We start from the raw sequence: 42,706 nt of genomic DNA on the forward strand, positions 1-42,706 counted from the left end.
CCCGAGTTTGACAGTTAATAGGTAAAATTTGCCCTTCTCGAAAAGAACTTCCCTTTATTTTCAAGGGTTTCAGAGGATGGAGGGTGTTTATTTTCTAAAAATACATAGATACACGATTTAGAAAAAACTCTTGACAAATATAATTTTCTGTGCCGATGATGATAGCATCATGTACATCCGCACCACCGCCAGAAAAAACAAAGATGGCTCCCGCGTCGAATACCTACAACTCGCCCATAACTACTGGGACCCTGTAAAAAAACGCCCTCGCCCCAAGGTCATTGCCAACCTCGGCCGCAAAGACCGCCTGGATCTTGATCGTATCCGTGACATGATCCGGGCGCTTTCAAAACTTCTTCCTGCCAATGAAGCCGCAGAAATAACAGCTATGATTGAGGCCTCAGGTCTTCCCTTTAAGGTCAATTGGGCCAAGTCTGCAGGTGGAATTTATTTTCTTCGCAAGCTCTGGAACTCCTTCGGGCTTAAGGAATTTTTCGAGAAGAAGCTTAAAGAGAGGCGTTTTGAGATACCGGTGGAGGTGGCCATCTTTGCGATGGTAGCCGGAAGGGCGCTTGCGCCAGACTCAAAGCTTTCCACCTACCAGTGGATCAAGGAGGAGGTTTACTTTACTGAGGGGCAAGGGCTTGAGCTTCATCATTTTTACCGGGCCATGGATTTTCTAGTAGAGGTGGGAGAAGGGCTTGAGAAGGAGATTTTCAAGCGAGTGGCCAATTTATTTAACCTGAGGGTGGATTTGATCTTTTTTGACACCACAAGTGTGTATTTTGAGACGGAAGTAGAAGATAGCTTAAGGAAGCGAGGGTATTCACGGGACAGGAGGCCTGATTTACCGCAGGTGGTAGTTGGGCTGGCGGTGACGCGAGAGGGGATACCGGTAAAGGCGTGGGTATTTCCAGGGGACACGCCGGATGTGAAGGCGGCCTTTCGGGTGCAGGAGGAGCTGAGATCATTTTCGGTAGGGCGGATCATATGGGTTTGCGACCGAGGGATGGTAAGCGAGGAGACGAGGGTGGTGTTTCAGAGGGCAGGAGGGGGCTACATTTTAGGGGAGCGTCTTCGAAGCGGCTCAGAGATGGTAGAGGAGGTTTTGGCTACGGGAGGACGCTACCGTGAGGTCAGGGACAATCTTTGGGTGAAAGAGGTTCGTGTGAAGCGCGGGACCAAGGAGCGCAGGTATGTACTGGTTTACAATCCTGAACGGGCAGCAAGGGACAAAGCCATAAGAGAAGAGATTTTAAAGGCTCTTGAGCAAGAGATTGAAAGGATCAAGGGGCTTTCAGGTTTACGGAGGCAGAGGGCGGAATGCCGGCTGAGGAGAAGTCCGGTCTTGAGGAGATTTTTGGCGGCGGATTCTTTGAAGATAGAGCGGGAGAAGGTAAAGCGAGAGGAGCGTCTTGACGGGAAATATCTTCTTTCGACTACGGAGGAAGATCTTTCGGCGGAGGAAGTGGCCCTTAGTTACCGGAACCTGCAGGAGGTGGAGAGAGCTTTTCGGGAGCTTAAGCACCGTTTTGATATAAGGCCGATGTATCATCGATTAGAGGAGAGGATCAGGGGGCACGTGATGCTTTGCTGGTTGGCGCTGCTTATGGGAAGGCTAGTGGAGCTTAAGGTTGGGGAGAGTTTTTCGCGGATTAGGCGGAAGCTCGGGCGGATTTGCGTGGTGGAGCTTGAGTACACGAGAGAAGACCAAAAGGAGAAGGTCTACAGGTGGACGGAGATAGAACCCCGGGGCAAAGGGATTTTCAAGAAGTTAGGGGTACCCCTTCCTCAGGCCTACGAGTTTAAATTTTCCGCGAGATCTAAGTAATTCAAAGAGCTGGTCAAACGAGAAGTATAGCTCTAGTACTCACGCCTGATTTTGGGCGATGTCCGCAAAAGCTTTATTATCAATAGATACAGCCTTTTCGTGTATCCATGAACTGTCAAACTCAGGTTAAGAACTTTTTGAAAAATCGCTTAAATTACGCTACCAGTCTATTGGCCCTTTGCTTAAGGCCCGTCCCAGGATCCGTTCCCATTTTTCGTTTCGAAAAAATAGGAACGGATCCCGTGAACTTGTACTTGCAATACTAATCTCTGCCATTTTGCAAAAGTCTCACAAATTAGCTTTTTAAAAGACGTTGACAATCGTAGCAATATGCCTTTCCGCGGAATTTGTCCTTGTTATTCCAACAGAACTTAGCTACCTTTTCAGAGATAGATTTTCCACATTTAAAACAATAGTATTTAACAATTTTCTTCTTCTCTTTTCCTACGTTTATGCCAAATTTTTTATTCCAGTCTATTTTTCTTGGCTTATGCAAAGCTATTAGCCTTTTTCCAAACTCACAAACCACTTCCAGAGAACATAAGTTATAAAGCGATTTGACAATTTCAATTGCAGATACTTTGTCTATATTTTTATCTATAACCTTTTTTAACATATCTGCCTTAATTACATTTTCATACTGATATTCTTTATTTTTAGGCCGAACAATTTTTGTTTGTGGAGACACTAAAATATAATTAAAAAAGACAGGCATTCTAGGAAGACCTATTCTTCTTGGCATAAGCCTATTGTCATTAATAATTTTTGTAAGCAAATCAATATGTCTTTGATTCTGTTCTACTGGAGAGGGAATTCCAAAATAGTATTGGCCATATTTTACTTCAAACTCTCCAAATTCATTTATCTTTAATTGTGAAAAACCGAAATTCTTTGATTCTAATACGTAAATATGGAACATCCTGTTAATTAAAAGATGATCAATCTGTGCCACTTGCCCCTGATACTCTAAGCGCAAATCATGTATAACTACCCAATTTTTAGAATTGGCGTAATAAAAATCAATATAATAAGCCGCGTCTTTTTCTCCTTTATCGCCTTTTTTTATATTTCTAATCTCCCGCTCCATGAAAAACCTTTGTTTGTGAGAAATGCCTTTCAGAGATAAAAGCCTTTGAAGAGCAATTAAATCTTCCTCTTTGGAATCTTTTACCTTGAGAAGCATACGACCTCCGTTAAAAACTGCTCTGTAATTCAGGTCGGGAAAAATAATGAAAACTTTAATTATCCAAATTAAAAACTTCGACAAAAAGTGTCGGCCTCGACATAATTTCCGAATTTTATTTATCTACTTTTTCAAAGTATCTTCGAAAGAAAGGACCAATTTTTGTCGGAAGGCGATAAAGAAAGTTTTTGAAACTTCCAAAATAAAAAAGCCCGCCAAATGGCGGGCTTTGAACAGCTAACTAGATATCAATAAGCTCTACCAGTGAATACGATCCCTATCGCGATCACGGTCGCGATCAAGATCACGATCCTTGAGGATGTCTCTGTCACGATCTCTCAAGAGTAAGCGATCCTTATCACAAGAACCATCCTTTAAAAGGAGTCTATCACGGGTCTGCAGGGTATCACCTTTCTGGTACATAGCGCCTTTGCCTGCAAAAGCAGGAACAACAAACAAAGTCCCGGCAACAAACGCAGTTAACAAGCCTTTAGCCACTAACTTTTTCATGTTCACCCTCCTATTTAGTATTTTTTCATCTTAAATTAATTGCATAAATCATGCCAATAAGAGGAGGGCTAAACCAATTCTCGGGCTACAACGTTGGCAAGCAAAATGCCTCGCTTGCTTAAACGTAAATATCCCTGGCAATATTCCAAAAGCCCCTGATCCAATAATCTAGATAAGCTTTCCCCATAATATGAAAAAACATTGAAACCAAAGCGTCTTTCGTACTCTGCTACGTTTATACCCTTTAGCTTCCGCAAACCGAGAATCACGGCCTCCCGAAAACGCTTTTCAGCATCTAGAATCTCTTCTTCGTGCGGTGGGAGCACTCCTTTTTCCAGGGGTTCCAGGTAAAGGTTTAAATCTTCGACGTTTTTTATGCGCCTACTATCCAAAAAAGATGCTGCTGCTGGGCCAAGCCCTAAGTAGGGCCTTGCCTCCCAGTAAAAAAGATTGTGCCGACACTCATAATCTCTTCTGGCATAATTTGAAATTTCATAGTGTTCAAAGCCTTGTTGGGTTAAAAAATCATGAATTAACCAATAAAAAGACACTATTTCTTCTTCGCTAGGCATGTTTAGTTTGCCTTTTTGATACCATTCATACATTCTCGTTTCTGGCTCAAGGGTGAGCTCGTAGCAGGAAACATGCTCAGGCCCTAAAGAGAGCAAGATATCAAGTTCTTCCACAAGATCTTCCTTTTGCTGACCAGGCCAGCCATAAATCAAATCAAGGGATATATTTTCAAAACCTGCAGCACGCGCCCTCAAAAAAGCCTTTTTAACCTGAAAAACAGTATGAAGCCTTCCCAAGGCTAAAAGCCCCTTATCCTTAAAACTTTGGGCCCCAATACTTATGCGGTTAAATATTTTGCGGTAGCTTATTAGTTTTTCTTCATTCAGGCTCGAAGGGTTGGCCTCTATGGTAGCTTCAAAAGGCTCAAAATTCAGCCTTTTGGCCAAAAAATCAAATAATTCCTCATAAAATCCCGCAGAAAGTAAAGAAGGTGTCCCTCCGCCAACGTAAAAGGTCACAAACTGATAGGAAGATACTTCTTCAGCGTGCAACTCAACTTCTTTTTTCAAAGCGGCCAAAAAGGCTTTTTCAGGAATTTTCCGCGTATCAGCAAAAGGAACCGAATAAAAATCACAATAAGGGCATTTTCTCCTGCAAAAGGGAACGTGAAGGTAAAAGGCAGCCTGCGTTAGCCCCAACCACCTCCCCCTGGGGTGCGAATTTCTATGACATCTCCTGCTTCCACCTTGAGGGTTATTTTGCTTGGCAACTTTTTACGCTTGCCGCTTTTTTCAAGGATGTTTTGGCCACGTTTTCCTGGGTGCCCTCCGTAAAGCCCGTAAGGTGCAAGCTTTCTTCTCTCTGAGAGGATAGTTACTGTAACAGGTTCAAGAAAACAGAAACGTCTTATAAGTCCGTCTCCGCCACGAAAACGCCCCCTGCCTCCTGAACGCCTGCGCAGGGCATACTTTTCCAGCAACACAGGATATTCCCTTTCAAGGGCCTCTATAGGGGTATTGAGGGTATTGGTCATGTGGGTGTGAACACCTGAAAGACCGGGGGAAGTAGGCCGTCCTCCCATGCCTCCGCCAATAGTTTCATAGTAAGTGAAGGCGTCGTTTCCAAAGGCAAGGTTATTCATACTGCCGCAAGAAGCAGCAGGTATTTCTTCTGGCAGAGCCTGGGCTAATGCGCCCAGAACTACATCGACAATGCGCTGAGAGGTTTCCACGTTTCCCGCTGCCACCGGGGCGGGATACTGAGCATCCACCACGGTGCCAGGATTGGTAAGCACCTCTAAAGGCTCAAATGCTCCCTGGTTGTGAGGAATATTCCCTCTGGCCAGCGAAAAAAACACATAATAAACCGCAGCACAAGTAACTGCACGCACCGCGTTTAACCCGGTTTTTACCTGAGGGGAAGAAGCCCGAAAATCTAAAGTTACCGACTCATCCTGTACCAAAATGCGCACGTTAATGGGCACAGGAGACTTCCCCAGGCCATCATCATCAAGATAGTCCTCAAAACTGTAGCAGCCATTAGGAATGTCCCTTATCAAAGCCCGCATAAGCAGGCTACTATGAGTCAAAAGAAGGGCAAATCTTTCCTTCAAATAGGGCAAGCTGTATTTTTCAATAAGCTCTTTAACGCGAAGCTCCCCACGATGAAGGGCTGCAAGCTGGGCTTTAAGGTCTCCCTCGCGCTCATCAGGGTTTCTCACCTGTCCTAAAAAATCACGCCAAAAGCTTTCATTAAGTTGGCCTTCCTCAAGCAACTTAAGGGGCCTTATTAAAACGCCTTCTTCTTCAATATTGGTGGCAAGGGGCATGGAACCCGGGTCTTTTCCACCAACATCTGCGTGATGGGCCCGCACCGTCAGAAAAAAGGCGATCTCCTCTCCATGATAAACGGGCTTAATCAAGGTGATGTCTGGTAAGTGGGTGCCCCCGGCATAAGGGTCATTGGTAATAACAACGTCTCCAGGCGCCATTTCCAGGGTTTTGCGCACTGCGGCAAGCGTATGGGGCATAGCTCCCAGATGCACCGGGATATGTGCGGCCTGGGCAATGAGTCGGCCTTTTCCGTCAAAAATAGCGCAGGAAAAATCGCGCCTTTCCTTGATATTGGCTGAAAAAGCAGATTTTTGCAGCACTATGCCCATCTCTTCTGCTACCGCCGCAAAAAGAGAATTAAAGATGGTGATTTCAATTTGCTCGCGCATTACATCTCCCCTGAGACTTCTTTGTGGAGCCTTTCAAAAAATTCCTCCATGAAACGATAACGCTCCCTGGCAAGACGTTTGCCTTCAGAGGTAAGCATCTGGTCTTTTATTTTGGAAAGTTTAAGTTTGAATTCCCGCCAGGCCGTATCTTCCCGGGAATAAGGCCTGGTTTTTTCAAGATCCACCTCGGGATTGTGGAGTCTTGCACCCACTTCTCCTGCAAAAAGAAACGCCCTGCCAATTCCCACAGCCCCAAGGGCATCGAGCTTATCCGCATCAAAAAGCACCATGGCTTCTAAAGTCTTTGGGCGTTCGTTACTGCGAAAGCGGTGGCAGCGAATAGCCCCTGAAACACGCTCAATAAAGTCCTGGGGTAAATTGTATTTTGCCAGAATTTCTTTTACTTTTTCGGCACCATAGGCTGCATGACAAATCTTTCCCTGAGTCTCTTTCTCTTTTTGGCGGCCAATATCGTGAAAAAGAGCCGCAACCTTCACGACGTCAACATCTGCGCCTTCCTTTTGGGCAATATGTTCAGCCAGGGCTATCACGCGCTTTACATGGTCAAGGCGATGGCTTGAACCTGCGTTTTCATAAAACTTGCGAGCTTCTTCTTCTAATTTTTGCCACAGGGGAGCATCAAGAACCATCATCACAAAAAGATAAGATCAACACCTTTGGTTTTGGTAAAATCTTTATCCATAGTAACAATCTTCAGACCATAATATTTGGCAATGTTATATTGATAAGCATCATCAAAATCAAGAAGACTACTATTAGCAACATATACTAAGTTATGATATAAATTAAACGGCAGAGAAAGCACTATTACATAGGTAAAACATCTGAAATAAACTTAAGAAAAACATCCTGTTTCCTATACTTGAATAGAATTACACCTATAGAATGTAATGAAAAGTCAGATATAGCGAGATCATCTATATGATCATTCAAAAAATTATTACAAATTTCTTTCTTATCTTGCCCTAAAAGGATTTCCAAAAATATATTAGTGTCAATCAGAAACATTATCTCAAATCTAAAGCTTTATGTTGTAATTCTACAGCAGAAAAATCGCCAGACAAATCTGACAGGCCATTTTCCCAGTCAAAGTTAAATTCTTTTTTCTCCTTAGAAGTTTGTTGCCTTTGAATTAAAGTATCAATATAATCCACAACCTTCTTTCTTAAATCTTCAGGGAGCTCTTTTAATTTAGCTTCAATTTCGTTTTCGTACATATCTTTCCTCCCTTATTTTTATCCCAGAATATTAAATCTCAATTTACAAAAGAACTTTTAAAGAACAAGCTTTTTGGCAAGAAAATTACCCTAGCATCTTTTGCAAACACTCAAAAAGGTATTAGAAAAAAGGCATGGCACAAAAAAATCTATTTCCCCAAAAATTACCCTTTGACGGCAAAAAAGACCCTATTTTTGTGATTGACGGAAGCTCTTTTATTTATCGCGCCTATTTTGCTATTAAAGGCCACTTATCAAACCGTAAAGGGCTTCCGACCAAGGCTATTTTTGGTTTTACCCAGATGCTTCTCAAACTCCTGAAAGAAATGGACCCAAAATACGTGGTGGTCTGTTTTGATGCCAAAGGCCCTACTTTTCGACACAAAGTTTACGAGGAATACAAAGCAAACCGTCCGGCCATGCCTGATGATTTGGCCGTGCAAATCCCTTATATCCGCGAAGTCACCAGGGCCTTTGGCGTACCTATCCTTGAAATAGAAGGCTTTGAAGCGGACGACTTAATTGCTGCCATTGCCACCCGCATTGACCATCCCATTGTCATCGTTGGAGGGGACAAAGATCTATTTCCCCTTATCTCTGAAAAAGTCGTCATGTGGGACCCGATGAAGGACCTATTCATTGACCAAACCTGGATTAAAGAACGTTTTGGGGTTGAGCCCGAAAAACTTCTTGATGTAAGGGCCCTTGCCGGAGACAGCATCGATAACATCCCCGGGGTTCCAGGTATTGGCGAAAAAACTGCCTTAAAACTCATCAAAGAGTACGGCTCTCTTGAAGAAGTTTTAAAGCACGCTCACGAGATCAAACAAAAACGCTTGCGCGAAAACCTTATAAAGTATGCCGAACAAGCCCGTCTCTCAAAAAAATTAGTACAGCTTGCCAAAGAGGCCCCTATTCCCCTTGAGCCAGATTTTTTCAGGCGCCGCGCAGCCAACGTCCTCAAATTACGAGAGCTATTCCTTGAGCTTGAGTTCAAAAAACTTCTCAAAGAACTCCCCGCCACCAAAACCATTTCTTATGACGAATACGAACTCGTGACAGATTCTTCCCGAATGCACGAAATTTTAGCCAAAGCTCGTGAAAAGGGCCTGGTGGTTATTGACCTTGAAAGTAATCACATAGACCCCATGCGCGGAAAAATCGTAGGAGTGGCCCTTTGTTTTGAACCACCTAAAGCTTATTATTTTCCCTTTCGCCACGAAGGCTTAGAGGCCAGGAAGCAACTTCCCTGGGAAGCCTTTGGCGACATAGCAGCCCTCATCGAGGACCAACAAGTCAAAAAAATCGGCCACAACATAAAATACGACCTGATTCTTCTGGCACGCTATGGAGTAGCCCTGAAAGGGCTTGAAGGTGATACCATGCTTGCGTCGTATCTTTTAAACCCTACCAGACGCACTCATGGCCTTGATGAATTAGCAGAAGAAATCCTCGGTCACTGCATGATCTCCTACAAAGAAGTCACAAAAGAACTTGCCAAAGGAGAAAGTTTCGCAAGAGTTCCTCTTGAAAAAGCCAAAGACTATGCCTGTGAAGACGCCCACGTAACCTATCTCCTTTATCAATACTTCTGGCCCAAATTAAAAGAAGAAAGTCTCTGGCGAGTTTTTGAAGAGATAGAACGTCCTTTGATCAAAGTGCTGGCTCGCATGGAAATGGCAGGCATCAAAATAGACGTACCTTATCTGCGAGCGCTTTCCCAAGAGCTTGCCCAAAAACTAAAAGAACTTGAACAAAAAATCTACGAAATAGCCCAGGAACAATTCAACATAAACTCAAGTAGGCAGCTTGCTCATATCCTTTTTGAAAAACTTAAACTCCCCAAAGTTAAAAAAACCCCTAAAAAGACGGCCTTTTCCACAGACAACGAGGTTTTAGAGGAGCTTTCCACTCTTCATGAACTTCCGCGCCTGGTTCTTGAATATCGCACGTTGGCCAAGCTCAAATCAACTTACGTAGATGCCCTCCCAAAGATGGCTAATCCTGAGACCGGCCGCATTCATACTTCCTTTAACCAAACCATCACTGCCACGGGAAGGCTCTCAAGCAGTGATCCCAATCTCCAGAATATTCCTGTACGCGGCGAAGAAGGCACTAAAATTCGCAAGGCCTTTGTCCCGGAAAAAGGGGCTCTTTTTCTTTCAGCAGATTATTCCCAGATAGACCTCCGGGTACTTGCCCATTATTCAGGCGATGAAACATTGATAGAAGCCTTTAAGCGCGGCGAAGATATTCACCGCCGCACCGCAGCAGAGATCTTTGGTGTTTCCCCTGAAGAAGTCACCTCTGAGATGCGGCGCATGGCCAAAACCATAAACTTCGGCATTGTTTACGGCATGAGCCCTTACGGGCTAGCCAAAGAACTAAAAATTGGCCGTCGCGAGGCCAAAGCCTTTATTGAGCGTTATTTTGAACGCTACCCCGGTGTTAAACGCTACATGGAACAAATTGTCGCTGAAGCCAGAGAAAAAGGCTATGTGGAAACACTTTTCGGACGTAAAAGGCCTTTGCCGGATATTAACAGCCCCAATCGTACGGCACGTGAGTTTGCCGAACGCACTGCCATCAATACCCCCATTCAAGGAACCGCCGCTGATATCATCAAACTTGCCATGATCAAGCTAGACACCACTATTGAAGAAAAAGGCTTTGAGACCAAGATGCTTCTTCAAGTCCATGATGAACTCCTTTTTGAAGTTCCAGAAAAAGAAGTTGAAGAAATTCAAAAAATTGTCCGACAAATCATGGAAGGAGTTGTGACTTTAAAAGTCCCCTTAAAAGTAAACCTTGCTTTAGGGAAAAATTGGGCAGAGGCCAAGGCATGAGCTGGACGTATTTTGAACAGGGATATGAACGCACCACTGACAGAAGAATCATAGACATCTTGCTTGACGACCTCAAAGAAAATGCTTATTGGGTGCAAATTGCCGCCGCAGGATTCCGCTCTGGCCCAACTATCTTGGTAGATAAAAATAAGAACCGTCTGTTTTTTGATCTTCCCCGCCCGTGGCGAGAAGGGCTTCAAGTGGTAAGGGTCACCTACCAGGACAAAGACAAAATTTACTATACTTTTAGGGTCAAGGTCCTTGAAACAGACCACAAAGAACGTCTCATTATAACGAATTTTCCTCAGGAATATTTTCGCCTAGAACGAAGACGCTTTTACCGGGTGCCTACTCCAGATGGCTCTGTTGCCCATTTCAAATTCAAGGGGAAAGAATATCAAGCAGACATAGTAAACATCAGCGCCAGTGGCATGGCTATTGTTCTACCACGCCAGACCCGTTTAATCGTAGGAGAAGACATCGAAGACGTTGTCTTAAAACTAAATGTTTCCTTAAACAAACCCTATGACCATGAATTACGCATAAAAAAGGCTCGGATTGTCAGAGAAATGCCAAGAGGTGCCGGTCGCTACCTCTACGGCATTGATTTTCTTATTGAAAAAGAAAATGAACGCGAGCCTTTTTTGCGCTACACCATCAAACGCGAAATAGAACTTCGCAAAAGCTGAAACTGGTTAGAAACCTTTGCAAAAAACTTTCTTAAGGGTCGCTCAAAGATCCGTTCCCATTTTTCGAAACGAAAAAATGGAAACGGATCATGGTTTGCAAAGATCTCTAATTAGTGCGGACACATGGCCAGAGCCTTTTCGTAAAGCTCAAGGTACTTTTCAGAAACTTTATCCCAGGTGTAATTTTCATATATGTGACGCACGGCTTGCTTGATCATCTGCCGAATTTTCTCTGGCTCCTTGCGGTAAATCTCAAAGGCCCTCAAAATTGCCCCTGCCAATTCATCGGGACGCTGCTCCACGTAGACAAAACCATTAAAACCATCTTTGACTTTAACCAGGCCCCCGGTATGCCGCACAATGGGAAGGTTTCCCATAAGCTGGGCCATAAAGTCTGTGAGCCCACAGGGTTCATAGTTTGAAGGAATGACAAAAAAGTCCCCGGCAGCGTAAATCAAATTGGCCAAGGAAGGATCATAACCTAAAAGAAGGGCCATTTTATCTGGGAAATCCCTGGCAAGCGCCATAAGGCTTTCTTCGATCTCAGGGGTGCCTGTGCCAAGGATGACTGTCAAAAACTCTTCCCCTTGTTCGTAAAGAAGCCTCAAAGCCTGAGCCAATACATTGATGCCCTTTTGTTCGGTTAAGCGTGAAATAGCCGTAAGAAGCGGCCAGCCAGGTCTGTCTTCCGGCGCCCCATAATGGCGTACCCTTAAATCACCTTCTTTTATGCGGCGCAAAAGCTCTTTGCGGCAAACAGCCTTACCAGCGAGATCCCCCTGCAAGGGATCAAATCCCGCAGGAAGGCCTAATTTTTCCGGCTTTCTAGGGTCAAAGTCCTCAGGCGTAATGCCATTGGTAATGCCATAGAGTTTTATGCCGCGCTCTTTCAAGGTGTGGCCGAGCCACCCTGTGTGGGCGTCAAGGTCCGTTTCCTGGAGTTCCTTGGCGTATTGTTCGGAAACGGTGTTGATAACCGCGTATTTTGCCCCGCACAAAAAGGGATTAAAAGAACCGTTTAGCAAGGAATCACTGATCACTTTCCAGGGAAGCCCCGTGTTAGCTTTGGCAAAAGGAAGATCTGCGACATCCTGGTGATAACCAAGGCCTGCATTATGAATCGTTATCAAAAAGCCTGTTTTAGGGAAATAGTCCCTAAAGCCCATGATTTCCCGGGCGAGGGCAGGAGTACAGGCCGTGTGGCCATCATGGCAATGCATTATCTGGGGAGCCTCTCCAAGGCGGATTGCGCTACAAAGGGCCGTTTTTTGCAACAAGAGATTCATGGCAAAATAGTCAAAATGGCCTGTGCCCTTCTTTTTCCAGGGTTCTTTTTTTTCTTCCTCTTCGGTGTAAGTGTAAATGCCAAGTTTTTCCGCATAGCGGTCTGCCTCGATGAGAAATATTCTCACGCCATTTAGTTCCTTTTCCCAAAGAGAAACATCTTCGCGTCTTTCTTCGTGGGCATAGTCCATATCAACCGCAAAACGTAAGCCTGTTTCCTTAAAACCTAAAGCTTTGGCATCCAAAAAGCCATAGCGAGGCATAAAGACCGTTACCTTTATGCCTTTGCGCACCAGGGCTTCTGAAAGCTCCTGGGCTACGTCTTTTAAGCCGCCAGCCCCTGCCAAATCCCGATATTCTCTGGTAAGGGTATATATTTCTTTGATCTCTGCCATTTTTTCCTCCGTTTAGTTAAATTTGAACTGGCCTTTCCCTAATACATCGTGCAAATGGATAATTCCTAAAACTTTTCCTTCCTCACTTACCACGGGAAGCACGGTGATGAGTTTTTTTTCCATCAGGTACAGGGCATCAGCAGCAAGGGCCTCTGGATATATCGTTTTAGGACTGGAAGTCATAACTTCTTTTACTGGCAAGTCGCGAAAGTCGCCAAATTTTAAAAGCGCGCGTCGCAAGTCACCGTCTGTCACAATCCCACAAAGTTTTTGGCCATCTTCCACCACCAGGGCACAGCCCAAACGTTTTTCCGTAATAACCTTGAGCACCTGAGACATTTTCTCGTCCGGGGCAACAAGGGGAAGAGCTTCTCCGCTTAGCATTATTTGGGAAACAGCAACTTTCAAGCGTTCTCCAAGAGAACCTCCAGGGTGATTTTGGCGGAAGTCTTCCAGGCGAATGTTGCGCAGTTTAGCAAGGGTCATGGCCATGGCATCCCCCATAACAAGGGTAGCGGTGGTACTTGAGGTTGGCGCTACCCCAAGGGGGCAGGCCTCACGTGGTACGCCGATGTCAACAACGACATCTGCCTCTTTAGCAAGGGTAGAAGAGGGATTTCCCGTAAAAGCTATGATTTTGACCCCGCGGCGTTTAAGGGTGGGCAAAAGCTTATTCACTTCTTCGGTTTCCCCTGAATTGGAAATAGCCAAAAGTATGTCTTCGCCCACCACCATACCTAAATCGCCATGTAGCGCTTCAGCAGGGTGTAGAAAGAAAGAAGGCGTGCCTGTGGAAGAAAGGGTTGCTACGATTTTTCGGCCGATGAGTCCGCTTTTGCCAATGCCTGTTACAACAACCCGACCTTTAGCATCTAAAATAATTTCTACGGCACGTACAAAATTTTCGTCTAGTTTTTCCAGGACATGTTGAAGGCCTTCTATTTCTGTGGCAAAAACATCTCTTGCAGTCTGAATTATGATTTCTTGATTCATAGCTGTTAAACTACTAAAAATCAGGGATGTAAGCCACCTTTTGGAAAGGAATTTTAAGATGCACGAAAAAACTTTAAAATATCTTCACGAAAAAGAAAAGCAGAACTTTTCCCGCCTGCTTGAAGACCTGCCCCAAGAAAAAAAAGAACAATATCTAAAGATTTTTGAATGCTTCATTGAAAGTGACGCCCATCTAACCGCTGAAGACCTAACTCAAAAACTCAAAGAAAAAGGCATTAATGTCCCTAAGGAAGAAGTAACAAAGGCTCTTGATTTTTTTTGTTGCACGGGCTTTGCTCAGCGCAAGGATTTTTTTGGGAAACCCACCTTATTTGAACATCGCCACCTAGGCGAACACCATGACCATCTGATTTGTACTAAATGCGGCAAAATCGAAGAATTTTTCTTGCCTTCTCTTGAAAAAATGCAAGAAGAAATAGCCCGAAAGTTCGGGTTCAAACCCCTTGACCACCGCATGGAAATATACGGTCTTTGCCGTAACTGCCAGGCCAAAAGAGCCAAACCCGCTTTACCACTAATTCTCGTGTCCCCTGGAGAAAAAGTACGTGTAGAACGTTTTAGCGGGGGATCAAAGGCTAAAGGACGCTTAGCCTCTATGGGGCTTATGGTAGGAGACGTTTTGGAAATTATTAACAATTGTGGCCCGGTTATTGTGTCTGTCAGGGGGACACGGCTCGCCATTGGTCAGGGCCTTGCCCAAAAAATCTTTGTAACCCCTGTGGATTAACCAAATATCACTTGCCTTTCATATTCTTTTCAGCTAAAAGGTGAAAAAATTTAAAGGGGGACAACATGCGCCCGATTATTATGGGTATTTTTTTATCTTTTTTTATTGTTGCCCAGAGTTTTGCAGGAGGAGGAAAGGCCTACCCCCTAGGAGCCGAAGGTTTTTTAATAGGTGCAGCACCACCTCCTGGGCTTACCGTCCTTAACTATGCCTATTTTTATCATGCAAATGAAATGAAAGACGCTAATGGGGACTCGCTGGCTGTTTTTGACAAAGTATCCGTATGGGCTGAAGTCCTGAGATTTATATATTTCAGTGAGAAAAAAATCCTTGGTGGAAATTACGGCCAACACTTCTTTGTGCTATACGTACATACCGATCTTGATTTCGTGGCACCTGTAGGCCCCCAAAACAAAAAAAGCTACTCCGACGGCAATATCCCTTATCTTATCTACTCTCCCTTCCTACTCTCCTGGCACCTTAAACAGGGCAAACTCCATGTTGTGCTTGACGTAGCGGATCTGTACATTCCGCTTTCAAATGAAGAAAAAGACAACCTCGCAAGTGTGGGGCGTAATTTCTGGACCATTGAACCTGTGCTGGCAGTCACTTACATGCCCACTACCAGGCTCGCGGCTTCTTTAAAACTTATGTATGACTTTAATACCAAACAAGAAGACTATCCTACTCCCCAGGGGGTAAACATTGACCGCACCCCAGGTCAAGAGTTCCATTTTGACTGGTGCGTTTCTTACGCGGTGAAAGCAAATTTGCGCATAGGTGTAAGCGGTTATTACTATCGCCAAGTAAAAGATGACAAATTCGACCTTGAAGGCGTAAGCGGTCCACTAAAAGAAACCCTTCAGGCTGCCGCTGATGCCCAAAGCAGAGTCTGGGCTATAGGCCCTGGAGTTTGGTATCAAAAAGATAAACTTTTTATTTCATTGCGTTCGCAGTTTGAATTTGCTGCAAGGGAAATGACAGAAGGCTATAATATCTGGTTCAAATTAGGCTATATTTTTTAGGAGAAGGCTATGGACGAGTTCAAAATTGTTTTAAGTGAAAAGGAATTACCAGAAGCGTGGTACAACATCATTCCGCGGCTCCCTAAGCCTCCGGCCCCTCCACTTAACCCTAAGACCGGAGAACCTGTTAAGCCCGAAGAGCTAGAGCCCATTTTTCCCCGCTCACTCATTGAACAGGAGATGAGCCCAGAGCCCTGGATAGAAATTCCTGAGGCGGTCCGAGAGGTTTATAAGCTCTGGCGTCCGACTCCCCTTAGAAGGGCTCGCAAACTGGAAAAGGCCCTAGGAACCCCTGCGCGTATCTATTTCAAGGACGAAAGCGTAAGCCCTCCAGGTAGCCATAAACCAAACACTGCGGTAGCCCAGGCCTATTACAACAAAGAAGCTGGTATCAAAAGACTCGCCACGGAAACCGGCGCAGGCCAGTGGGGAAGCGCTCTTTCCTTTGCCTGCAAACTCTTTGGCCTTAAATGCACCGTCTATATGGTCAAGGTCTCTTATGAACAAAAACCATTCCGTAAAAGCCTCATGCATATTTGGGGTGCAGAAGTATTTCCTTCCCCCAGCGAGCGCACTAACTCTGGTCGCAAAATCTTAGAAGAAAACCCCGATTCCACCGGAAGTCTTGGTATTGCCATTTCTGAAGCAGTGGAAGACGCCGCTACTAACCAGGATACCAACTATGCCCTGGGAAGCGTGTTAAACCACGTGCTCTTGCACCAAACCATAATTGGCCTTGAAACCCAAAAACAATTGGCCCTGGTGGAAGAAAAACCAGACATCCTCATAGGCTGTGTTGGTGGGGGAAGTAACTTTGCAGGCTTTGCCTTTCCTTTTATTGGCGACATCATCGAAAAAAAGCTTGACGCTGAAGTCATTGCGGTTGAGCCATCAAGCTGCCCAACCCTTACCAAAGGTATCTACACTTACGATTTTGGCGATACAGCCGGGTTAACACCCCTTCTTCTCATGCACACCCTTGGGCATTCTTTTGAACCACCTGCTATCCATGCAGGCGGCCTTCGTTATCATGGTGACGCACCTCTTGTTTGCCAGTTGGTGAAAGACGGCTTTATCAAACCTCGTGCCTACCCCCAAAACCCTTGTTTTGAAGCCGCTATTCTTTTCGCCCAAACAGAAGGGATTATCCCTGCTCCTGAGACCAGCCATGCTATCCGCGCGGCCATTGACGAAGCCTTAAAATGCAAAGAAACCGGCGAAGAAAAAGTCATCGTTTTCAGCTTTAGCGGACACGGACATTTCGACTTAGCAGCCTATGACGCTTACCTTGAAGGGAAACTTGAAGACTACGAATACCCTGAAGAAAAAATCAAAGAAGCTCTAAAAGCCTTGGAACACTTCCCAAAATTCCCAACAGGGATATAAAAGGAAACGGGCAGGTGCCCGTTTCCTTAATCTTCCTTTCTGATACGTACCAGTTTTTGGGTTTTCCCGGTTTGTTCGTCTATTTCGAGATAAACTGCTTCTAACTTCTTTGGGCCTGTTTTGGGAACTTCGAGCTTTCGCGGAACCTGGGTAAGGAAAAGCTCAATGGCGTGGTCTTTGCGCATCCCTATCACTCCATCACGAATGCCCGTCATGCCTACGTCGGTAAGATAAGCGGTGCCTTCTGGTAGAATTCTTTCGTCTCCGGTCTGAACGTGGGTATGGGTTCCGATAACAGCAGATACTTTGCCATCAAGATACCATCCAAGGGCCAATTTTTCCGAGGTAGCTTCGGCGTGAAAATCAACCAAAATACAGGGGGTTTCTTCTTTGAGTTTTTCTGCCAGGGCTAGGCCGATACGAAAGGGACAATCAAGGGAACGCATAAAAACACGGCCTTCAAGATTGATAACCCCGAGTTTTTTGTCGTTTTTGTGAAGAACCGCATAGCCCTTCCCTACGGCCCCTGCAGGATAATTGGCAGGCCTGAGGACTTTTTCGGCCTTGGCCAGATAAGGCAAAAATTCCCTGCGCCAAATGTGGTTCCCAGAGGTGAGGAGATCGAATCCTGCCGCTAATAATTCCTGGGCGATAGCTTCGGTCAATCCGTAGCCACCTGCCGCATTTTCAGCGTTACCAATTACAAAGTGGGGGGCATAATCTGAAATCAAACCGGGGAGAAATTTGTTAAGAGCCTTTCTCCCCGGCCGGCCTACAATATCCCCTACAAAAAGCACCTTAACGGGCATATTCCACCGCCCTTGTCTCTCGGATCACGGTAACCTTTATCAAACCAGGATAGGTAAGTTCTTTTTCTATTTTTTTGGCTATATCCCGGGAAAGATGCACTGCTTCTGCATCGGTTATTTTGTTGCTATCCACAATGACTCTGATTTCACGCCCAGCCTGAATAGCGTAAGCCTTCTGGACCCCTGGAAAAGAAGTAGCAACCCGCTCAAGGGTTTCAAGGCGCTTGATGTAAGACTCAAGGAGTTCTTTTCGTGCACCAGGCCGGGCCCCAGAAACCGCGTCGGCCGCCTGAACCAAAATTGCTAAAACTGACTCAGGGGGTACGTCTTCATGGTGTGCAGCAATGGCGTTTACTATTTCTTCGTCTTCGCCGTATTTTTTGGCAAGCTCTGCCCCGATTAAGGCGTGAGGACCTTCCATTTCCTGGTCAACCGCCTTGCCTATGTCGTGAAGTAACCCAGCACGCTTGGCTTTTTTAACATCAAGGCCAAGTTCCCCTGCCATTACCCCGCAAATGTATGCCACTTCGATGGAATGCTGAAGTACGTTTTGGGAATAGCTTGTACGATATTTCAGTTTGCCAAGTAAGCGCAAAAGCTCAGAAGGCAAACCATAAACCCCCACGTCAAAGGCCGCTCTTTCGCCAATCTCTTTGATAGTAACGTCTAATTCTTCTTCGACCTTTTTGACTACTTCTTCAATGCGGGCTGGATGTATGCGTCCATCAGAAATCAGACGTTCGAGGGCTATACGGGCCACCTCTCGCCTAAGCGGGTTAAACCCCGAAAGAACAACTACCTCAGGGGTATCGTCGATTATTAAGTCAACTCCGGTAGCAGCCTCAAGGGCCCGGATGTTTCGACCCTCCCGTCCGATGATGCGTCCTTTCATGTCCTCGCTCGGAAGGGGAACCACCGAAACGGCTTTTTCAGTGACAATCTCGGTGGCACAACGTGAAATTGCCAGCGCCAAGATCTCACGCGCACGACGATTAGCTTCTTCGCGCGCTTCGGTCTCAATGCGCATGAGCATACGCGCTGTTTCTTCTTTGGCTTCTTCTTCTGCTTTCTTAAGGACAATTTCGCGAGCCTCTTCGTGGGTAAGTTGGGCGATTTTTTCTAACTCTTTGCGCTGGGACTCAACCAGAGTTCGGTACTCTTGCTCCTGCTTGGTCAGCAATTCTTCTTTCTCCCGCAGCTTAAGTTCCTTACGCCCGAGTTCTTCTTCTCGTTTTTCAAGCTGCTGGCTGCGGCGCTCAAGATTGGCTTCTCTTTCAGCTAAACGACTTTCTTGTTCGCGGAGTCTTTTTTCTTGTTCGTCTAATTTACGGTGTCTTTCTTCGAACTCTTTTTCTATTTTTTCTTTGTGACGAAGAGCCTCTTCCCGAGCTTCAAGCTTAACTTCCTGGCGCAGGCGTTCAGCCTCTGTCCTGGCTCTTTCTAAAATTTCTTGGGCCTTTTGCTCAACACCTGCAAGCTTTTCTTGGTCTTTCTTTTCTTTGAGTTTTATTCCCAGGGGAATGCCCACGGCAAGCCCTGCGGCTAGGGCAATCACCACTAACAAAACTTCCATACTTCTTCCCTCCTTTGGTGATTACCCCGCAAGGGAAAGGCGGACAGGTGAAAGAAGCTTTGGTTCTTAAGAAATATCAGCTATTCCACGCAATTTCACGGTAATAGCAATTTCATAAAATATTTTATAGGCGTAAAGCCTTTATACCCTTCACCGACCGCCCAGCGGTCTTACCCTCACGGGGTTAATAAAACCCCGGGGTGCCGTGTTAACCGGCCCGCACGAGACCCTTCACTATTAAGTGGGTGGCTCATCCTTCCTTGCGGTTTCTCCGCCAAGTGCGGAGCATACCTCCAGAAGGAGAGGAGCCTCCCCCTGGTCTCGCTGTTGGCTCGGCGGGCTAAATGGTTAATCACGCGCACCCCAGGAACTCTTTTTAATGTATTCGTCTAATTCAGAGGCCTTCTTAAGTAAGGCCTCCCTTAAGTCCTCGTGTTCTTTTTTTATTTTTACATATTCTGACGAAATTTGTAAGAGCAGAAGTACCGCAACTTTAAGCGGTGGTAAAAGCTTATATTTTTTGCGAATTTCGCTTTCTTTAGTAGCCAATATCTCCCTTATCTCCTGAACCATCTCTTCAGGAAGATCTGTTTTAAAGGCAAATGTTTGGTCTAAAAGTTGAAACTCAACGATGCGTTCCAAAACTTCCTCTAATCCATTGATAATTGTTCAATTTTGCTTAATATTTCCTGAACTTTGTTTTTGACCAGCTGTTTTTCTTCCTGCAATCTGGAAAGCTCTGCTTTAAGGGATTCTATTTCGCTTTCTTTTTGAGACAAGGTCTCTAATAAAGAGGCCTTTTCCTGGCTCAGGCGCTGAATATATCCTAAAAGGGTTTCGATTTTTTCCTCTAATAAGGCAATCTCCTGCACACTCATAAAGCCCTCCTTATATGCTAGCGATAAAGACCGTTGCTTAAAGTTGTTCCCGAAGATACCCTTGCTCCTGGCAACACTTTAACGTCTTTTAAGTCACAATGGCTCTCGATAACGGCTTCTTGCCCAATCTCAGTAGCCCCGCGCAGGCTTACAAAGGGAAAAATTACCACTCCTGGCGCAATTTGCACCTTTTTCTCCAGATACACATGCTCAGGAGAGACAAAAGTTACCCCTGCAGCCATAAAACGCTCACGCAAACGCCGCTGAAAAATCTTTTCAGCCAAAGCTAGCTCAAACTGGCTATTTATACCTAAAATTTCCTCATTGCTCTTGGCTTTCAAAGCAGCTACAGGCAAGGCTTTTTGGCGGGCAATCTTGATTACATCCGTCAGGTAATACTCGCGTTGTACGTTATCTGGACGAATCTCTTTTAAGGCGTCAAAAAGAAATTTAGCTCGAAACACATAAGTACCCGAATTTATCTCTTTGATGCGTTTTTGTGTTGGATCAGCATCTTTTTCCTCGACGATTTCTGATACCAGGCCGCTAGAATCTCGGATAATTCGCCCGTATCCAAAAGGATTTTCAAGCTCAGCTGTCAAAATCGTAGCAACCGCCTGCTTTTCACGATGAAAAGAACAAAGTTCTTTTAAGGTATCCACTCGAAGTAAGGGAGTATCTCCACAGAGTACTAAAACATCCCCGTTAAAATCTTTCAAAGATTCCTCAGCAAGCAACACTGCATGGCCTGTACCAAGTTGTTCTCTTTGTTCCACATGCTTAACCGCATACGGCTTTATGACCTCTAACACCCTTTCTTTTTTAAATCCTACAACAACCAAAACATGCTGAGGATTAAGGGCTAAAACCGTATCCAGCACGTGAAGGATAAGTGGCTCTCCCCCCAAAATATGCAAAACCTTTGGTAAAGGAGATTTCATCCGGGTTCCTTTACCAGCAGCCAAAATAACCACAGCAAGGGACATAAAGCAGAGACCTCCTAAGGGGATTATGAATAAATTTAAACTTTAAACCACAAAAGGCGGGATAAAAAATAAAAAAGGGGGCTTAGCGCCCCCTTTTTAGCAAGTTATCTACTGGGCACGTTGTCTAACTTTTTCAGCAACTCTTAAGCGGACCAACGCACGTGCCAAAGCAGCCTGGGCCCTGGCAATGTCGATCTTTTCGGCCTTGGCTGCTGCTTCCTGTAAGCGTTTCTCAGCGCGCTCTTTTGCCTTCAAGGCGCGCTCTACGTCTATTTCCTCAGCCCTTTCAGCTGCTTCGCATAAAAAGGTGATCTTATTATGGCTAACCTCGCAAAATCCTTCACTAACCGCTAAGAATTCTTCCTTATCTCCCACACGATAACGCAATTCGCCAATTTTTATAGCAGCTACCATGGGTGCGTGGTGAGCCATAACACCGAACTCACCTGCCACACCAGGCGCTGTAACAATATCAACTTCCTCACTCACTACCATACGGCTAGGTGTTACAATTTCGAGTAGGATGCGAGCCATTATTAACCTCCAGCAGCCATTTGCTGGGCTTTTTCAACAGCCTCTTCGATGGTACCGACCATATAGAATGCCTGTTCAGGTAAGTCGTCATGCTTACCTTCAAGAATTTCTTTAAAGCCGCGAATAGTGTCTTCTAGTTTGACGTAACGACCAGGAGTACCGGTGAACTGTTCCGCAACGTGGAATGGCTGTGACAAGAAACGCTGAATCTTACGAGCACGAGCGACGATAATCTTGTCCTCCTCAGAGAGCTCGTCCATACCAAGAATGGCAATAATATCTTGAAGGTCTTTATAACGCTGCAAGACCTGCTGTACCTGACGAGCAACTTGATAGTGTTCTTCACCCAAAACATTCGGGTCAAGAATACGAGACTGAGAGTCAAGCGGGTCAACCGCAGGATAGATACCGAGCTCTGCAATCTGACGGGAAAGAACCACGGTACCGTCAAGGTGCGCAAAGGTGGTCGCGGGAGCAGGGTCGGTCAAGTCGTCAGCAGGCACGTAAACGCACTGAACAGAAGTAATAGAACCTTTGGTGGTAGATGTGATACGCTCTTGAAGCGCACCAAGGTCTGTAGCAAGAGTCGGCTGATAACCAACGGCCGAAGGAATACGACCAAGAAGCGCCGACACCTCAGAACCGGCCTGGGTAAAACGGAAAATGTTATCTACGAAGAAAAGCACGTCCTGACCTTCTTCGTCACGGAAATATTCAGCTACGGTAACACCGGTCAAGGCGACTCGAGCACGAGCTCCAGGAGGCTCGTTCATCTGGCCATAAACCAGCGCGGCTTTATCGATAACACCAGATTCCTTCATTTCAAGGTAAAGGTCGTTTCCTTCACGAGTACGCTCACCAACACCACAGAACACGGAAATACCACCATGTTGCATAGCGATGTTGTGAATCATCTCCATCATAACAACGGTCTTGCCTACGCCAGCGCCACCGAAGGTGCCCATCTTACCACCACGAGGGAATGGAACGAGAAGGTCAAGAACCTTAATACCTGTTTCGAGAACCTTAATGGTGACGTCTTGTTCGGTAAAAGCCGGAGCCGGACGGTGAATGGGCAAGGTCTTATCAGAGGGTATTGGACCAGCTTCGTCCACCGGGTCACCTACTACGTTCATAATACGGCCCAAAACCGCATTGCCCACAGGAACAGAAATTGGAGCTCCGGTAGCCCAAACTTCCTGACCGCGGGCCAGACCGTCGGTGTTGTCCATAGCAATCGTACGCACAACGTTATCACCAAGGTGCTGTGCCACCTCAAGAACCAGGTTCCACTCACGATCGTCAATGGCAGGGTTCGTTACACGCAAGGCCTCAAGAATCGCCGGAACCTTTCCAGGAGGGAACTCAACGTCCACAACCGGACCCATTACTTGTACAATTTTTCCCATTACTTTTTCTTCGGCCATATCGCCTCTTCCTCCTTGGCTAAACTTTACTTGCTAAATTATCCTTTAAGGGCTTCAGCACCGCCCACTATATCCATAAGTTCTTTAGTAATAGCTGCCTGACGCGTTTTGTTAAATAAAAGCGTAAGGCTGTGAACCATATCACCGCAGGCACGGTTAGCATTGTCCATTGCGGTCATACGGGCAGCCTGCTCGCTAACAGCTGTTTCTAACATAGCCGCAAAAACCTGGGTGTTAATGTAAAGAGGCAAAATCTGAGCAAAAAGCTCCTCAGGCTCAGGTTCGTAAATATAAGAGCCAGAAATCTTTGGTTCAGTTGTTTCCTCTGCGGCCTCTTCCTTTTCTACCGCAATGGGTAAGAGTTTGTCTATTTTGGGAATTTGCCTTACCACGTTTATAAAATACCCATAAATGATATGGGTTTCGTCCACTTCTTTGTCTAAAAACGCGCGCATAGCCTCACGAGCAATAGCACGCGCATTAAACATCTCCACCCGACTCATAACATCTTCATAAGACTCACGAATAAGGCCACTTTTACGATAAAACTGAGCGCCTTTACGCCCAACACAAATCAAAGAAACTTCGCGTCCTTTGGCCTTTTGTTCCCTAATAAAACGCTCACAGGCGTTTATGAGGTTAGCGTTAAAAGCACCACAGAGCCCTCTATCAGCAGTAACAAGTATAATTTCAACTTTTTTGACTTCCCGTGGCTGCATTAATTCAAATTGAGCAGGATTGACCGCACCAGAAGCTGCTAATTCGGTAACTACTTCTCTAAATTTGGTAGCATACGGCCGAAACTGTTCTACCCTTTCCTGGGCTCCACGCAACTTAGCCGCCGCCACCATGTTCATGGCCCTGGTAATCTGGCCAATCTTCTTAACCGCTTCTATTTTTCTTTTAATATCCCTTAGGTTAGGCATTTTTCCTCACCTTCCAGATTCTTTACGGTACAGGTACAGTTTCAACGTTGTGTCTGGTCTTAAATTCTTCGTTAAACTCCTTGAAAGCAGCTTTCATTTTCTCTTCTAGTTCAGGACTAATTTCTTTCTTTTCGCGAATTTCGGTATAAATCTCAGGATAACGAGATTCTATAAATTCATAGAGTTCTTTTTCATAAGTTTCTAAAACATCAAGGGGCATTTCATCAAGGAAGCCACGAGTACCAGCAAAAAGGATACAGACCTGCTTTTCTACTGGCAGAGGCTGATACTGAGGCTGTTTGAGGATTTCAGTAAGACGCGCACCACGATGCAAGACTCTCTGAGTAGCACGGTCAAGTTCGGAACCAAACTGAGCGAAGGCTGCCAGCTCACGATACTGGGCAAGCTCAAGACGGAGCCTACCAGCAACCTGCTTCATAGCCTTGATTTGCGCTGCACCACCAACGCGTGAAACCGAAAGACCTACGTTAATAGCCGGACGAATGCCTGCAAAAAAGAGGCTCGGTTCAAGATAAACCTGGCCATCGGTAATCGAAATAACGTTGGTGGGGATATACGCCGAAACGTCACCCTGGAGGGTTTCGATAATGGGCAACGCTGTGAGTGAACCAGCTCCGTGTTCTTCGTTTAGTTTAGCAGCACGCTCAAGCAAACGAGAGTGGTTATAGAAAATGTCACCAGGATAAGCCTCACGTCCAGGAGGACGACGGAGAAGCAAAGACACTTCACGGTAGGCATTTGCCTGTTTGGAAAGGTCGTCATAAACGATAAGAGCGTGACGACCAGAGTCACGGAAATATTCCCCCATAGCACAACCAGCATAGGGAGCGATATATTGCAAAGTGGCAGGGTCAGAGGCACAAGCCGCTACCACAGTGGTATACTCCATGGCTCCGTAACGCCTTAAAACTTCCACGGTCTGGGCCACCGAAGCTTTCTTGAGACCTGCAGCAACGTAAATACAATACACATCACTATCGCGCTGATTGATAATGGCGTCGATACCAATGGCAGTTTTACCAGTCTGACGGTCACCAATGATGAGCTCACGCTGACCACGACCAATAGGAGTCATCGCGTCAATGGCCTTAAGACCGGTGTACATGGGCTCGTGCACCGGCTTACGGGCAATGATACCAGGGGCTTTAACTTCGATACGACGAAATTCCTTAGATTGAATAGGACCCTTACCATCGAGAGGACGACCAAGAGGATCTACTACACGGCCAAGCACTGCCTCGCCTACCGGAACTTCTGCGATACGACCGGTACGCTTGGCAATGTCGCCCTCTTTAATCTTGGTGGCGTCACCCATGATCGGGACACCAACGTTGTCAAACTCTAGGTTGAGCGCGATGCCCATTTCGCCACCAGGAAACTCTATCAACTCCATAGCCTGACAATTACGCAACCCGTAAACACGAGCAATACCGTCACCGATGGAGATCACAACCCCCATCTCATCAAGGTCTACCTTCTTTTCATACTCCTCAATGCGCTTTTTAATAAGATCACTGATTTCTTCTACTCTTATCCCTTGCATGTTAGGACACCTCACCCCTTATAATGGATTCTTTAAATTTCTCTAACTGGGCCCGAACTGTTCCGTCGAGCACCAGGTCACCTACCTGCACTCTGACACCGCCAAGAATTGACGGATCTTTAACTACATTCAAGACCACCTGTCGGCCAATCTTTTTAGAAAGGGCTTCCGCAAGAGCCTTTTGTAGCTCTTCATCTAAATCCGTGGCCACCTTGACTTCGGCCCTTGCAATACCCATCTCCTCATCAAGGAGTTGCTGATAGGTTTTGGTTATATCCTGAATAAAATGGATACGCCTTTTTTCAACCAGGAGCCGCAAAAACTTGGCCACAGCTTCTTCTACCTGGAGCCCCTTAATTATTTCGTCTATTATTTCGAGCTTTAAATCTGGTGGATAAATGGGGCTCTCAAGGGCCTCAAGAATCTCGGGCTGAGAAGCCAAAAACTGTGAGACCCGTTGAAGCTCTTCACCAAACTCCTTGGTCTTGCCAAGATCCTTGGCCGCCGCAAAAAGACCCCTCGCATACTTTAAGGCTACTATTGTCCTAAGCACTAGTGCACCACCCTTTCTATGAATTCTTTAACTAAACGCTTGTGATCTTCAGGAGTAATTTTTTCTTTAATGATTTGCTCCGCCATCTTCACTGAAAGTTCAGCTACTTCTTTCCTCAATTCCTCACGAGCCTTCTCTAATTCCTGCTGTACATAAAACTCAGCCTGCTGCTTGATACGTTCAGCGGTAGCAAGGGCTTCTTGGATAATGCGCTCTTTTTCCTTCTCACCCTGTTCAATAAAAGCTTCCATAATCTTTTTGGCTTCTTCTTCTAAGGTAGCAAGCTTGGCTTCATATTCTTTATACTTGCGCTCTGCCTCGGCCCTTTTCTCGGTAAGCTCGCTATACTCCCCTTCAATACGTTCCCGACGAGAACGAAAGATATTGACAATGGGTTCCCGGCCAAACTTGACCAGGATGATGACCAAGGCGATGAAGTTAACCGTCCACCATAAAAGGTCCTGAAGCTGACGCTTAGTTACGTGCGGCTTAACCTCATGCGAAGCTCCATGGCCCATGGCCTCTTGGGCACCAGCTGCATGCTCCGCAGCCATTTCATGGCCAGCAGTAGCCGGAGTTGCATGTTCCTCAACAGCAAAGGAAGGGACAACCAACCATACCAACAAAAAGAATATAGGCAAGAGACGACGCATTATAAAGACCTCCCCAAAAGCTTCTGTGCAATAGATACCGCAAAAGTTTCAACCTGAGACTGCAAAGCCTGACGAACTTGCTGAAGTTGCTGGGCTAACTGGGACAAAGTTTTCTGTTTGAGCTCCTCGGCTTCTTTAGTAGCTGCTTCAAGGATTTTCTTTTCTTCTGCCTTTGCTGCCTGCTTGAGCTCTTCTCTTTTGCGGGAAGCCTCCATGCGGGCTTCCTGCAAACGCTGCTGATATTGCTGCAAAACCTCTTCTGCTCCTTTGGTAAAACGCTCTATGTCAGAACGAAGCCCATCGAATTTTTCTTTCCTTTCTTTAAAAATCTGCATTACGGGCTTTATGAAAATGACATTCAAAATGGCGGTCATGATTAGTGCTTCTACAATCTGAATGAAAAGCGTGATGTCGAACTTTAGCATCGAACAACCCCTTCAGCTTAATTTTTTAGAATTTCTGTTTCATGTTGGCGCTTTTACATCATTTCATTTTGGGTGTCAAACCCTTTTTATGGCTCAAAATAGGCGATTCTGAGCAAAAATCTTTTTTTTTGTGGCCAAAATTGCTTATCGAAACGAATAACGCTTACGAGAGACACTTAATACCAATCCAATAGCACTCATATTAGCCAAAACCGAGGAACCTCCGTAACTCAAAAAAGGAAGCGGGACACTGGCAATAGGCAATATATGAATAATTCCGCCAACATTGATAAGCATCTCCCAGAAAAACATAGCCGCCACTCCAAAACACAAATAACGCCCCAAGGGATCACGAACCTGACAAGCAATTTTTAAGATTTGAAAAATCAAAAGTGCAAAACAACAAACTATAAAAGTAGAGCCAATAAATCCCCATTCTTCTGCCCAGACTGCAAAGGCAAGGTCGGTGTGTTTTTCTGGCAGATAATTTAAGCGACTGGAAATCCCTTGCTTAAACCCCAGGCCAGTCCAGCCCCCAGAACCAACAGCGATCAAAGCTTGAAGCACCTGGTAGCCCCTGTCTAGGGCAAAGGCCTCGGGATTGATAAAGGCTTCCACGCGCGCGCGTTGATAGGGCTGCAACATTTTCCAAACATAAGGCCCAGCCAAAAAGGCAATAGCTAACGCTGCCGCCACCCCTAGCGCTAAAATCCGTTTAGGAATACCCGCAACCACCACAAACGAAGCGTAAAGCAAAAAAAGCATCATGCCTTGATCCAAGTCAGTGGCTGCCACCAACACACACAAAGGAAGGGCAAAAAGGGTTAACAGGCCAAAGGTCTTCCAGGAAAGAACTGAATCTTCATGCCTGTGCAAAATAAGGGAAGAAACAAAAATAAGGGCAAGTTTAGCGAATTCTGAAGGTTGAATACTAAAGCCAGGAAGACGCAGCCAACGGTCTCCTTTGATTACCAAGAAAACCAATAGCAACAGGAAAAACAAATAAAAAATAAAAACAAACCTTACAGAAAAAATTTTTTGATAATCAACAAAAGAAAGACCAAAAAGCAAAAAGCTCCCCATGGCATACCAAATAAGCTGCTTTTTAAAAAGGATTCCTCCAGAAGAGGCGCTAGCCTGATTTAGAATCCCCGCCCCCACAAGAAGTGCTGTTAATAAAACAAGAGACCAACAATAAGATTTGAAAAAACGTTTTATCATGAAGCTGGCCATTTCCCTTCGAAATAAAATTTCAAAAATTTTCCTGCTATAGGAGCCGCAGCACTTCCTCCATGACCTCCATGTTCCACAAAAACTACAATTACAATTTCGGGATTCTTGGCAGGCGCAAAGGCCATAAACCACGCGTGGTCTCTTCGTAAATAAGGCAATTTTTTACTATGAATTCGCTTTTTCATGCCTACTACTTGCGCGGTTCCGGTTTTTCCGCCGACTAAAATATTTTTAAGCTTGGCCGCTTTTCCCGTAGCCTCTTTTCCGTTAACAGCTGCCACCATAGCATCCTTCAAAAAATTAAGAGTATTTAAATGGGCTGGAAGCTTTCCTTCTTCGAGGGGCTTAAATTCTTTTACCACCTCGCCATACTGATCAAGTATCTGCGATACATACCAGGGACGATAAAGATGACCGTCATTAACCACGGCGGTCAAAAATTTGGCAAGTTGAAGCGGGGTAACGCTTAAGGCTCCCTGCCCTATGGCTACGTTTAAAGTTTCACCTTTTTGCCACGGAACACCTTGGCGTCTAAGCTTCCATTCTTTATCAGGAACAAGCCCCCGTTTTTCCCCAGGAAGCCCTATGCCCGTCAACTTCCCAAAACCACTTGCCCGGGCATATTTGGCAATTCTTTCTATACCTAACAATTCTCCAAGCTGATAAAAATAGGTATCACAAGAGACCTCAATGGCTTTTTTCATATCTACTTCGCCATGCCCCCAGGGGCGCCAACAACGAAAAATACGTCTGCCTAAACGGTAATACCCCGGACAAAAGATTTCCTTTTGAGGTGAAATAACTTTTTCTTCAAGACCTGCCATGGCAGTCAATATCTTAAAGGTTGAGCCTGGATGATAAGGAAGCAAAGCCTTATTAAGAAGGGGATGCATTACGTCTTCATTTATTTTTTTCCATTCCTCTATGGAAAACTTTTCGGTTTTATCTACAAATTTGCGGGGATTGATTCCCGGAGCGCTTACCAGTGAGAGGACTTTGCCGTCACGGGGATCAAAAACCACGATAGCCCCAGACTTCCCTTTCAGTAAATCGTAGGCTACTTCAAGGAAAACACTATCTACCGTAAGAATTAAACTCTTACCAATTTGAGGTGGTTCCTTGGCAACGATTTTTTTTACCCTACCCAAAGCGTCAACTTCTAAAAGCTCACGCCCCTTTTTCCCGCGCAATAAATCTTCGTATTGGGCTTCAACGCCAGTGCGACCGATAAAATCATCTGGCTCAAACCCTTTTGAAGAAAGCCTTCTCAGCTCCCTTGCGTTAATACGCGAGACGTATCCTATAAAATGGAAGGCTTTTTCTCCTAACGGATAAAAACGCTTGGGCTCTACACTTATTTCTATCCCCGGCATATAATAACGGCGGGCCTCTATGCGGGCCACAAGATCCCTATCAAGATCTGTCTTGAATAAAACTTTTTCCCCTGTAGCTTTCTTGCGCGCGATAAGATACTCTTGCTTAAGGGTGGGAAAATCTTCCCCCAAGATTTGCGCAAGGCGCTTTAATACTTTGTCTCCCTCAGGGCCTTTGACTAATTTCTTATCAATAAGAAGCGTGTAGGAAGGCACGTTTCCTGCCAAAAGAAGTCCCCTGCGGTCGTAAATGTTCCCACGGGGAGCCTTGATAGTGACAACCTTTAGGCTTCTCCTTTGAGCCACCTGGCGGTAATGTTCGCCTTTTATGATTTGGAGGAAAAAAAGTTTAAGTATGAGGAGGATTACGCAGAAGCCAGCAATGCAAACGATAACCCTTACCCGTTTCTTAAAAGGATCGCCTTCAGGATTTTGAATTGGTTGGTAATTCAAAAACATATCTCATAAAAGAAATCTGACAAAAACTCCAACAACATACACCCCAAATAAATGTGCCAATTAGATATTTTAATACATCCCATAAATATTTTTCAGGCAAGGGGACTTCAAAAAGAGCGGGGAAAATTAAAAGACGGGCCAGCACCCCAAAAGAAATGACAAAAATCAAAGAAAGAAAAGCAGGTAAAAAGCCCCTTAAAGCCAATTTGCGATAAAATTGTAAGAAAATTGCCAAAGAAATAAGATACGCAAAAACAGCCGGGCCAGGAATTGTGCTTGAAAAAGCATCTACCACTAGGCCAGTCAAAAAAACGCCACCCCAATAATAAATGGGCTTAAGGCGCCAGAAATAAAAACCCACCAAAACAGGCAAAAAAGGATCAAAGGGAAGTGGTTTCCACAAAAAAGCAAAAAATTCATAAAACCAAAATATGCCAGCAAGGGTAACGGCGTAAGTCAAAAGCTTCATTTTATTTTTACCCTTTGCAAAACGATAACTTCTTCGATTTTCTGCAAATTAACCGCAGGCTTAACCTCTATTGGCCGAAAAAGTCCCTTGCTTCTTCCTGGATATATGCGAACAACTTTGCCAAGCAACAAGCCTTTAGGAAAGAGGGCATCAAATCCTGAGGTTACTACTAAATCGTTTTCGCGCACGTCTGCCTCTGCAGCCACGTAATCAAGGATACATTTGTTTTTACCTGCCCCGCGCAAAAGCCCGCGCGCACGTGAACGTTGGACAAGGGCATCAACCGCAGAAGAAGGATCCGTAAGTAACAGGACTTTGGCATAATTTTTTTCCACAGATATTACCTGCCCCACGACGCCCGCCTCTCCAAACCGCGTTTTCCCGAGCACTGGCATCTCTGGAAGAATCCCCGCATCAAGGCCCTGATCAATAATAACTACTCCCTGCCAGGAACTAATAGGCCGTCCGATAACACGGGCTACCACCGGAGAAGAGGTTTCAAATTTTTTGAGGATCTTAGCAAGACCTTTTAGGCGCGCTAATTCAAGCTGAGACTCTTTGGCCTTGGCAAGCTCAGCCTCTAAAAAAGCTACCCGCTCACGTAGTTTTTCGTTTTCTTTTTCAACGCCAACAAGAAAAAGATATCTGTCTAAAATTTTTCTAAACCCAAGGCCACTTAAAGCTGCACTTTTGCTAATAGGGGCTGAGACTTTTAGGGCCAGGCGCTCACCATAAGACGAATTAATGCTGTCCTTTAGGCCCCCGAAAACTAAACAAAAACCTAACACAACAAAGGCTAAAAAAGCGGCACCGTATTTGATTTTAGTCTGCAAATTTTTGGAAGGCACTGATTAATTAACGTAACATTATTTCACGCAAAATATGCAGGTTGTCCAAAGCCTTACCAGCACCAAGCACCACCGAGCAAAGAGGGTCTTCGGCAACAATAACTGGAAGATCTGTTTCTTCTTTGATAAGACGGTCCAAGTTTTTAAGAAGGGCACCTCCTCCTGTGAGTACGATTCCTTTGTCAACAATATCAGCGGCAAGTTCAGGAGGAGTTTGCTCAAGGGCGTCTTTGATGGCCTCAAGGATAGTGTCCACCTGCTCCTGGATGGCTTCTCTTACTTCTTCTGCATTTACCGTAACAGTCTTGGGAATACCTGTGATCAAGTCTCGACCCTTAATCTCCATGCTTTCATAGGGTGGTTCGGGTAAGACGTTTCCGATTTCGATTTTTATTTGCTCAGCCGTGTGCTCACCAATAAGCAAGTTGTATTTTCTTTTAATGTAAGCTGAGATGGCTTCGTCCATTTTGTCTCCGGCAACACGCACCGAGTTACAATAAACGATACCCGCTAAAGAAATAACCGCGACTTCGGTGGTCCCCCCGCCTATATCTACCACCATATTAGCCGTAGGCTCGGTAATAGGAAGCCCGGCCCCAATGGCAGCAGCCATAGGTTCTTCGATAAGATATACCTCGCGTGCACCGGCACTTTCTGCAGACTCACGCACCGCCCTTTTTTCTACCTGGGTAATCCCCGAAGGCACACTGACGATCACTCGTGGACGGACAAAAATGCGCCTGTTATGGACTTTTTCGATAAAATAGCGCAACATGGCCTCAGAGACTTCAAAATCAGCGATGACACCGTCTTTGAGAGGGCGGATAGCCTTAATATTGCCAGGAGTACGACCGAGCATACGTTTAGCCTCTTGCCCCACCGCCAAAACACGTTTACCGCGGCCATCAAGACGCACCGCTACCACCGAAGGCTCACGCAGGACAATTCCCTTGCCTTTGACAAAGACAAGGGTGTTGGCCGTACCCAAATCAACTGCTAAATCAGTGGAAAACCATCCTGCAAGGGAACGAAACATAAACGCTTTTACCTCTGAAAAATTTTGTCTTCCAAGTTACCAAATAGGCCCTTTACTGACAAGCAAGCTGCACTTATTTTGCAAGTAGTAAGTACAAAAGAGGAGGCCCCTATGATTCGCATGCCCGCGGTTGCTGGACGTTTTTACGAAGCAAATCCTGAGCTTTTAAAGCAAGAAATAGAAGCCTATCTAGACCCCACCGCCCCGAAAGAAAAAGCCATCGGGGCTATCTGCCCTCACGCTGGGTATATGTTTTCTGGCCATGTGGCTGGTGCTGTTTATAGCCGGTTAATTATTCCCGATACGGTAGTTATCCTTGGACCCAACCACACTGGCCTTGGCAGTCCAGCGGCCATTATGACCAAAGGCGCCTGGCAAATGCCTTTTGGCCCTGTCCCTATCAAAGAAACTCTTGCTAGCTTGATTTTAAGAGCAAGTAGGGTCCTTGAGGATGACGTAGAGGCTCATCTTTACGAACATTCTTTAGAAGTACAGGTTCCCTTTTTGCAATACCTAAATCCCAACATAGCTATTGTCCCAATTTGCATCTCCCATCTTCCTTATGAAGCCCTTGAGGATATAGGCCTGGCCATTGCCCAGGGCATTGTCCAAAGTGGTGAACAAGCGCTAATTGTGGCAAGCACTGACATGAGCCACTACGTGCCCCACGAAGTTGCCCAACAAAAAGACGCTCTTGCCATAGAAAAGATCCTCGCCCTTGACCCCATTGGGCTTCTTGAAGTGGTAATGCGCGAAAAGATCTCTATGTGTGGAGCCTTCCCTACGGCCACAGCGCTGGTAGCCTCAAAAGCCCTGGGAGCCAAGCAAGCAGAGCTTGTTAAATACGCAACCTCAGGTGAGGTCTCAGGAGATTTTTATCAAGTGGTGGGTTACGCTGGCCTCATAATCCGTTAAAATAGAAGCCTCAAAAAAACGAGGCGACCATGAGTACAGTAAAAACGCGTTTTCCACCGAGCCCGACCGGCCATTTGCATCTTGGTGGCGCACGCACGGCCCTTTTTAACTGGCTTTTTGCCAGGCATCATGGAGGAACCTTTCTTCTTCGCTTTGAAGATACCGACCGTGAGCGCTCAAAGCAGGAATACGTTGATTCCATAAAAGAGGCCCTTGAGTGGCTCGAACTTTTTTGGGACGAAGGCCCTTATTTTCAGAGCAAACGTCTTGATGTCTATGCTGAGTTTGCCCGCAAGCTTTTAGAAGAAGGCAAGGCCTATTATTGCGAATGCAGCCCGGAAGTTCTTGAGCAAAAACGCAAACAAGCCCTGGCCGAAGGCCGCAAACCAAAATATGACGGCACCTGTCGGGAAAAGGGCCTGGGCCCTGGCCCAGGACGAGTCTTACGCTTCAGGTGCCCGGAAGTAGGCACCACTGTTGTAGAAGACCTTATCAGAGGCCCGGTGGCTTTTGATCATCGCGAGCTTGATGACTTTGTCATAATGCGTCCTGACGGTGTCCCCACTTATCAGTTCGCCGTGGTAATCGACGACTTAACCATGGGCATTACCCATGTCATCCGCGGAGATGATCATCTTTCAAATACGCCCAAGCAAATCCTCCTCTTCGAGGCCCTTGGTGCCAAACCCCCTAAGTATGCCCATGTTCCTATGATCCTTGGCCCAGACGGAACAAGGCTTTCTAAGCGCCACGGGGCGCAATCAATTCTCGCCTACCGTGATGAAGGATACCTGCCCCAGGCCATGCGTAACTATCTGGTAAGACTAGGCTGGTCCTATGGTGACCAGGAAATTTTCTCCTTAGAGGAAATGATCGAAAAATTTGACCTTGCGCGTATTTCTAAATCCCCTGCGAGGTTTGATCCTGACAAATTGCTGGCGCTCAATGCCCACTACATTCGCCAGGAAGACACCCACCGTTTGGCCGAACTGGTGGTTCCCTTTTTAGCCAAACTTGGCGTTGAAATAAAAAACCCAGCTGACGAAAAGTTCTTAAAGGCCGTAGAAAGTGTTAAGCCAAGGGCCCGCACCCTTAAAGAAATGGCGGAAATGATGCGCTTTTATTTTGTAGATGAAATAACTTACGAAGAAAAAGCCGCCAAAAAGTTTTTAAAGCCAGAAATAGCACCGGTGCTCGAAGAAATAGTCAAGGCCCTTGAGGGAATGCCAGCTTTTGAAGAGAAGGCCCTGGAAGATCTCTTTAGGGGTCTTGCGGAAAAGCACCAGCTCAAACTAAAGCACGTAGCCCAACCCGTGCGGGTAGCCCTTACGGGGCGCACGGTAAGCCCGGGACTTTTCGAAATAATGGACATCCTTGGCAAAGAAACCGTTATCAAACGCATTAAAAAGGCCTTGGCCTTTATAAAGGAGCACTAAATGGGTGAAATCATCGCCATAGTATTGGTAGTGGTGGGCTGGATAGCCATAAATAGGCTTCTCCTGCCCAAGCTAGGAGTACCAACTTGAATGTCTCCTTCATGCTCTCTGGATAAAAAGAGCACCAAAAAAGAGAAAAAGGCTTAGCCCTCTTGGGAAGCTTTTTCTACTTTTGTGGGATAAAGATGGAGATGTGCGGTCTGGCCACGATCTATAGCGACTAGTTCTGTCTCTGCTTTAAATTCATTACCGACGATAATTGCGTTTTTAAGCCAAAAGAAGCCATCTTTGTACGCTTCGAAGGTGCCTTCGTAGCGTGTGCCTGCGCGCGACTGAATTACGACCTTTTGCCCCTTAATCTTTTCGAAAAAGTTGACTTGCGGCGGTGCAGGCGGTTTTTTCTCGGTGTTTTTCTTCAAAACAATCTTTTTCGGCTTCATCATTGTTCCTTTCTCCCCCTCAGCTCCTTGAGCATTTCAATTGCTGTTAGACCTGAAGGATAATAGTTTTCTATCTTCTTTTTAATAGAAAAGCCTGCTTTTTTAAAGAGCTCAAATGCAGGTTTGTTCTCTTGGCCTACATGGGCCCTTAAATATCGATACCCCTTTTTTCGGGCGATCACTTCGGCTTCTTTAACTAAAAATAAGCCCAGGCCCCTTTTTCTCAAGGTAGGCTTCACATAAATAGCTGTTACGTCAAGTGTCTGTTGCCAAAGCGGCAAAAACATAGGCCCAAGCATAATGAACCCCAAAAGCTCGCTTTCCTCTTCAAGGACAAGGCATTTTATCCACGGGTCCCGAAACCATGAAGGTATAATCTCATCATACGGGCCAAAGATCATAAATTCCTTTGAAGCATCACAAATAAAATCAAAGTCTCTTTCTTCGGCTTCTCTAAGTTTCATATTGACGCCTACACAAGCTTAATCTTAAAATTCGGAAAAAGAATCCATTGAGGTGAATAAAATGAAAATTACCTTTTACGGCCACGCAACCTTCAAGATAGTCTCTGATGAAGGCACCCGTATTTTAATAGACCCCTGGCTTGATAATCCCAAAAGACCAGCAGAAAGGGACATAGGCCCCTATGATTTAATTCTTATCACCCACGCCCATGGTGATCACCTGGGCAATGTTTTCGAAATTGCCCGCACAGCCGCCACGGAAGTAGTTTCCATCCACGAAATCCAGCAATATCTCTTGGCCCGTGGCATCCCAAATGTTACCGGCATGAATATCGGAGGAACCTACCGTACCAAAGGCATTGTCATCACCATGGTGCCTGCTTTTCACAGCTCATCTATCCAGGAAGACGACAACATCATTTACGGGGGCGATGCCGCAGGATTTGTTATTCAACTTGAAAATGGCAAGACCATTTACCACGCCGGAGATACCGGGCTTTTTTACGACATGAAGCTTATCGGTGAACTTTATCAGCCCGAAATAGCCATGCTCCCCATTGGCGACCACTACGTTATGGGACCACGAGAAGCCGCCAAGGCCTGCGAACTCTTGCAACCCAAAATCGTAATTCCCATGCATTTTGGAACTTTTCCACTGTTAACCGGCACCCCTCAGGCCTTTCAGGAATACCTTAAGCATTTTGCTCCGCAGGTAGAAATGAAAGTCCTTGAGCCCGGAGAGACTCTGGAAATCTAATGCCATTTGCCATTGCCTTTATCGGACGCCATAACAGCGGAAAAACCACGCTTGCTACCCAGGTGGCCAAAGAACTAAAGGCCCTGGGGCTAAAAGTAGGCGTGCTTAAGTCTTCCAAAGAACCAAGACCAAGGATTGAAGAATCCCGCTCTGACACCAGCCGCTTCTGGCAGGAAGGCGTAGCCAAAATTGCCTTCTGGGGAAAGGAAGAATGTTTTTTGCGTTTTTACGCCCCTGAAAAAGACGATTTCACCTTCTGGTATTTTATAAAACGCTTTTTCCCAGAAGAAGACATCGTCATCTGCGAAGGTTTTAAAGGCATAAGAAGTGTTCCCAAGATAGAAGTCGTGAACGAAAACCTGAAAGAACCACCCCTTTACCAGGAAAATATTCCCGGGCTTATCGCCGTAGTGGGCGCCAAAACCGCCACAGGATACCAAAATCTTCCGCCAGAGCCTGCTAAAATTGCAAGGTTCATCATGGCCAGGCTTCCAAGGCGGGAGACGGCAACACTTTTGGTTGATGGCAAACCCGTTGGCCTTACGCGTTTTGTTTCAAGGGCCCTGGTAGAAAGTCTAAAGGGTTTTTTGCGCACCTTAAGGGGGGTAAAAAACCCTGAAATTATTGAATTAAGGATTGAGCTCCCGAAAGACAAGAGCTAACGCCTCAGCCAGCCGCCTTATCTCCCATTGGGCTTTGGGATGGATCCGTTTTTCGACAAAATCCTCCCACACAAAATAAGGCCCTGTGGCAAGAACGGTTGTGGCTGAGCCTTGAGGCGTAACAAAACGTGCGTCTTCTTTTTTTATGCCTCGGGAAACAAGCCCTTGGTAAAGCTCAAGGCCTTTTTCAATCTGACTTTCGTATAAATTGTTTGCTTCTTCGTCAAAAGAGGGGGGAAAAACGAACTGGTCCACCTGAGTGTAGCGGTGTGAACGCTGGTTAAAGTTAAGCCAGGTGTGCCGCACATACTGGTGCGAAAAAAGCCTGCTGAATCCTTCCACCACCACTGCAAGCCAGCCAAAAGGTGCTGTTTCTTTGGGAGCAACATCTATCACAAAGACTTCGGGCTCAGCTTTTATGCCTTGAGGTTCAGGAAGCCCCTTTTCAAGCAGCTCGCTTAAAGCACCCTTGGCGCAAAGAGTTGCTTTGCCTTCGGGGAACTTTACGTGGAAAAACTTGAAATTTTGCCACTTTTGACTGGCCTCATAAGAGGCTTCCACAATAGCCATAAAGGTTTCGTCATCATAGACTTCAGCAAAATGGCGCAAGTTAAGGCACAAGGCATTGTCTTTTGGTGAGCACCAGGCTTTGTAAAGCACCTGTGCCAGGCGAGCCGCCTTTTCTTCTGGAAAAGAAGTGTTTACCACCAGAGGCGAATGGGCAAACACACTGGCATGCCCTGAGCGTTTCAAACGGCTTAAGAAGGCCAGGAATTCTTCTTTTTGGCGGAAACGCTCTTCAGCAAAAAGATTAAGGGGCCTTGAAGAGGCGTAGCAAATCCGGGCTCCAAGAAAACTGAGAAAAAGGGTATCCCTGAAAAGGGCTTTATCTTCTGATAAAAGCTCATCAAAGAAATCCCTGGCAAGGGTCAGAAAGTTTTGGCGATAAGCTTCAAGGGAAATCATTTGGAGTGATAACCTCCTGTGCTACCAAATCCACCCCTTGAATCATCACAAGGGGGGGCAGAGACTTCCTCAAGGGTGACGTCAGTAAGGGCCTTTAAAAAAAGAAGCTGCGCTATACGCTCACCAGCCTTAACAACTGCTGGCTCCTTTCCCAGGTTCACCACCAGTATTTTGAGTTCGTCCTGGCTTCCACAGTAGTCAAAGTCGATAATACCCGCGGAGTGCGGGAAAATTAGCTTTTTTTTGCGAAAAAGAGAAGAACGCGGGAAAACAAACATGGCATAAGGCTTTTCCGCCTTGATTACCAAGCCCGTGGGAATCATAAAAAATTCACCAGGGGCAATCTCGCAATCTTCAAGGGCAAAAAGATCCCAGGCAACTGCCCCGGGTGAAGCCTTCTCTGGCAGCTTCGCCCGGGGGTCTTTGCGCCAAACTTTAATCATGCGTAAATCCTTATCTCTTCCCAGTTTGTCTTAAGGTTTTTAAGCAGGTCTAGGCCTTCGAGCAAGTTGACACCTGTTTCTAAAACATCTAGCCCAGAGATGTAACGGCAAAGGCGGGCAATTTCAAGGGCTGTTCCAATAGCTTCTGGGGAAAGATTGGCAATTTTTTCTTCTAACTTGTCGTAATCTTCTTTGCGCACTCTAATTTTGCGACCCTGAGGAGAAAATCTCCCTATTTCGCGAAGCGCAAGCAACACGTACCAGACATGCGGCGTAAGTGGAAAATCCACTCCACCTGGCACCGCTGAAAGACCCTGCTTGATTTTCTCTCCCGCAGGGGTAAGCACGTAAAGACCACCTGGCAAAAGATCAACCAAACCCGAAGCCAAAAGCTTGCGCAAGGCATGAAGCACACTGGGGTGTTTATCCTCAGGATAAAAATCAAGGATCTCTTCTTCACTTACACCACGCCACAAAGGAATACCCCGCAACACGAGCATTTCTTCTTTCGTTATCACGGGCAGACGCTCGATGTTTGAGGCGATCTCAGCAAACAATCGTCCTTTTTGGGTAGGAAAGCCATTACCAATTACCCCCTGTTCTTCGGCTTTTTTTATCCAGGCGTCATCTGGGGGCATATTCTCCGTCCTGGTCACCGTGACAGCCATTACCGCTTGCGCATAAACCGGCGCAAGGTCTTCTAATTTAAGGAGCTCAGCCCCATAAGGGGTTATTTGGTAAGTGCCCTCAGGGGTACTTTCAATGAGCCTGAAGCCTTCCAAACGATAAAGGCTTTGTTTAAGGCGGAAGGAATCTCGAATATCTTGAGAAGCCAAAAATTCTTCAAGGCCTTCGGATGTTTTGTCCGGAGCTACATTAACAGCACGCAAAACAGAAATATTCCAGCCGCTAAGATCAAGGGACAGATTTACCTGAATGGGGGCAAAAAAGAGCTTAGCAGCCATCAGAAGATGTTTGCCTGGCACGGTAAGCTCCCCTTGGGGATCAAGGGCGCCTATCTTTTCAAGAGCCTCGGTGCGTTTCCCGTTTATAAGATCACGTAGAGTGGTTACTGAAATAGAAACTTCTGGGACCAGCCCGGTGCGCAAAGCAGCCCAAAGCTGGCTCCCCACTCCGGTAAAGGCGAAAAATTCCCCATCAGGGATGGTAAAGGTCAGAAGCCGCTGGGCCTCTAGCTGGTAAATATGCTCTTCAGGGATGGGTTCGAGAAAACTCTTGCGTGCTGGCCCCACTGGCAAAGCCAAAATGCTTTGGGCAAGGGCTGGTGTAACAAAGAACTCAACCGTAGCAGTTTTATACGCCTCAAGGATGGCCTCTGCCCAAGGAAGCAAGCGCCCTTCTTTGGCAAGACCTCTTTCAACAAGTTCTTTATCTATCTCGGGATTAAATGCCGTCCTTCCTTGGGCTTTGTCACAAACTTGGAGCATGGCAATGATGCGCGAGCCCACCAGTCGATAGCCTTCGTAAAGTTCGTCAAAATTAAGACCGCCCGCCTCTTCGGCCATCCTGAGAGATTCAAGGATTAAAAGCCCGCTTCTCGTAAGGGCGAAACTTTCTTCCTCTTCAGTAATCAGGCCTGCGAGACGCAGGTGTAAAAGAGTTTCAAGGTCATCGGGAGTAAGCTCTTCTATTTTTTCCAGGCCGCCTTTTTCAAGCCGCGCAAGCATTTTAAAGTGTTTTACCGTTACGATCATAAGCCACCTCCTCAGTCGCTAGTGTCCACTCCTGCCACTACGGTAATCACCACTTGAGACAAATCAACTCATCTTGAGGGAGAGGATCGAAAAGTCTAAAGAACCCCCAAGAATGCTACATTTTTATTTCTGGAGCCCTTTGAGTATTTTGGACAATTAAGCATAGGTCTCCATTAAATAGGTCCTTACCCAATGGAGGAAGTTTACCTTAAATGTCTCCCATCAGAGCCATAACTTGCTCCAGCCCCGAAAAAGAATAGTACTCAGGGTTACGAGGGATTTGCTTTTGCAATTTGAGAGAAGGTAAATTTTGAATATCTAATTCACTCCAGGATCTTCCCGAAACTTTCAAACTGCTTGTCTCGCCAAACATTTTTCGATCATTGTGGTATTAATATTTTCTAACGATAGCCAGCGGCGCGGCGTGACCGTCCAACCAACTCGGCAGGCGAAGCCGCCTTTGCCCAAAAACCGCCACGGTTCGCGCGCGGCGCAGCCGCGTCCGCTGGACGCCGTGTTAGGCATTCATAGCATTCTCGCGTTGAGATCGTGTCAACACAGCCTGATCCAAGCGGCGATGTATCAATGAGGTCAGTGTCAGCATATCTAAAGCATCTTGCTCGCTAATACTCCACTTGATTTTTGGGGCGTGAGCAGTAGTGTTGCGGAAGACCCCAAACAGCCCTTTCATCAAATTCATCAGACCAGTGTGTTCACTTCGTTCTGTCTCAGTTTGAAGGGTATTGAAAGCCAAAAGTGGCTTCTTGCCACCGAAAGCCTCATCAACGAGCTTCGCGCCATCACTGGTTAGCCCCGTTTTCTCCCGTATCTTATCAGCAACACTTTTGGCTGCCTCAAACACTGCATGGAAATAGTTATCCTGCAATAGCTCTGCCCGGCAAAACCGTAACACATCAGGATGCACCTTTCGGGCAATTAACTCCTTTCTCAAGCGACTGGCTCTCTCCTGGGCTTCACTAAGAGTGTGGGCCTTCTCAATTTTCCGTAATTTTCCATCTTCCCCCAAGGTGTAACCTGCAAAGGCAAACACTTCATTGAGTAAAGAACGGCGTTCTTCAAACAGCTCACGGTTCCCCACATAACGCACTGGATTCATGGCTGCATAGATAAACGCAACCACGTTATTTCCACACCGGTCCTGCTTTTGACGACGAGATAATGCCTCAAATAATCGGCGGCGTTTTGTCTCGCCAGGAAACGGGTCGTCTATCCCGCAATTTTGTAGCAACTGGCCGATTTCGGAGCCTGTTAGCCCTGTATAAGTATCACCGAGTATGTCGCAAATTTTACGAAGTACCGCTTCATCAAATTTGGGAACTTCAGCCATCACGAACGTTCCTTCCAGAGGCCTAACGCCCAAGCTCACTGGCGCCAATGAAGCAAGGCCGTAGGCCGCAGCGGATTGGCGGTCAAGTGCACCCGAATGTTAGAAAATCATTCATCAAATACTTGCCGAAAGACATCCCCAGAATATTTATTCTGACGAGGCTCTTTTAAAACTGATATATCTATATGATAGACTACTTTTATAGCTTTCTCTAAAATATTCTTTAGAGACCTTTGCAAAATACTTTATCTTAAGGCCCGTTCGAGGATCCGTTCCCATTTTTCGTTCCGAAAAATGGGAACAGATCCCTTGCGCTTGTGCTGACAACACTGATCCCGATGATTTTGCAAAGGTCTCTGAAGATGGTAGCTTTTCAAATAAAAATTTCAAATATTGTAATTATAGATTTAGGCTAAGTTTACAGCTATATTCGAGGATAAAAATATTTATTTCCATTTTTATTCTTAAAATTCCCTGAAATCCAATTTTTTAGATAATGCGCCCTAAGTTCCGGATAAGAGATGAGAAAGGGGCACCTCTATTTTATATTTCAAAGGAAACACAAAACTTATATCTTCACCCAGGAGGTGCCCCATGGACAATATATCAAAAAAAATCCTAATTGACTTCACCGATGAAAAAATTACTCCATCAGGAGGAAGTTTCTTCCTGGCTCATGTTTCTCATCTTCTCGGCCTCCCTCATCTCCTAAACACCCTTAACCTAAAAAAGCGAAACCGCGGCCCCTCTGACCAGCAAATCCTTTTAAGTCTCATCTATACCCTGGCAAACGGTGATGGGGCCATTTCTGATGTGGATAGGCTTGCTGCTGACCACGCTCGCTCTACTCTCCTGGGCCTTAAAAACATCCCTAATTACCGACGCCTCAGTGAATATCTTGCCCGCTTTAACTTGCGTTTTGTCAAAAAATTCTACGATATCTCACATATAA

41 protein-coding genes, 1 other RNA gene and 1 pseudogene are annotated in these 42,706 nt (G+C 45.8%); 11 read left to right on the top strand and 32 right to left on the bottom strand.

The features are described 5' to 3' along the window. Positions 1 to 130: 130 nt before the first annotated feature. Positions 131 to 1,831: an IS1634 family transposase gene (locus H528_RS13275; protein ID WP_157608069.1), complete on the top strand. Its 1,701-nt coding sequence runs from the start codon at positions 131 to 133 to the stop codon at positions 1,829 to 1,831. Between the two features lie 295 nt (positions 1,832 to 2,126). Here H528_RS13275 and H528_RS0108650 read toward each other — a convergent pair whose 3' ends face one another. The 6 genes from H528_RS0108650 to H528_RS0108680 all read right to left on the bottom strand — a co-directional run bounded on the left by H528_RS0108650 (position 2,127) and on the right by H528_RS0108680 (position 7,496). Next, positions 2,127 to 3,014 carry a nuclease-related domain-containing protein gene (locus H528_RS0108650; protein ID WP_022853923.1) on the bottom strand — a complete coding sequence of 296 codons (888 nt, stop codon included), beginning with the start codon at positions 3,012 to 3,014 and terminating at the stop codon, positions 2,127 to 2,129. A gap of 258 nt (positions 3,015 to 3,272) precedes the next feature. Beyond that, positions 3,273 to 3,524 carry a hypothetical protein gene (locus H528_RS0108655; protein WP_022853924.1) on the bottom strand — a complete coding sequence of 84 codons (252 nt, stop codon included), beginning with the start codon at positions 3,522 to 3,524 and terminating at the stop codon, positions 3,273 to 3,275. Between the two features lie 68 nt (positions 3,525 to 3,592). Then, positions 3,593 to 4,735 (bottom strand): radical SAM family heme chaperone HemW, encoded by a 1,143-nt coding sequence (hemW, locus tag H528_RS0108660; protein WP_022853925.1) that lies wholly within the window; start codon positions 4,733 to 4,735, stop codon positions 3,593 to 3,595. Continuing rightward, positions 4,726 to 6,258, bottom strand: coding sequence for a hydantoinase B/oxoprolinase family protein (locus tag H528_RS0108665; protein WP_022853926.1), 1,533 nt, complete (start codon positions 6,256 to 6,258; stop codon positions 4,726 to 4,728). The genes hemW and H528_RS0108665 overlap by 10 nt, the downstream gene beginning before the upstream one ends. Beyond that, a complete protein-coding gene (locus tag H528_RS0108670; protein ID WP_022853927.1) occupies positions 6,258 to 6,911 on the bottom strand; it encodes an HD domain-containing protein in 654 nt (217 codons plus the stop codon). The genes H528_RS0108665 and H528_RS0108670 overlap by 1 nt, the downstream gene beginning before the upstream one ends. A gap of 375 nt (positions 6,912 to 7,286) precedes the next feature. Next, positions 7,287 to 7,496 (bottom strand): DUF2281 domain-containing protein, encoded by a 210-nt coding sequence (locus H528_RS0108680; RefSeq protein WP_022853928.1) that lies wholly within the window; start codon positions 7,494 to 7,496, stop codon positions 7,287 to 7,289. A gap of 134 nt (positions 7,497 to 7,630) precedes the next feature. On the opposite strand from H528_RS0108680, the gene polA reads away from it, so the two are divergent. Then, positions 7,631 to 10,342, top strand: coding sequence for a DNA polymerase I (polA, locus tag H528_RS0108685; RefSeq protein WP_022853929.1), 2,712 nt, complete (start codon positions 7,631 to 7,633; stop codon positions 10,340 to 10,342). Beyond that, on the top strand, positions 10,339 to 11,031 hold the full coding sequence (locus tag H528_RS0108690; RefSeq protein WP_022853930.1) for a flagellar brake protein: 693 nt from the start codon (positions 10,339 to 10,341) through the stop codon (positions 11,029 to 11,031). The genes polA and H528_RS0108690 overlap by 4 nt, the downstream gene beginning before the upstream one ends. 110 nt (positions 11,032 to 11,141) lie before the next feature. On the opposite strand, the gene H528_RS0108695 is transcribed toward H528_RS0108690, so the two are convergent. Together H528_RS0108695 and H528_RS0108700 are read right to left on the bottom strand one after the other, a co-directional pair. Then, a complete protein-coding gene (locus H528_RS0108695; protein ID WP_022853931.1) occupies positions 11,142 to 12,710 on the bottom strand; it encodes a glycogen synthase in 1,569 nt (522 codons plus the stop codon). A gap of 12 nt (positions 12,711 to 12,722) precedes the next feature. Next, positions 12,723 to 13,703 (bottom strand): KpsF/GutQ family sugar-phosphate isomerase, encoded by a 981-nt coding sequence (locus tag H528_RS0108700; protein WP_022853932.1) that lies wholly within the window; start codon positions 13,701 to 13,703, stop codon positions 12,723 to 12,725. A gap of 58 nt (positions 13,704 to 13,761) precedes the next feature. Here H528_RS0108700 and H528_RS0108705 point away from each other — a divergent pair, with 58 nt between their 5' ends. From H528_RS0108705 to H528_RS13285, 3 genes are all read left to right on the top strand, one after another. Continuing rightward, positions 13,762 to 14,451, top strand: coding sequence for a transcriptional repressor (locus H528_RS0108705; RefSeq protein ID WP_022853933.1), 690 nt, complete (start codon positions 13,762 to 13,764; stop codon positions 14,449 to 14,451). 65 nt (positions 14,452 to 14,516) lie between these two features. Beyond that, positions 14,517 to 15,476: a SphA family protein gene (locus tag H528_RS0108710; RefSeq protein ID WP_022853934.1), complete on the top strand. Its 960-nt coding sequence runs from the start codon at positions 14,517 to 14,519 to the stop codon at positions 15,474 to 15,476. A 9-nt stretch (positions 15,477 to 15,485) separates the two neighbouring features. Then, positions 15,486 to 16,862 carry a TrpB-like pyridoxal phosphate-dependent enzyme gene (locus H528_RS13285; RefSeq protein ID WP_022853935.1) on the top strand — a complete coding sequence of 459 codons (1,377 nt, stop codon included), beginning with the start codon at positions 15,486 to 15,488 and terminating at the stop codon, positions 16,860 to 16,862. A gap of 26 nt (positions 16,863 to 16,888) precedes the next feature. Here the strand turns inward: H528_RS13285 and H528_RS0108720 are convergent, their stop codons facing one another. The 18 genes and pseudogenes from H528_RS0108720 to H528_RS0108800 form a co-directional block, all read right to left on the bottom strand. After that, positions 16,889 to 17,671 (bottom strand): TIGR00282 family metallophosphoesterase, encoded by a 783-nt coding sequence (locus tag H528_RS0108720; protein ID WP_022853936.1) that lies wholly within the window; start codon positions 17,669 to 17,671, stop codon positions 16,889 to 16,891. Further along, positions 17,661 to 19,244, bottom strand: coding sequence for a ribonuclease Y (gene rny, locus H528_RS0108725; protein ID WP_022853937.1), 1,584 nt, complete (start codon positions 19,242 to 19,244; stop codon positions 17,661 to 17,663). Before rny ends, H528_RS0108720 begins: the two co-directional genes overlap by 11 nt. 188 nt (positions 19,245 to 19,432) lie before the next feature. Next, positions 19,433 to 19,617: non-coding RNA, 6S RNA (gene ssrS / locus H528_RS14330), on the bottom strand. A 20-nt stretch (positions 19,618 to 19,637) separates the two neighbouring features. Continuing rightward, positions 19,638 to 19,886, bottom strand: a pseudogene (locus H528_RS14900) (cell division protein ZapA); the annotation flags it as partial. An 8-nt stretch (positions 19,887 to 19,894) separates the two neighbouring features. After that, positions 19,895 to 20,122 carry a cell division protein ZapB gene (zapB, locus tag H528_RS0108735; RefSeq protein WP_022853939.1) on the bottom strand — a complete coding sequence of 76 codons (228 nt, stop codon included), beginning with the start codon at positions 20,120 to 20,122 and terminating at the stop codon, positions 19,895 to 19,897. A 17-nt stretch (positions 20,123 to 20,139) separates the two neighbouring features. Beyond that, a complete protein-coding gene (locus tag H528_RS13290) occupies positions 20,140 to 21,108 on the bottom strand; it encodes a bifunctional UDP-N-acetylglucosamine diphosphorylase/glucosamine-1-phosphate N-acetyltransferase GlmU (protein WP_022853940.1) in 969 nt (322 codons plus the stop codon). Between the two features lie 108 nt (positions 21,109 to 21,216). Then, the gene (locus tag H528_RS0108745; RefSeq protein WP_022853941.1) at positions 21,217 to 21,642 is read right to left on the bottom strand and encodes a F0F1 ATP synthase subunit epsilon; all 426 of its coding nucleotides are present in this window, start codon (positions 21,640 to 21,642) and stop codon (positions 21,217 to 21,219) included. A gap of 2 nt (positions 21,643 to 21,644) precedes the next feature. Beyond that, positions 21,645 to 23,069 (bottom strand): F0F1 ATP synthase subunit beta, encoded by a 1,425-nt coding sequence (gene atpD / locus H528_RS0108750; protein WP_022853942.1) that lies wholly within the window; start codon positions 23,067 to 23,069, stop codon positions 21,645 to 21,647. Between the two features lie 38 nt (positions 23,070 to 23,107). After that, positions 23,108 to 23,995 (bottom strand): ATP synthase F1 subunit gamma, encoded by an 888-nt coding sequence (gene atpG / locus H528_RS0108755; protein ID WP_022853943.1) that lies wholly within the window; start codon positions 23,993 to 23,995, stop codon positions 23,108 to 23,110. Between the two features lie 22 nt (positions 23,996 to 24,017). Beyond that, complete coding sequence (atpA, locus tag H528_RS0108760; RefSeq protein WP_022853944.1) at positions 24,018 to 25,559, bottom strand: F0F1 ATP synthase subunit alpha; 1,542 nt, start codon at positions 25,557 to 25,559, stop codon at positions 24,018 to 24,020. Between the two features lies 1 nt (position 25,560). Then, complete coding sequence (atpH, locus tag H528_RS0108765) at positions 25,561 to 26,112, bottom strand: ATP synthase F1 subunit delta (RefSeq protein ID WP_022853945.1); 552 nt, start codon at positions 26,110 to 26,112, stop codon at positions 25,561 to 25,563. After that, complete coding sequence (gene atpF / locus H528_RS0108770; RefSeq protein ID WP_022853946.1) at positions 26,112 to 26,765, bottom strand: F0F1 ATP synthase subunit B; 654 nt, start codon at positions 26,763 to 26,765, stop codon at positions 26,112 to 26,114. Before atpF ends, atpH begins: the two co-directional genes overlap by 1 nt. Continuing rightward, positions 26,765 to 27,190 (bottom strand): F0F1 ATP synthase subunit B, encoded by a 426-nt coding sequence (locus H528_RS0108775; RefSeq protein WP_022853947.1) that lies wholly within the window; start codon positions 27,188 to 27,190, stop codon positions 26,765 to 26,767. Before H528_RS0108775 ends, atpF begins: the two co-directional genes overlap by 1 nt. Positions 27,191 to 27,334: 144 nt before the next feature. Beyond that, positions 27,335 to 28,423 (bottom strand): FtsW/RodA/SpoVE family cell cycle protein, encoded by a 1,089-nt coding sequence (locus H528_RS0108780; RefSeq protein ID WP_022853948.1) that lies wholly within the window; start codon positions 28,421 to 28,423, stop codon positions 27,335 to 27,337. Further along, the gene (mrdA, locus tag H528_RS13295) at positions 28,408 to 30,249 is read right to left on the bottom strand and encodes a penicillin-binding protein 2 (RefSeq protein ID WP_169352790.1); all 1,842 of its coding nucleotides are present in this window, start codon (positions 30,247 to 30,249) and stop codon (positions 28,408 to 28,410) included. The genes H528_RS0108780 and mrdA overlap by 16 nt, the downstream gene beginning before the upstream one ends. Continuing rightward, positions 30,221 to 30,724, bottom strand: a complete 504-nt coding sequence (locus H528_RS0108790; protein WP_022853950.1) for a hypothetical protein — start codon at positions 30,722 to 30,724, stop codon at positions 30,221 to 30,223. Before H528_RS0108790 ends, mrdA begins: the two co-directional genes overlap by 29 nt. Further along, positions 30,721 to 31,557: a rod shape-determining protein MreC gene (gene mreC, locus H528_RS0108795; protein ID WP_028845877.1), complete on the bottom strand. Its 837-nt coding sequence runs from the start codon at positions 31,555 to 31,557 to the stop codon at positions 30,721 to 30,723. Before mreC ends, H528_RS0108790 begins: the two co-directional genes overlap by 4 nt. Positions 31,558 to 31,579: 22 nt before the next feature. Further along, positions 31,580 to 32,608 (bottom strand): rod shape-determining protein, encoded by a 1,029-nt coding sequence (locus H528_RS0108800; protein ID WP_022853952.1) that lies wholly within the window; start codon positions 32,606 to 32,608, stop codon positions 31,580 to 31,582. Positions 32,609 to 32,719: 111 nt separating this feature from the next. Here H528_RS0108800 and amrB point away from each other — a divergent pair, with 111 nt between their 5' ends. Both amrB and gltX read left to right on the top strand, forming a co-directional pair. Then, the gene (gene amrB / locus H528_RS0108805; protein WP_022853953.1) at positions 32,720 to 33,523 is read left to right on the top strand and encodes an AmmeMemoRadiSam system protein B; all 804 of its coding nucleotides are present in this window, start codon (positions 32,720 to 32,722) and stop codon (positions 33,521 to 33,523) included. A gap of 29 nt (positions 33,524 to 33,552) precedes the next feature. After that, positions 33,553 to 34,959: a glutamate--tRNA ligase gene (gene gltX / locus H528_RS0108810; protein ID WP_022853954.1), complete on the top strand. Its 1,407-nt coding sequence runs from the start codon at positions 33,553 to 33,555 to the stop codon at positions 34,957 to 34,959. Positions 34,960 to 35,102: 143 nt separating this feature from the next. On the opposite strand, the gene H528_RS0108820 is transcribed toward gltX, so the two are convergent. Together H528_RS0108820 and H528_RS14110 are read right to left on the bottom strand one after the other, a co-directional pair. Continuing rightward, complete coding sequence (locus H528_RS0108820; RefSeq protein WP_157608208.1) at positions 35,103 to 35,378, bottom strand: hypothetical protein; 276 nt, start codon at positions 35,376 to 35,378, stop codon at positions 35,103 to 35,105. A 20-nt stretch (positions 35,379 to 35,398) separates the two neighbouring features. Further along, complete coding sequence (locus H528_RS14110) at positions 35,399 to 35,863, bottom strand: GNAT family N-acetyltransferase (RefSeq protein ID WP_022853957.1); 465 nt, start codon at positions 35,861 to 35,863, stop codon at positions 35,399 to 35,401. 61 nt (positions 35,864 to 35,924) lie between these two features. Between H528_RS14110 and H528_RS0108830 the strand changes: the two genes are divergently transcribed. Both H528_RS0108830 and H528_RS14115 read left to right on the top strand, forming a co-directional pair. After that, positions 35,925 to 36,620 (top strand): metal-dependent hydrolase, encoded by a 696-nt coding sequence (locus tag H528_RS0108830; RefSeq protein ID WP_022853958.1) that lies wholly within the window; start codon positions 35,925 to 35,927, stop codon positions 36,618 to 36,620. After that, complete coding sequence (locus tag H528_RS14115) at positions 36,620 to 37,282, top strand: molybdopterin-guanine dinucleotide biosynthesis protein B (RefSeq protein WP_022853959.1); 663 nt, start codon at positions 36,620 to 36,622, stop codon at positions 37,280 to 37,282. Before H528_RS0108830 ends, H528_RS14115 begins: the two co-directional genes overlap by 1 nt. On the opposite strand, the gene H528_RS14120 is transcribed toward H528_RS14115, so the two are convergent. From H528_RS14120 to H528_RS13315, 4 genes are all read right to left on the bottom strand, one after another. Next, positions 37,250 to 38,248 carry an FAD-dependent thymidylate synthase gene (locus tag H528_RS14120; RefSeq protein WP_022853960.1) on the bottom strand — a complete coding sequence of 333 codons (999 nt, stop codon included), beginning with the start codon at positions 38,246 to 38,248 and terminating at the stop codon, positions 37,250 to 37,252. The genes H528_RS14115 and H528_RS14120 overlap by 33 nt on opposite strands. Next, complete coding sequence (locus H528_RS0108845; RefSeq protein ID WP_022853961.1) at positions 38,245 to 38,691, bottom strand: dUTP diphosphatase; 447 nt, start codon at positions 38,689 to 38,691, stop codon at positions 38,245 to 38,247. The genes H528_RS14120 and H528_RS0108845 overlap by 4 nt, the downstream gene beginning before the upstream one ends. Then, on the bottom strand, positions 38,688 to 40,406 hold the full coding sequence (locus tag H528_RS0108850) for a DUF505 family protein (RefSeq protein WP_022853962.1): 1,719 nt from the start codon (positions 40,404 to 40,406) through the stop codon (positions 38,688 to 38,690). The genes H528_RS0108845 and H528_RS0108850 overlap by 4 nt, the downstream gene beginning before the upstream one ends. A gap of 517 nt (positions 40,407 to 40,923) precedes the next feature. Further along, complete coding sequence (locus H528_RS13315; protein ID WP_022853963.1) at positions 40,924 to 41,754, bottom strand: TIGR02391 family protein; 831 nt, start codon at positions 41,752 to 41,754, stop codon at positions 40,924 to 40,926. 594 nt (positions 41,755 to 42,348) lie between these two features. Between H528_RS13315 and H528_RS0108860 the strand changes: the two genes are divergently transcribed. Next, positions 42,349 to 42,706: transposase (locus H528_RS0108860; RefSeq protein ID WP_022853964.1), on the top strand; the 358-nt coding region annotated here is incomplete at its 3' end.

The organism is Thermodesulfatator atlanticus DSM 21156 (genome assembly GCF_000421585.1).
In the GTDB taxonomy this organism is placed as follows: domain Bacteria; phylum Desulfobacterota; class Thermodesulfobacteria; order Thermodesulfobacteriales; family Thermodesulfatatoraceae; genus Thermodesulfatator; species Thermodesulfatator atlanticus.

Coding starts and splice junctions, on each gene's coding strand:
- H528_RS0108680 (WP_022853928.1), bottom strand. CDS start 7,496: ATGTACGAAAACGAAATTGAAGCTAAATTAAAAGAGCTCCCTGAAGAT.
- H528_RS0108850 (WP_022853962.1), bottom strand. CDS start 40,406: ATGATCGTAACGGTAAAACACTTTAAAATGCTTGCGCGGCTTGAAAAA.
- H528_RS0108670 (WP_022853927.1), bottom strand. CDS start 6,911: ATGATGGTTCTTGATGCTCCCCTGTGGCAAAAATTAGAAGAAGAAGCT.
- H528_RS14120 (WP_022853960.1), bottom strand. CDS start 38,248: ATGATTTCCCTTGAAGCTTATCGCCAAAACTTTCTGACCCTTGCCAGG.
- H528_RS0108690 (WP_022853930.1), top strand. CDS start 10,339: ATGAGCTGGACGTATTTTGAACAGGGATATGAACGCACCACTGACAGA.
- H528_RS0108780 (WP_022853948.1), bottom strand. CDS start 28,423: ATGGCCAGCTTCATGATAAAACGTTTTTTCAAATCTTATTGTTGGTCT.
- H528_RS14110 (WP_022853957.1), bottom strand. CDS start 35,863: ATGAAACTTAGAGAAGCCGAAGAAAGAGACTTTGATTTTATTTGTGAT.
- polA (WP_022853929.1), top strand. CDS start 7,631: ATGGCACAAAAAAATCTATTTCCCCAAAAATTACCCTTTGACGGCAAA.
- H528_RS0108655 (WP_022853924.1), bottom strand. CDS start 3,524: ATGAAAAAGTTAGTGGCTAAAGGCTTGTTAACTGCGTTTGTTGCCGGG.
- H528_RS0108710 (WP_022853934.1), top strand. CDS start 14,517: ATGCGCCCGATTATTATGGGTATTTTTTTATCTTTTTTTATTGTTGCC.
- atpA (WP_022853944.1), bottom strand. CDS start 25,559: ATGCAAGGGATAAGAGTAGAAGAAATCAGTGATCTTATTAAAAAGCGC.
- H528_RS13290 (WP_022853940.1), bottom strand. CDS start 21,108: ATGTCCCTTGCTGTGGTTATTTTGGCTGCTGGTAAAGGAACCCGGATG.
- H528_RS0108745 (WP_022853941.1), bottom strand. CDS start 21,642: ATGGCTCGCATCCTACTCGAAATTGTAACACCTAGCCGTATGGTAGTG.
- H528_RS0108665 (WP_022853926.1), bottom strand. CDS start 6,258: ATGCGCGAGCAAATTGAAATCACCATCTTTAATTCTCTTTTTGCGGCG.
- H528_RS0108705 (WP_022853933.1), top strand. CDS start 13,762: ATGCACGAAAAAACTTTAAAATATCTTCACGAAAAAGAAAAGCAGAAC.
- H528_RS0108700 (WP_022853932.1), bottom strand. CDS start 13,703: ATGAATCAAGAAATCATAATTCAGACTGCAAGAGATGTTTTTGCCACA.
- zapB (WP_022853939.1), bottom strand. CDS start 20,122: ATGAGTGTGCAGGAGATTGCCTTATTAGAGGAAAAAATCGAAACCCTT.
- atpD (WP_022853942.1), bottom strand. CDS start 23,069: ATGGCCGAAGAAAAAGTAATGGGAAAAATTGTACAAGTAATGGGTCCG.
- H528_RS0108720 (WP_022853936.1), bottom strand. CDS start 17,671: ATGCCCGTTAAGGTGCTTTTTGTAGGGGATATTGTAGGCCGGCCGGGG.
- H528_RS13315 (WP_022853963.1), bottom strand. CDS start 41,754: ATGGCTGAAGTTCCCAAATTTGATGAAGCGGTACTTCGTAAAATTTGC.
- H528_RS0108775 (WP_022853947.1), bottom strand. CDS start 27,190: ATGCTAAAGTTCGACATCACGCTTTTCATTCAGATTGTAGAAGCACTA.
- H528_RS0108830 (WP_022853958.1), top strand. CDS start 35,925: ATGAAAATTACCTTTTACGGCCACGCAACCTTCAAGATAGTCTCTGAT.
- amrB (WP_022853953.1), top strand. CDS start 32,720: ATGATTCGCATGCCCGCGGTTGCTGGACGTTTTTACGAAGCAAATCCT.
- H528_RS0108845 (WP_022853961.1), bottom strand. CDS start 38,691: ATGATTAAAGTTTGGCGCAAAGACCCCCGGGCGAAGCTGCCAGAGAAG.
- H528_RS0108695 (WP_022853931.1), bottom strand. CDS start 12,710: ATGGCAGAGATCAAAGAAATATATACCCTTACCAGAGAATATCGGGAT.
- H528_RS14115 (WP_022853959.1), top strand. CDS start 36,620: ATGCCATTTGCCATTGCCTTTATCGGACGCCATAACAGCGGAAAAACC.
- H528_RS0108650 (WP_022853923.1), bottom strand. CDS start 3,014: ATGCTTCTCAAGGTAAAAGATTCCAAAGAGGAAGATTTAATTGCTCTT.
- gltX (WP_022853954.1), top strand. CDS start 33,553: ATGAGTACAGTAAAAACGCGTTTTCCACCGAGCCCGACCGGCCATTTG.
- rny (WP_022853937.1), bottom strand. CDS start 19,244: ATGGAAGTTTTGTTAGTGGTGATTGCCCTAGCCGCAGGGCTTGCCGTG.
- H528_RS0108790 (WP_022853950.1), bottom strand. CDS start 30,724: ATGAAGCTTTTGACTTACGCCGTTACCCTTGCTGGCATATTTTGGTTT.
- H528_RS0108800 (WP_022853952.1), bottom strand. CDS start 32,608: ATGTTTCGTTCCCTTGCAGGATGGTTTTCCACTGATTTAGCAGTTGAT.
- atpG (WP_022853943.1), bottom strand. CDS start 23,995: ATGCCTAACCTAAGGGATATTAAAAGAAAAATAGAAGCGGTTAAGAAG.
- atpF (WP_022853946.1), bottom strand. CDS start 26,765: ATGCGTCGTCTCTTGCCTATATTCTTTTTGTTGGTATGGTTGGTTGTC.
- H528_RS13285 (WP_022853935.1), top strand. CDS start 15,486: ATGGACGAGTTCAAAATTGTTTTAAGTGAAAAGGAATTACCAGAAGCG.